The sequence below is a fragment of the Verrucomicrobiia bacterium genome, from assembly GCA_035489575.1.
Taxonomy (GTDB): domain Bacteria; phylum Patescibacteriota; class Saccharimonadia; order Saccharimonadales; family JAGQNK01; genus DATHJY01.
Genome location: DATHJY010000006.1, coordinates 1 through 52766, shown reverse-complemented (window position 1 = coordinate 52766; position 52766 = coordinate 1). Strand labels below are relative to the sequence as shown.

57 protein-coding genes are annotated in these 52766 nt (G+C 52.1%); 23 read left to right on the top strand and 34 right to left on the bottom strand.

Going from position 1 to position 52766, the window contains the following annotated elements; genetic code table 11:
- Window positions 1–292: 292 nt before the first annotated feature.
- Complete coding sequence (locus tag VK694_03115; GenBank protein HTE57710.1) at window positions 293–694, top strand: hypothetical protein; 402 nt, start codon at window positions 293–295, stop codon at window positions 692–694.
- A gap of 370 nt (window positions 695–1064) precedes the next feature.
- Here VK694_03115 and VK694_03110 read toward each other — a convergent pair whose 3' ends face one another.
- From VK694_03110 to VK694_03095, 4 genes are all read right to left on the bottom strand, one after another.
- A complete protein-coding gene (locus VK694_03110; GenBank protein ID HTE57709.1) occupies window positions 1065–1532 on the bottom strand; it encodes an NUDIX domain-containing protein in 468 nt (155 codons plus the stop codon).
- 11 nt (window positions 1533–1543) lie between these two features.
- Window positions 1544–2434, bottom strand: a complete 891-nt coding sequence (locus tag VK694_03105; protein HTE57708.1) for a hypothetical protein — start codon at window positions 2432–2434, stop codon at window positions 1544–1546.
- Between the two features lie 280 nt (window positions 2435–2714).
- Entirely contained in the window at window positions 2715–3170 is a 456-nt protein-coding gene (locus VK694_03100) for a peptidoglycan-binding domain-containing protein (GenBank protein HTE57707.1), read from the bottom strand.
- Between the two features lie 100 nt (window positions 3171–3270).
- Window positions 3271–3729 (bottom strand): hypothetical protein, encoded by a 459-nt coding sequence (locus VK694_03095; GenBank protein HTE57706.1) that lies wholly within the window; start codon window positions 3727–3729, stop codon window positions 3271–3273.
- Between the two features lie 192 nt (window positions 3730–3921).
- Between VK694_03095 and VK694_03090 the strand changes: the two genes are divergently transcribed.
- The 3 genes from VK694_03090 to VK694_03080 all read left to right on the top strand — a co-directional run bounded on the left by VK694_03090 (window position 3922) and on the right by VK694_03080 (window position 6213).
- Window positions 3922–4485 (top strand): hypothetical protein, encoded by a 564-nt coding sequence (locus VK694_03090; GenBank protein HTE57705.1) that lies wholly within the window; start codon window positions 3922–3924, stop codon window positions 4483–4485.
- A gap of 222 nt (window positions 4486–4707) precedes the next feature.
- A complete protein-coding gene (locus tag VK694_03085) occupies window positions 4708–5112 on the top strand; it encodes a hypothetical protein (protein HTE57704.1) in 405 nt (134 codons plus the stop codon).
- Between the two features lie 54 nt (window positions 5113–5166).
- Window positions 5167–6213: an Ig-like domain-containing protein gene (locus VK694_03080; GenBank protein ID HTE57703.1), complete on the top strand. Its 1047-nt coding sequence runs from the start codon at window positions 5167–5169 to the stop codon at window positions 6211–6213.
- A gap of 6 nt (window positions 6214–6219) precedes the next feature.
- Here the strand turns inward: VK694_03080 and VK694_03075 are convergent, their stop codons facing one another.
- Window positions 6220–7362 carry an IMP dehydrogenase gene (locus VK694_03075; GenBank protein HTE57702.1) on the bottom strand — a complete coding sequence of 381 codons (1143 nt, stop codon included), beginning with the start codon at window positions 7360–7362 and terminating at the stop codon, window positions 6220–6222.
- Window positions 7363–7427: 65 nt separating this feature from the next.
- Entirely contained in the window at window positions 7428–8825 is a 1398-nt protein-coding gene (locus VK694_03070; GenBank protein ID HTE57701.1) for a PQQ-dependent sugar dehydrogenase, read from the bottom strand.
- Window positions 8826–8954: 129 nt separating this feature from the next.
- On the opposite strand from VK694_03070, the gene VK694_03065 reads away from it, so the two are divergent.
- Window positions 8955–9158, top strand: a complete 204-nt coding sequence (locus tag VK694_03065) for a hypothetical protein (protein ID HTE57700.1) — start codon at window positions 8955–8957, stop codon at window positions 9156–9158.
- A 7-nt stretch (window positions 9159–9165) separates the two neighbouring features.
- Here the strand turns inward: VK694_03065 and VK694_03060 are convergent, their stop codons facing one another.
- The 3 genes from VK694_03060 to VK694_03050 are packed head-to-tail and all read right to left on the bottom strand — an operon-like array spanning window position 9166 to window position 10440.
- Window positions 9166–9528, bottom strand: coding sequence for a hypothetical protein (locus tag VK694_03060; protein ID HTE57699.1), 363 nt, complete (start codon window positions 9526–9528; stop codon window positions 9166–9168).
- A gap of 5 nt (window positions 9529–9533) precedes the next feature.
- Complete coding sequence (locus VK694_03055; GenBank protein HTE57698.1) at window positions 9534–9722, bottom strand: hypothetical protein; 189 nt, start codon at window positions 9720–9722, stop codon at window positions 9534–9536.
- 31 nt (window positions 9723–9753) lie between these two features.
- The gene (locus tag VK694_03050) at window positions 9754–10440 is read right to left on the bottom strand and encodes a hypothetical protein (protein ID HTE57697.1); all 687 of its coding nucleotides are present in this window, start codon (window positions 10438–10440) and stop codon (window positions 9754–9756) included.
- Window positions 10441–10637: 197 nt separating this feature from the next.
- Between VK694_03050 and VK694_03045 the strand changes: the two genes are divergently transcribed.
- The 3 genes from VK694_03045 (at window position 10638) to VK694_03035 (ending at window position 12532) form a co-directional block, all read left to right on the top strand.
- Window positions 10638–11198, top strand: a complete 561-nt coding sequence (locus VK694_03045) for a chromate transporter (protein HTE57696.1) — start codon at window positions 10638–10640, stop codon at window positions 11196–11198.
- Window positions 11191–11706, top strand: a complete 516-nt coding sequence (locus VK694_03040) for a chromate transporter (protein HTE57695.1) — start codon at window positions 11191–11193, stop codon at window positions 11704–11706. Before VK694_03045 ends, VK694_03040 begins: the two co-directional genes overlap by 8 nt.
- Before the next feature lie 61 nt (window positions 11707–11767).
- Complete coding sequence (locus tag VK694_03035) at window positions 11768–12532, top strand: slipin family protein (GenBank protein HTE57694.1); 765 nt, start codon at window positions 11768–11770, stop codon at window positions 12530–12532.
- Between the two features lie 11 nt (window positions 12533–12543).
- Here VK694_03035 and VK694_03030 read toward each other — a convergent pair whose 3' ends face one another.
- Entirely contained in the window at window positions 12544–14322 is a 1779-nt protein-coding gene (locus tag VK694_03030; protein ID HTE57693.1) for a peptide ABC transporter substrate-binding protein, read from the bottom strand.
- A 98-nt stretch (window positions 14323–14420) separates the two neighbouring features.
- Here VK694_03030 and VK694_03025 point away from each other — a divergent pair, with 98 nt between their 5' ends.
- On the top strand, window positions 14421–15236 hold the full coding sequence (locus VK694_03025; protein HTE57692.1) for a hypothetical protein: 816 nt from the start codon (window positions 14421–14423) through the stop codon (window positions 15234–15236).
- Window positions 15237–15279: 43 nt separating this feature from the next.
- Here the strand turns inward: VK694_03025 and secG are convergent, their stop codons facing one another.
- The 7 genes from secG to VK694_02990 form a co-directional block, all read right to left on the bottom strand.
- The gene (gene secG / locus VK694_03020; GenBank protein ID HTE57691.1) at window positions 15280–15489 is read right to left on the bottom strand and encodes a preprotein translocase subunit SecG; all 210 of its coding nucleotides are present in this window, start codon (window positions 15487–15489) and stop codon (window positions 15280–15282) included.
- Window positions 15490–15499: 10 nt separating this feature from the next.
- Window positions 15500–15865 carry a phage holin family protein gene (locus VK694_03015; GenBank protein HTE57690.1) on the bottom strand — a complete coding sequence of 122 codons (366 nt, stop codon included), beginning with the start codon at window positions 15863–15865 and terminating at the stop codon, window positions 15500–15502.
- A 43-nt stretch (window positions 15866–15908) separates the two neighbouring features.
- Window positions 15909–17132: a Xaa-Pro aminopeptidase gene (locus tag VK694_03010; GenBank protein ID HTE57689.1), complete on the bottom strand. Its 1224-nt coding sequence runs from the start codon at window positions 17130–17132 to the stop codon at window positions 15909–15911.
- Window positions 17133–17339: 207 nt separating this feature from the next.
- A complete protein-coding gene (locus VK694_03005; protein ID HTE57688.1) occupies window positions 17340–18029 on the bottom strand; it encodes an SGNH/GDSL hydrolase family protein in 690 nt (229 codons plus the stop codon).
- Between the two features lie 259 nt (window positions 18030–18288).
- Window positions 18289–19149, bottom strand: coding sequence for a hypothetical protein (locus VK694_03000; protein ID HTE57687.1), 861 nt, complete (start codon window positions 19147–19149; stop codon window positions 18289–18291).
- 147 nt (window positions 19150–19296) lie between these two features.
- Window positions 19297–20811 carry an excinuclease ABC subunit UvrC gene (locus VK694_02995; protein HTE57686.1) on the bottom strand — a complete coding sequence of 505 codons (1515 nt, stop codon included), beginning with the start codon at window positions 20809–20811 and terminating at the stop codon, window positions 19297–19299.
- Complete coding sequence (locus VK694_02990; GenBank protein HTE57685.1) at window positions 20804–21337, bottom strand: HAD-IA family hydrolase; 534 nt, start codon at window positions 21335–21337, stop codon at window positions 20804–20806. The genes VK694_02995 and VK694_02990 overlap by 8 nt, the downstream gene beginning before the upstream one ends.
- A 285-nt stretch (window positions 21338–21622) precedes the next feature.
- On the opposite strand from VK694_02990, the gene VK694_02985 reads away from it, so the two are divergent.
- Entirely contained in the window at window positions 21623–22522 is a 900-nt protein-coding gene (locus tag VK694_02985; protein HTE57684.1) for a YegS/Rv2252/BmrU family lipid kinase, read from the top strand.
- Here VK694_02985 and VK694_02980 read toward each other — a convergent pair.
- Window positions 22479–23372 carry a rhodanese-related sulfurtransferase gene (locus VK694_02980; GenBank protein ID HTE57683.1) on the bottom strand — a complete coding sequence of 298 codons (894 nt, stop codon included), beginning with the start codon at window positions 23370–23372 and terminating at the stop codon, window positions 22479–22481. The genes VK694_02985 and VK694_02980 overlap by 44 nt on opposite strands.
- 97 nt (window positions 23373–23469) lie before the next feature.
- Here VK694_02980 and VK694_02975 point away from each other — a divergent pair, with 97 nt between their 5' ends.
- The 6 genes from VK694_02975 (at window position 23470) to VK694_02950 (ending at window position 31784) form a co-directional block, all read left to right on the top strand.
- Complete coding sequence (locus tag VK694_02975) at window positions 23470–23892, top strand: hypothetical protein (GenBank protein ID HTE57682.1); 423 nt, start codon at window positions 23470–23472, stop codon at window positions 23890–23892.
- Window positions 23893–24172: 280 nt separating this feature from the next.
- Window positions 24173–25954 (top strand): ABC transporter ATP-binding protein, encoded by a 1782-nt coding sequence (locus VK694_02970; GenBank protein ID HTE57681.1) that lies wholly within the window; start codon window positions 24173–24175, stop codon window positions 25952–25954.
- Window positions 25955–25957: 3 nt separating this feature from the next.
- Window positions 25958–27745, top strand: coding sequence for an ABC transporter ATP-binding protein (locus VK694_02965; protein HTE57680.1), 1788 nt, complete (start codon window positions 25958–25960; stop codon window positions 27743–27745).
- Window positions 27746–27754: 9 nt separating this feature from the next.
- Window positions 27755–29518 carry an ABC transporter ATP-binding protein gene (locus VK694_02960; GenBank protein ID HTE57679.1) on the top strand — a complete coding sequence of 588 codons (1764 nt, stop codon included), beginning with the start codon at window positions 27755–27757 and terminating at the stop codon, window positions 29516–29518.
- 3 nt (window positions 29519–29521) lie between these two features.
- Window positions 29522–31333 carry an ABC transporter ATP-binding protein gene (locus VK694_02955; GenBank protein ID HTE57678.1) on the top strand — a complete coding sequence of 604 codons (1812 nt, stop codon included), beginning with the start codon at window positions 29522–29524 and terminating at the stop codon, window positions 31331–31333.
- Between the two features lie 214 nt (window positions 31334–31547).
- Complete coding sequence (locus tag VK694_02950; protein HTE57677.1) at window positions 31548–31784, top strand: hypothetical protein; 237 nt, start codon at window positions 31548–31550, stop codon at window positions 31782–31784.
- A gap of 169 nt (window positions 31785–31953) precedes the next feature.
- Here the strand turns inward: VK694_02950 and VK694_02945 are convergent, their stop codons facing one another.
- The 3 genes from VK694_02945 to VK694_02935 form a co-directional block, all read right to left on the bottom strand.
- On the bottom strand, window positions 31954–33831 hold the full coding sequence (locus VK694_02945; GenBank protein ID HTE57676.1) for a hypothetical protein: 1878 nt from the start codon (window positions 33829–33831) through the stop codon (window positions 31954–31956).
- Between the two features lie 72 nt (window positions 33832–33903).
- Entirely contained in the window at window positions 33904–34599 is a 696-nt protein-coding gene (locus tag VK694_02940; protein HTE57675.1) for a 50S ribosomal protein L25, read from the bottom strand.
- 86 nt (window positions 34600–34685) lie between these two features.
- Window positions 34686–35276: a transposase gene (locus VK694_02935; GenBank protein HTE57674.1), complete on the bottom strand. Its 591-nt coding sequence runs from the start codon at window positions 35274–35276 to the stop codon at window positions 34686–34688.
- Between the two features lie 127 nt (window positions 35277–35403).
- Between VK694_02935 and VK694_02930 the strand changes: the two genes are divergently transcribed.
- Window positions 35404–36057, top strand: coding sequence for a VTT domain-containing protein (locus tag VK694_02930; GenBank protein HTE57673.1), 654 nt, complete (start codon window positions 35404–35406; stop codon window positions 36055–36057).
- Here the strand turns inward: VK694_02930 and VK694_02925 are convergent.
- Window positions 36054–36521, bottom strand: a complete 468-nt coding sequence (locus VK694_02925; protein ID HTE57672.1) for an NUDIX hydrolase — start codon at window positions 36519–36521, stop codon at window positions 36054–36056. The genes VK694_02930 and VK694_02925 overlap by 4 nt on opposite strands.
- Before the next feature lie 143 nt (window positions 36522–36664).
- Entirely contained in the window at window positions 36665–37012 is a 348-nt protein-coding gene (locus tag VK694_02920; GenBank protein HTE57671.1) for a hypothetical protein, read from the bottom strand.
- Window positions 37013–37015: 3 nt separating this feature from the next.
- On the opposite strand from VK694_02920, the gene VK694_02915 reads away from it, so the two are divergent.
- On the top strand, window positions 37016–37645 hold the full coding sequence (locus VK694_02915; protein HTE57670.1) for a hypothetical protein: 630 nt from the start codon (window positions 37016–37018) through the stop codon (window positions 37643–37645).
- Between the two features lie 84 nt (window positions 37646–37729).
- Here the strand turns inward: VK694_02915 and VK694_02910 are convergent, their stop codons facing one another.
- Window positions 37730–38359, bottom strand: coding sequence for a hypothetical protein (locus tag VK694_02910; protein ID HTE57669.1), 630 nt, complete (start codon window positions 38357–38359; stop codon window positions 37730–37732).
- 127 nt (window positions 38360–38486) lie between these two features.
- Here VK694_02910 and VK694_02905 point away from each other — a divergent pair, with 127 nt between their 5' ends.
- The gene (locus VK694_02905) at window positions 38487–39194 is read left to right on the top strand and encodes an NUDIX domain-containing protein (GenBank protein ID HTE57668.1); all 708 of its coding nucleotides are present in this window, start codon (window positions 38487–38489) and stop codon (window positions 39192–39194) included.
- A gap of 13 nt (window positions 39195–39207) precedes the next feature.
- Here VK694_02905 and uvrA read toward each other — a convergent pair whose 3' ends face one another.
- The 3 genes from uvrA to VK694_02890 all read right to left on the bottom strand — a co-directional run bounded on the left by uvrA (window position 39208) and on the right by VK694_02890 (window position 42657).
- On the bottom strand, window positions 39208–42018 hold the full coding sequence (uvrA, locus tag VK694_02900) for an excinuclease ABC subunit UvrA (protein ID HTE57667.1): 2811 nt from the start codon (window positions 42016–42018) through the stop codon (window positions 39208–39210).
- Window positions 42019–42146: 128 nt separating this feature from the next.
- Window positions 42147–42404: a hypothetical protein gene (locus VK694_02895; protein HTE57666.1), complete on the bottom strand. Its 258-nt coding sequence runs from the start codon at window positions 42402–42404 to the stop codon at window positions 42147–42149.
- Between the two features lies 1 nt (window position 42405).
- Window positions 42406–42657 carry a hypothetical protein gene (locus VK694_02890; protein HTE57665.1) on the bottom strand — a complete coding sequence of 84 codons (252 nt, stop codon included), beginning with the start codon at window positions 42655–42657 and terminating at the stop codon, window positions 42406–42408.
- A 97-nt stretch (window positions 42658–42754) separates the two neighbouring features.
- On the opposite strand from VK694_02890, the gene VK694_02885 reads away from it, so the two are divergent.
- From VK694_02885 to VK694_02875, 3 genes are all read left to right on the top strand, one after another.
- Window positions 42755–43570, top strand: coding sequence for a prephenate dehydratase domain-containing protein (locus tag VK694_02885; protein HTE57664.1), 816 nt, complete (start codon window positions 42755–42757; stop codon window positions 43568–43570).
- 676 nt (window positions 43571–44246) lie between these two features.
- A complete protein-coding gene (locus VK694_02880) occupies window positions 44247–44675 on the top strand; it encodes a hypothetical protein (protein ID HTE57663.1) in 429 nt (142 codons plus the stop codon).
- 291 nt (window positions 44676–44966) lie between these two features.
- Window positions 44967–45128 (top strand): hypothetical protein, encoded by a 162-nt coding sequence (locus tag VK694_02875; protein ID HTE57662.1) that lies wholly within the window; start codon window positions 44967–44969, stop codon window positions 45126–45128.
- Here VK694_02875 and sbcB read toward each other — a convergent pair.
- The 7 genes from sbcB to VK694_02840 form a co-directional block, all read right to left on the bottom strand.
- A complete protein-coding gene (gene sbcB / locus VK694_02870) occupies window positions 45115–46560 on the bottom strand; it encodes an exodeoxyribonuclease I (protein ID HTE57661.1) in 1446 nt (481 codons plus the stop codon). The two genes, VK694_02875 and sbcB, sit on opposite strands and share 14 nt — an antisense overlap.
- A gap of 284 nt (window positions 46561–46844) precedes the next feature.
- Window positions 46845–47129, bottom strand: coding sequence for a hypothetical protein (locus VK694_02865; protein HTE57660.1), 285 nt, complete (start codon window positions 47127–47129; stop codon window positions 46845–46847).
- A gap of 136 nt (window positions 47130–47265) precedes the next feature.
- On the bottom strand, window positions 47266–48189 hold the full coding sequence (locus VK694_02860) for a cohesin domain-containing protein (protein HTE57659.1): 924 nt from the start codon (window positions 48187–48189) through the stop codon (window positions 47266–47268).
- A gap of 57 nt (window positions 48190–48246) precedes the next feature.
- Window positions 48247–48657 (bottom strand): peptidoglycan-binding domain-containing protein, encoded by a 411-nt coding sequence (locus VK694_02855; GenBank protein ID HTE57658.1) that lies wholly within the window; start codon window positions 48655–48657, stop codon window positions 48247–48249.
- Window positions 48658–48817: 160 nt separating this feature from the next.
- Window positions 48818–49342, bottom strand: coding sequence for a peptidoglycan-binding protein (locus tag VK694_02850; protein HTE57657.1), 525 nt, complete (start codon window positions 49340–49342; stop codon window positions 48818–48820).
- Between the two features lie 84 nt (window positions 49343–49426).
- The gene (gene obgE / locus VK694_02845) at window positions 49427–50701 is read right to left on the bottom strand and encodes a GTPase ObgE (GenBank protein ID HTE57656.1); all 1275 of its coding nucleotides are present in this window, start codon (window positions 50699–50701) and stop codon (window positions 49427–49429) included.
- 225 nt (window positions 50702–50926) lie between these two features.
- The gene (locus VK694_02840; GenBank protein HTE57655.1) at window positions 50927–51412 is read right to left on the bottom strand and encodes a hypothetical protein; all 486 of its coding nucleotides are present in this window, start codon (window positions 51410–51412) and stop codon (window positions 50927–50929) included.
- 200 nt (window positions 51413–51612) lie between these two features.
- Between VK694_02840 and VK694_02835 the strand changes: the two genes are divergently transcribed.
- Window positions 51613–52107 (top strand): hypothetical protein, encoded by a 495-nt coding sequence (locus tag VK694_02835; protein ID HTE57654.1) that lies wholly within the window; start codon window positions 51613–51615, stop codon window positions 52105–52107.
- Window positions 52108–52766: the final 659 nt, after the last annotated feature.

Here is a 52766-nt window from a genome sequence, read left to right as displayed (position 1 = left end):
GCACCAATTTGAGAAGCCTGCCAAGGGTAGGCTTTTTAAATTGGTTCACAGGGCCTCGAACCTTCACCCAAAAAGGCGTGGAGGTGAGACATGCCTGTGGCATGTCGCAAGGCAATCTTCTGGGGCAAGCGTGCTTGCCGCCATGAAGTTGCGGGGTCGCCAGAGGTGACCAAGTCCTCTCTCGCGCACCAAAATAGTTTTACAGATAAGAAGACGACCGGCTTGCTGGCGTCTTTTTGTTTTGTATCTGTTATTTGGTTCAAGTCCTCTTTGGTTCTGATACACTGGCTTCATGCTTGTATCACCTGAACAAATTGCCCCATCACAGGATTTTCTGAAGGAAAGAACTGTAAGATTTATTTTTGCGTGTTTGCATGAGGGTAATGCTGACAATTTACCACCTACTCCTCTCGTCCGCAAAGACGAGAAAGGCAAACTCGTTGCCATTGACGGCCATAACCTCATTGCTGTCCGGCTCTTCCGAGGAGAAGACATTGAGGTGGTTGTCGTAGAATCTCCGACTGATGGATTGCCCCCGACAACAGAAGCAAATGTTACACGCAACCGGGAGCTGGCCGAAAAATACGACTCCGCGCTAGATAAGCAACGAAAAGTCGCGGCTGAGGGTATCGTAACTTTCTCTGATCTCATAGCGCGATATCAATCCTTGTTTGCTGAAGCTTCAGTTTCGTAAGACTTTATCTCAGTAAATATTTCTCCACCCCGATATTGAAAGCCAAGATCGACTAACTTTTGATACATCAGCAAAATACTGTCATAAATTGGGTTCCATCTAACGGCGCATTGGCGCACCAAAACAACTGGGCGACCCTTTAGTGGTCGTCCTGTTGTTTTGTAGCCGGAGGACTTGAACCGATAGGTGAGGACAGCCAGTGGCTGTCCGCAAGGGAACTTTCCGATGGCAACTGGTTGCCAATCGTGAAAGTTCTGGGGGCGTGCTTGCGTGACCAAGTCCTCTCTCTCCAAAATAATAAGGCGAGCATAGCGGCTATCTTGTGGAAGTGACCATGCAATATGAAAAATTACAAAGAGTAGATGGGTTTCTAAATTTCTGCGAAATCATCACTATTGAGTAGCGGTAGCAGCCGTAACGCAGCCTGTACCGCCGGCCAAGTGGTACGTATCGCTGGCTGGAAGAACTCAACTTCATTGACAGGTACCCACTTGTATTGGGCGTATTCGTTGCCGTTCAGACTTATCTCGCCACGTTGAAAGATGGCTACATGATGAGGCAAAACCATGCTTTTGCCGTCCTTTTTTCGGTAGAGCTCCTGAAAGCAACTCATGGTCCAGCAGATGTTCAGTTTGGCATCAACTCCAATTTCTTCATCCTTTTCGCGCTTTAATCCGGCCAGCAGCGACTCGTCCGTGATTTCGGTCTTGCCGCCAATGAAGCTGAAGATGCCATTGTAATCCTGCTCGTCTTTTCGTTGAGCCAGCAACACCTTTGTTTTGTCTTTCGAGAAAACTATTTGTTTCGGGCAATATTGGAAGTAAGTGGCGTCAGTCATAAGTTGGCTCCTTAAGCAACAAGCTCAGCAATCTGTCTTCGTAATGCCGCAATATCATCGTACATTGTCGACTCTATGCCAAACATGAAATTATAAAGTTCTTTCGTTTTTCGTTTGCCGATTCGGCCATGTATAACTCGCGTGTTATCAAGTATCAATAACTGACCAGGTTTAAGGGCAATCTGACGCTCGACTTTTGTCAGTTCCACTCCGTGGCGTTTGTAAAAGTCTTGCTCTTGCTCGTATGCACTACCTTCGTTCAGCTGCTTATCGGTCTGAAACCACTGGCCAACGGTTTTGTCTATTTCTTTCTCGAGCTCATGCGTGTCATGCAGGGCGTCAATAAACCTTGCGAAACATGCGAGACGAAGTGTGTTGTGATTAGCCCAGCCATCACCATACTTACGGACATACCGCACAATCCGATTCTCGATTTCTAGAGGCGTCAAGCACAGGCCCTCCAATAAGCCACTAAGTTCTACGAGCCGTGTGCGGGCTGTAACCATATGCAGGGTAGTTTTCGGCAGATAAATGCCAACATGGGTTACAAGCAACTGACTGTTGCTTTCCACTAATGGTTGTCCCATGTCAAAATGCAATACTTGAAAGCTGGTGGCCACTATGTCATCACACACTGGTATCTGATCGGCCTTAGCAAGTCGTATGCGCGATTGAAAACGAGCGTGCAAAGTGACTTTACCTGAATCAATGCTATGGATAAAGGCTTGCTGAGTCGCCAGAGCTGTTTGCGCATTGGGTATGTCGTCAATAACCGTCCAGCCATGTGTATAGTAGTCATCGGTTACAGTCCCAGTATGGGTCTTGGGAGTTGGCATAGCTCGGTCAAACAGTAGTCGCTGGCTATTAAAAATTGACGGGGTATTGGTGCCCACATCTTTCATCTCTTTCTCCGTAGTTTGTGTTTATTTAAGGTTTTTGCCCATAAGCTCTAGCACCATATATAGTGTATGATAGTCCTGCTAACATACCAATGTAATATTTACCTTTTACCTAGTTGTTGTAGCCCTCGCAAGTGCTTCACTGGTTGTGCAGTCGAGTTCGAGTAGCTTCTCGTTATCAGCAAATGCTGTCATAGGTAGTGTTCCACGACAGTCGATGTAGTGCACCATATAAAAACCTGGCCTAGTGTCAGGTTTTTATATGGTCTGTCAAGGCAGGTTTCTAGACCATGATGAAATCAGTTCGGCAAGCGTACCAGGGTGTGCTGTTTTCATTACTAAAATTACAAAGAAAATCAATATAGTTCCAGGTTTGTGTTCCGACAATGCCATCAGCCTCCAGGCCAATAGTGGCATCGTCCTGAAAAGCTTGTACTGCATAGTAGGTTCCCTTACCGAATTTGCCGTCTATAGGCCCCGTATAGTAGTGGGCGGCGAGATTGTGTATAAAACCCTGCAAAGCCGCAACACACAGCTTTTGATTCTGCACCCAGAGCTGAAGAATGGGCCGATACGCTTCGCACTGCATAATAGTTGGTGAGCACGGCTGGGGCGGACTACACGGTGGCAAGCCATGGGCTGCTGCTTTGCCGGGTGCAGATATGGCTGCAGTCGCAAAAGCAAGCGCAACGACCGCTACCGCGGATTTGTAGAACTTAGTAGATAAGGATTTAAACATCTTAATACCCCGTAGTTAAGCTTTCTTCACCTATCCTCTCTTGCTTTTTGTAGTTGTCATATTAGTTTTTTCTCATAACACTTTTGATTTTTAATAAACGTTAAAGAGACTCAAGCATCCGTTGCAGTTTTGGACTCATACCACTCTTGTGATAGCTTTCTACTGCTGTACGCAGCGTAGTTTTTTGGGCATCCGACAGCCTGAGGGGCAATGGCTTATCACGCTCTTCATATATACGCGCTATCTCTTGGACAAGTTGGCCGGGCACAAATAGCACCTGGCCACGCCGTCCAGCCGCTCGCAGACGCCGGCGAAACAACATGCCTCCCCACAGTTCGACCGTCTGGTGCACAAACACTGCAAGAGCTGCCAAGATCCCGCCAATTGGTGCATAAAAACTAATGGGCCCACCAGCCAAAACGCCTATAAGTGACCCAGTGAAGTACAAAAAGCCAACCGCAGCAGCGGCCCGCACTGGAATCTTCCGTAAGTACCACGGATCAACGCTGAATCTAATCCGACCGATAACAGCTACATACCCCAGTGACGTTTTGTGCATAATTCCCCTTAATCTTTTGTATAAGTGTAGGTAACTATCCACTGCTTGGTCAATCTACAGATAAATGAAGGGCGTGCAATCCGTTGCAGATATCGTATTATAAAAGAAATATGTTATAATATTGGTAAGTGTACTTCCCACTCGACCAAAAACCAGGAAGTTCCCAAGTTGTCCCGTGAAAGGACGCTAAACATGTCAAACATCCGGCACGCCCTGGATGTTGTGATCACACCGAGCGGCTGGCGCAACATGCGCAAGACCGCAGAGGTCTTGATCGCCCCCGTGATGGTCATGGTGATCATCTGGCCCTTCGGCCTCGGAACCATCAAGAGTCCGGCTGGGCTGGTGGCTTGCACCACGGCTGCAGCCATTCTGGCCGGTGGACTCACGAGCTTGGTCACCCTCGCAGAGGGCAAGCACTCCTTGGGGGATTCCCTCTCCCATTGGCGCAACTCGATCTGGCTCTCTCTGTTCGGCTTGGCCTTCGGTATCGGCATAACGGAGATGTTCATCTGGTCGTTCCAGCAGGACTACCACTACGTGGGCATCGACACCCCTGACACCACGCGCATCGCGCTGACAGCGGTCGGCTTCTACGTCGGCTTTGTCCTGAACACGTTGTTCGCGCTCCGCGATGGCTCGTTCCCCGGGCGCGTGTCCGCACCGTCGCCGGCCCAACAGCCGCGTCCGCTGGCACCTGTTACCCCTCTGCGCCTGGTTCCTGGCGACGAGTCGACCGACGCAAGCACCAACTGATCCGGGACAAGACCTTGGGAAAAGTCCTAGCCACGACTAGGCCATGAAGTAGGGTGATGAGGAGGGACCTCATCTTTTGATCTTTTGATCTTTTAGATCATCAAACCATACCTTACTTCATGCCAAACGCTTCTTCTGATATGGTCAGAACTGACGAGTCCAAAAGGACGAAAAGCGTTAAATTTGGTTGGTTCCGTACCGGACCTTGCTATGCTGATAGTAATGAAAAATGCTAAACGCCCGTTTGCCAAGCGCAGGCTTATGCTGCTTTGGGGCATAGCCGGTCTGGCAATTGGCATGGTGGCTCTTTTGATCTATCTGTATTTGGCGGGCACCTTATTCTCGTCGACACCAAGAGGAGCGCTCAGGGCATACGGCCAGGCCAAGCAGAACATTCCACACAATGCGATTCCCCCTGTGGGAGCCAGTTTAGAGAAATGCCACAAAGGCACTTCGGTCATATACAAAGTAAGCAAGAGCCTTGGTTTCGACGACTACAGCGAGTACTTTACCCGCCGCGGCAATAAATTTGGCTACGACAAAGCCAGTGAAGATGGCATCGAAACCTGGTCGACCGTAAATATAGAAGGCTTTCGGTGCCAGATAGTAGAGACCACCAGCCTTTAACGTTTGACAGCAGTCAGCGTTAAAAGTAATCTGAAGAGAAGTTATATGCCGCTCATGCAGACACATTACGCTTCGGTAGTTCGCGCTAAATATTTTAACCTTCTTCTGGCCGCCTTGTCAGGGTTGGTTGCCCTTGTGCTGATTTTGGGATTTGTCCAGCGGTCTTCGGCAGCTTGCGCCACCCTGCCCACCCCTAATGGATCGGCTACCCAAACCGTTTCGCTGCCGGCCACCGCTACCTACACCATCTGGAGTCGAGTCAGTGCACCAGACGCCACCAACAATTCGTATTATTTAGAGATCGACGACACCACCTGCGGTGTAGTTGTGGGGGACAACACCCTGCCCACCAACACCTGGACATGGGTAAATCATCGTGACGGCAACACCAATTCCAAGATCACCGTTAACCTGACCGCCGGCAATCACACCATTCGCATGGTTGGCAGAGAAACAGGCATGAGACTGGATAGGGTTGTATTTACGGCTGATTCCGGCTGTGTACCCACTGGGCTGGGAGACAACTGTGCCACGCCCCCACTGGATACCACTCCGCCCACCGTGTCTCTGACCGCTCCCACAAATGGCCAGACCGTTTCTGGCACCGTCGCCCTCACCGCCAATGCCACCGATGCTCAAGGCGTAACGCGCGTTGAATTCTTTAGAGGCAATCAACTTATCTTAGAGGATGCGGCCAGCCCCTTCACTATCAGCTGGAACACCACTTCGGTGAGCAACGGAGTACACAGCCTGACCGCCAAAGCCTATGACGCCGAGGGCAACGTTGCCACCAGTGCCGCCGTAAGTGTGACTGTTTCGAATCAAGCGCCCACTCCACCCCCAACGCCGCCGCCTACGCCTCCCCCAACACCCACACCAACTCCTACACCTACGCCTCCTCCGACCCCGCCGCCTACACCCGCGCCTACTTTCCGCGCAGAAGATATCAATCAAGACACCAAGGTAAACATCCTGGACCTCAGCATCTTTGCATCCAGGTACGGCCAACAAGGCGCCAACCTAGGTCGCTCAGACATCAACAGCGACGGCCGGGTCAACGTGCTAGACCTGAGCCTGTTGGCCTCCAAGTACGGCACCTAAATAGAATTACACATCTGTTGGTTGGTAGTTTTCGCCGCCGTAGGTCACATACAGGTCATGTGGATGGCTTTCGCTTAAGCTGGCTTGGGTGATGCGAGTAAACTGGGCAGTTTCCCACAACTCCGCAATAGACTGAGCGCCCGTGTAATAAAAACCGGAGCGTAAGCCACCGAGCAGTTGCGACACCAACGCCTCCACACTGCCAGTGCACGGCACCAAACCTTCTACGCCCTCAGCAATCAACACATCGTCTTTGTAGCTTTTGCCATGGAACTCGTCTTCGGAGCTAATAGCGAGACCCTTCTTCATAGCCGCGACCGAGCCCATACCGCGATATTCTTTGAACGTATATTCTTTAGCACCGTTGACAATACTGCGAAAGCGAGCCGGTACTTCATGTGGCGCCAGTTTGACGGTTTTGCCGGGTGCCTCTATGGTGGCTGCAAAAATTCGGCCCATCATCACACCAGAAGCACCAGCAGCCAAGGCTTTGACGATATCGCCAGAATAAGTAATGCCGCCGTCAGCGATTATCGGTACGCCGTATCGATACGCTACTTTAGCTGTATCCAAAATCGCCGTCAGCTGCGGGACACCCATGCCCGAAATAATTCGTGTCGAGCAAATCGCCCCTGGCCCCATCCCAACGCGCAGTCCGTCTGCGCCAGCCTCTATGAGTGCCTTGGCACCTTCAGTTGTTGCAACGCTACCGGCTATGACATCTACATCAAAATGTTTTTTAATATAATGCACCGCCAAAATAACCCGCTGCGCGTGTCCATGTGCCGAGTCTACGATCAACACATCGACACTCGCCCGTACCAGTTGCCTGACACGCTCCTCGTAACCCGGGCTAGAGCCAACAGCCGCACCAGCCAGTAACCCCGCGGCTTTTATTTTTTTGACTTCAGCTGCTTGCTGCGGAATTGCCAAATTGCGGTGCACAAATCCAATCCCGCCCTGTGTACCCAATGCAATCGCTAATTCGCTCTCAACGACCGTGTCCATAGGAGCAGCTATCAGCGGCGCATGAAGCTGAATATTTCTTGTTAGCTGGGTCGAGAGATCAATCTCTGACCGTTCAAACCCCGAGTAGCGTGGCCTGAGCAATACATCGTCAAACGTGAGAGCTAGAGTAAATTGTTCCATAAGGTATTCTAGCCTTGTTTGACAAAGCCTGTCAAAATCCTTATGCAAATCGTGGACGCTTCTGGCTAGTGGCTGACGTCTATACGGTAGACGTTGCCGGAGAGAATCGCCAGATATAGTTCGCCTCCGACGTCTTCGCCAAAGCTACTCAGGCCTTCTTCGGAAATACCGGCGTTGATCGTCTGCGTCAGACCCCAGGTACCATCTGCTTTCTTGGTGAGGTAGCGGAGTGTGCTGTTGCAGTAATCGCTAAAGATATAAGTCCCCTGGAATTCTGGATGTTGGGTGCCGCGATAGATATAGCCACCGCTTACCGAGCAGCCGTTGCCGTGACTGTACTCATAAATGGGATTGGTAAAGGCGTTGACGTTACTGCAATTGGGATTGTCTTGGGCGTTGAATGGGTGCGCGCCCTCGCGGCAACGCCAGCCAAAGTTCTTGCCGCCTACACCGGCTGCCGAAAAGTCGATCTCTTCCCATTCGCCCTGACCAACGTCGCCGATCAGCATATCGCCTGTGGTACGGTCAAAGCTAAAGCGCCACGGATTGCGCAGACCGTAGTGCCAAATCTCGGGCTTGGCACCAGGAGTACTTGCAAAGGGGTTACCGGCAGGTATTTTGTACCGTTGGGCGGCAGTGGCTCCTGCGACGTCGATGCGCAGAATTTTGGCAAGATAGGTGCTCAGACACTGCCCGTTGCCATAGACGCAGTGCTGCCCGTGACCATCGTTAGAGCCACCACCGTCACCAGTGGCAATATACAAGAATCCATCTGGACCAAACTGCAGGCCACCACCGTTATGATTCTCTTCTGGCTGGTCATAGCCCAGAATTACCAGCTCAGAATTAGGATCTGCAACGTTGGGGTTACCGCTGCTCCGAGTAAACCGTGAGATGACCGTATCGCCAGCACTAATAGCCTGCCCGTTAAAGGTGCCTCGATTGCTATTGACGATATAGTTTACGTAGAAATAACCGTTTTGGGCGTAGTTAGGGTCAAATGCCAGGCCCAACAAACCCTGCTCTCCACCAGTAACAATTCGGGAGCTCAGGTCCAAGAACACTGCGTTGGCCACATTAGAGCCATCTTTGTTGGACACATGAATCTTGCCACGCTGGCTGGTAATAAATAGCCTGTTATCGCCGGCTACTCGCGTATTGGAAATATCAATAGGTGCCACAATGCCCGACGCCGTGAGGGTAAGCGAGGTGCTGACATTGGTGGGTGGATTCAGTCCAAATGACACATAGTGACCACACGACGTATTGGGATGATCATGACCAATAAAGGCATTGCCCTCGAGTGGTGTATTTTCACAGAGATCAATCGAAGCGGTGGGTGTGGCGGCGTTAGTCACCAGCAGCGTAGCCAGCCCTATTCCGGCAAAAACGGCGATGAACAACACGCGTATGTGCTTGGGGCTTTGTACAAACCAGCGCTTAAGTCGGTTAAGCTTTTTCATAGACAATTTATGCATATACAGTATCACAAATCTGGCACGAGCGTCTGCCGGACATAGTAGTTACAGTCCGCGTTGCTCCCGGAGCTCACAGGTGGCGTATAATTAAGCACATAAATAAAGGGGTTGGTTATGGCAAAAGAAGACACCAAAAAAGTAAACATTATTCACAAAAACGGGCCACTCGGCGGCGTGTTTCTGATGACCTACATTGGGGCAGCAGTTTATTTTGTACAGCGAGCAGATGGGTTTTGGAACGTTGTTGCCGCGCTTCTCAAGGCAGTCGCATGGCCAGGCTTTCTCATTCACAGAGTTTTCGAACTGCTTAAGATTTGACCGCCATCTAGGCGGCATAGAAATCGAGTATCTGGCGACTGGCGGCGATAGCATGGTCAACATTCATGGGAACACGAGCCAAGGGTTGCTCGCCCATAAAGGCAGCATGAATCGACAGCCCTGCCGGTGTGATAATCTCGGACCCCAACTCAGCCTGAGGCTCCCCTTCGGGTCCACGGAAAGCGTATTCTACGACCAGGGCCGCACCAGTGCTGGGCAGGGTTGTCTCTGCGCCCCGTCCGCCGGAAAGCACCCATGCCGATGTAAGGGCATTGGCGGCATGGAGACGATCTGCCGAAAACAGCACGCCATCTTCCAGGCGCAACCCATGCTCGGCAACCAAGTACCGAGTAGCTGCTTCGGTTCGCACCGCCTTCAACTCCTTGCCCCCAAGGGGCTTTCTTCTAGAATATCCGGCCGACGATCGCGCAAGATATTGTGTATTTGGCGAATGCGCTCGATTCCACCCCAGCGGACCATGGGATCAGCTAGGGTCGTCAACAGGTCAGCGTCAGCACGCTCAGCCTGAAACCTTAGCTCACCCGTATCGGGTATCACAATCATTAGTATATTTTAACATTTAACAACAAATACGTCAATCTTCCCGAAGAGCCACTGGCTCCCTTATTTTATCTGGCTTCACGTACTGGGCGATGTCGTCTGGCTGCAAAAACTTTATGGTAAAGAAGTCCAGATCCGGCGCTCTAAAAAGCGGCGCTTTCACACAATCAAACTCGTGCAGCCTGTCATCCCTAATGTCGGTCAGGCTGTAGCGGCCGCGGTTCAGAAAAAAGCGAAGACTCCCCGCATTGTCCTGATGCCCTGTTAAAAACTTAAAGCCGAGGTTACCCGCAACCCGGACCAAGCTCTCGTGCAAAGCCACACCAGCTCCTCGGCCACGCAGGAATGGGTTTATTTCGAACGCTTCGTTCAGGAGGAGATCAGAACCTATTTCGCTCATGTCACCATATGCTAAGGGGCGGGCGAACCGTTCGGAGCCCCGCCTCAGCCGCGGGAAGTCCTCTAGATCTTCCTCTGTCAGGATCTCGAAGGTGTGAGCCATCTCCGTCAGGTTCATGCTCATTGCATCGGAAATAATGTAGCTGACACTTCTGTCACTTGCGGCTGCCACAATACTTACGGGCGCCACAACCCCGGGAAGGTCAACAAATGTCGGCGGTACCAAGTCCGCCGCCACCAACCTGCCAAGCTTAGAAGCCCCGGCTTCTAAGCTGGTGTCCACGATATCGTCCCACCCAACGTACTCGGCTCTCTCGGCCATATCTCCTAGTCTCCTTACTTCAGACTGTATTGTACCGCTTCTTATGCTTCGAGGGGCTATGGAGCCCGGTCCAACATTGCTCCGCTCTCTTGTGAATCTATTTATGAATTATTCGGCTTTTTGCAGCGGCCCCTGCGGCATATAATGATCAGCGGCCTCTTACAAAACACAAACAAGAGACTTTGGGGTTATGACACATGAAAACACAGCCTATTCGGTATGGAGGTTTGGTTCGGACTTTTCTAAAAGTCGGGGCCACTGCTTTTGGTGGCTGGTCCACCACGGCCTTGTTATTAGAAAAAGAGTTTGCCGACACCAAGGAGCTGACAAAGCGCCAGGTCCACACGGCCGTTGCATACGCCCAAATTTTGCCAGGAGCTACGCAGATACAAATCGTGTCCAACATCGGCTACCAGCTCAGGGGAGTCCGGGGCGCTTGTGTCGCCGTAGCGTCATACGTGACACCAGCTTTGATATTGTTCTTGGTATTTTCTGTGGTGTATTTCCGGTTCTTGCAAGGCTCGCAAGCGCTAGAGCATTTAGGCGGAGTCAGCGCTGCACTGGGCGGCGTCATGCTGGCCAACGCCTACCGAATTGGCAAGAAACATGTCAGCCACCCCTGGATGTGGATGCTGATATTTACATCAGCCACAATCCGGTGGATGGGGTGTAACCCGGTGATTATCGTTTTTGTATTTGGCGCGACAGCCGCCTTGCTGTCTTTCTGGAATACCAAGGAGCGAAAAGCCCATGGGTGAACTACTGCATCTTTTCATAAACATGGTGACCATTAGCCTGATCACTTTTGGTGGGGGTGGGCCGGCCTTTTTCTACCAGGTCGGGGTAGTGCAGACTCACTGGATAACAGCCATTGACCTGTCTGCGGTATTGGCTTTTGGCTATGCCACGCCTGGCCCGGCTGCCAACGGCGCTGCTGCATTTATGGGCTACCGGGTGGGCGGCATTGCAGGGTTTGGAGTGGGTGCGCTGGGTATTTATATCGCGCCATGGATACTGTCCTTGCTGGCCGCCAAATATTTAAGCAGCGTTGCCGACCACCCCCATGTCCAATATTTTGTAAAAGGCGTCAGTCTGGCGGCGCCGGGCGTTGTAGCCGTTACGGCTATCCACCTGCTGCCTCCCGACTTCTCGTCTAGCCTGTGGCTTGTCTGTATCGGCGCTGGGTCGTTTCTAGCCATCGCCAAATGGAAGGCCAACCCCCTGCTAGTCATGGCTGTCGGCGGCATACTAGGAATATGGGTCTAGAGCATAGATATGAAATGGGTTCGTGGTATAGTTTTTGGCATAAGTAACAATGGAGTATACTATGGGGTTTTTAGTCTTTCTGCTAATGGTCATCGGCTTTTTGGTAGTCACGGGGTTGCGGCTCATCAACCAATACGAACGTGGTGTGGTGTTTCGCCTAGGCAGAGTACGCCCGGACATTAAACAGCCCGGACTCAGGCTGATCATTCCCGTGGTAGACCAGATGCGAAAAGTTGATATACGCATCATCACCCTGCCCGTAGACTCGCAAAAGATTATCACCAGAGACAACGTATCCATAGATGTTGCGGCCGTTGCCTACTACAACGTCACCGACGCTACCAAATCTATCGTAGAGATTGCTAACGTTATGAATGCCACCTATCAGATTGCTCAAACCACCGTGCGCAATATTGTTGGCCAGAGCACACTGGACGAAGTACTCAGTAACACCGCCAAGATTAACGAAGCCATCAAGGGTATCCTAGACAACGCCACAGAAAAATGGGGCATCTACGTCAGCACCGTCGAACTCAAAGACATCCAACTGCCAGACAGCATGCAGCGGGCCATGGCCAAAGAGGCCGAGGCCGAGCGCGAAAAGCGGGCCAAGATTATCGCCGCCGAGGGTGAGGCCCAAAGCGCCGCCAAACTGGGTGAAGCGGCTGACATCATTGCCCAGCATCCTATCGCCCTGCAACTCCGCAACCTCCAGGTACTAAACGAGATAGCCGTAGAAAAGAACAGTACTATTATCTTCCCCAGCCAGTTCATGGACACCGTTGCCAGCGTCAAAGACTTCATGACCAAAGAAGCCATAAAGTAAGCAAGAAAAGTTTATTTGCTGACTTTTTGCTGGCGGATAGTCCAGCCTTCTATAGCGTTGAAGCGGTCAGTCGGTGTGTTGAGCACTTTGGGTGCAAAGCCTGCAACGTCACCATGTGTCACATACAAGAAACGTGGTTGGTACAAGGCTAGTGCTGGTGCATCGCTCCGCCACGCCTCTAGAAACGGACGGTATTTGCTGGCACGTATGGCGGCGTCCGAGCGAGTGCGGCCTGCCTCTAGCGCTTTGTCGGCTCCGGTAGAGATATATTCTGATAAGTTCAGACGGCTCGGTGCACGAGGGTCGGCCTGCGAACTATGCCAATATGCAAATACATCGGGATCAGTTCCCAGCGAGATACCGTACAGCACAGCCTCGTAGTCGTGGCGGCTGACAATGCCCTGCACGTCAGCATCAGACTGCAACATGACCTGAGCATCAACCCCAATATCCCGCCAAGCCTTTTGCAGATAGCCCGTTACGGCCGTGTATTCACTAGTACTCTGGGCCGATAGCTGGAAACTCAGCACCTTGCCGGCTTTAGACCGTATACCATCTGGACCCTTTACCCAGCCGCTGGCATCGAGGAGTTTACTGGCCGTATCAGTATCATAGGGCAGCTGCGTGAGCGTTTTGTCATAGCCCAGCTGCGACGCCAGCAATGGTGCCTTGGCCAAGATAACCGGATACTCTAGGTCTTTGGTAGCAGACGCAACATCTACAGCCAACACTAGCGCTTTACGCACAATAGGGTCATTGAAGGGCTCGATAGTATTTTTGAAGAACACCATAACTTCACCAGTCAGCGGAATGTTATGTTCTATGGTTTCAGAAGAACGCACGTTGTCCGGCAAGCTGGTCAGACCAGACATAGCCGTTAGCTCACCGCCGCGGAAGCTGTCCAGCATCTGTTCCTCGGACCGAAATGTCCTCAGAATAAAATGATCCAGCTGTGGAACACCGTGATAATACAGTTCGTTCGGGATCAGCCCAATACGCTCTTCGCGGTTCTCCTGGGTCTCGCCGGCTACTTCCAGCGCCTCCCACCTGAACGGACCCGACCCAACGGGGGCCATGGTATTGAATCGTATGGTGCGCAACTGCCCCGGCTGGGTTGATTCTAGAAGGTGCTTGGGAACGATGCCATTGGTGAGGCCCGTCGGGAAAGACGCCAGAACATTGGGTAGTGTAAAGACGATCGTCTTCTCTGTGGGTGCCTCTACAGTGATGCCTTTCCAGCTATTGAACAGTGGTGACTTAGCATCAGGATTTTGGATGATCTTATAGGTGTACAGCACGTCTGCCGATGTCAGCGGATGACCGTCGTGCCATTTCACATTGTCGCGCAGCGTTATAGTAAAGCGGTTGCCCCGTTCGTCGACGTCCAGACGCTTGGCCAAGTCGCCGGTTAGTTGGTTGTTTTGGTCGTACTTGAACAGTCCAGAGAACACCAGACGAGCCGCAGCCGCATCGGCCGCAGTAGTAGCATACAGAGGGTTAGCGGTGGTAAAGCTACCAATAACGCCTTCTGTATAAGTACCCCCTGGGGCTGGGGCAAGCTTTTGGTAGTATTGGCTCAGGCCCCGGAGCTGCGTGACTGATCCAATAATAAGAAGCGTGACCAGGAGAACCCAACTGACCACAAACCGTCGTACATCCGTCAGACGACTCAGCCGCTTAAAGAAATGCTCTTCTAGCTGTTCTTCGGCCTGGATACCTATGTCTTCGACCTGGCGTCGGCGCTGGCGCACGCGTCGGCGCCAGCGCAATTTGGTAGTACGATCAATCATAAACTTTCACTATTTTAGCACTTATGCAGGGGAAACCTGAGCCTTAAGAACCCCAACCAGGCAGTTTGCTAAGATAACCTATGCGATAATGGCAGAGTATGAAGATCGACCTACTCGCCCCTATCCCCAATCTGGACGGCCAACGTAAGCGTAAGCTTGACTACCGAGACCACCCAATTGACACAAATAGCCCATTCTATACTGAACCACTTGTTTCTATCAAAGACTACGGACTAGGGGGAGTCAGCTATTATAGTAGGGAGAATAATGTCACGGGCGATCCAGTACCCGGAGTGAGCCCACATATATTTGTACGCAAGTCTGTTGCCAAGAAGCTAGCTGCCACTAATGAGTTTCTGCGCCAAGCAACAGAGCTGAAAGAGATATTTGGTGGGACGCTCGAGCTCTATATCGGAGACGGCTTTCGTTCGCCAGAGCTCATCGCCCTTATACACGACGAACTTCTGCCCAATCTGCTGAAGAGGCAGCACCCCAACTGGTCCGAAGAACAAATCAAAGAGCGCCGCAAGCACGTAGTAGCCTACCCCGAATGGTCTAAAACTTCCATGCCACCACATTTTACTGGCGGCGCAGTAGACCTGAACCTAAAGGTGGTTGGCGGCGAGCGCCTGGACGTGGGGCGAGGCCCTGCCGAATTTGGCAAAGATGCTATCTTTACCGATTACCTCGAAAAGCATGCCCTAGAAGACAAGAAATTCGAAAAAGCCCTGTACGCCCGCAGAGTGCTTTACAATATCTTGACCTCTGAATCCGTGGGTGGAGTTGCCATGGCAAACAACCCTACAGAGGAGTGGCACTATTCTTTATATGATCAAATGTGGGCGAAGCTGTGTAATAAACCCGCAGCATTCTATGGCGTGCCTGAGGATCTAAAAACCTTAGAACAACACTAGCGCCAAACTACTGGTACTAGTGTTTATGACTTGGGATTTGTCCTTAAACGATTCCCAGGATAATAGAGCCGGCGAAAACAAAAGCTAAGACGATTGTTATCTGGTGGATGGTGCGGTCAGATCCACGGCGCACGGTGTTAACCTCGCCGCCTCCGCCAAGGCCTGCGCCCAGTGAAGCGCCCCGAGTTTGCATAAGAACAAGAATGGTCAGCGCAACCATGGACCCAATCGTAATGTAGTTGTAGATGCTCATAAACAGAAATTTATCTCTCCTCTAAGATGGTGGATACCAGGTAGTTTACCAGGCCAATCACCAGGCCGGCAACCATAGCCGTCCCAAAAGAGGCAATTTCGAGCTGAGGATACAGCCACCCTACCAAATAAACCATGAAACCGTTGATCACAATCATGAACAGCCCCAGGCTAAACAAGATAGCCGGCAGAGATAAAATAACGACAATGGGCTTGATAATAGCGTTTACCAGCGCCAAGATAAGGCCCGCCAAGATAATGACGCCTATACGGCTATCGTAGTTGATGCGCTCCCCCAGCAGACCTGCAGCAATCCATAGCCCCAGCCCGCACACAAACCAACGAATAAAAAACCGGCTCACTGGTCCTTTCTGCATATTACCCTCCATTGTAACAAAGCCATGGGCAAAATGCTTGTGGTTAAAGCGTAAGGGGTATCTTTTTGGTTAGGTTCTCTATACCGTTAGAGGTGATCAGCACATCGTCTTCTATGCGCACGCCAATTCCCTCTGCCGGGATGTAAATACCGGGCTCTATGGTCAACACCATGCCCGGCTCAAATGGTCTATCCGGATCGTAGATATCATGTGTCTCAAGTCCCAAAAAGTGCGAGGTATAGTGGGGGTAAAACTTGCGCACCTCTTCTTTTTCTATCAGCTTAATCAGCCCAAGCTCGCGCAGTTTTTCGCCCATAAAGTGCTCTACCTGTCCTTCGTATTCCCGATACACAACGCCTGGCTTTAAGAGCGAGGAAGCATAATCATAGACCTCCACAACCGCATCGTACACGGCCCTTTGACGCTTACTCGGTTCGCTCAGTGCGTAGGTTCGAGAAATATCCGCCGCATAACCAGATACTTCGGCCCCGACGTCCATGAGCAATAGTCCGGAAGGGTCGATGGCTTGATCGTTCGCCGAATAGTGCACCGTAGCCGTCCCGGCACCCGTAGCAATAATGGGAGGATACGCATGCTTGGCACCCTTTTTGATAAACAGAGCAGTAAGGTCAGCATGTATGTCTCGTTCGTATTCATATTTTTGGCGCTTTTTGTAGATCAGCTTGAGTCCTTCAATAGTAATATCCATAGCATGCTGCATGGCCTCAAGTTCAATAGGCTGCTTGACTGATCGCATGCGTGCCAAATGCGGGCGCAAGTCTAGCAGCTCCAGCTCTTCGCCGGCTTCAACTTTGAGGCGGGCCAGCAGGCGAGCTCGTGCCGGATTGGTGTACAGGTTGTAGTGGTCAACGTAGGCAGGTGGTGCAGACAGTGTTGCGACGTGTCGCACTTTTTTGAGTCGGTGAGCCAGCTGCTTCCAACCGGTTTTATCAGTCAGTATGTCAGCTATGCCAGAAATATGTGAAAGCCTTTCGGTACTCACCGCTCCGTCAAACGTATTGCGCCACTCTTCGCGCTCGGGCAATATAATGTACTCTTTGTTTTTGTCCATAACCAAAATAGCGTCGGACTCTTCTATGCCAGTCAGGTACCAGAAGTTACTGTCCTGACGAAACGGAAAGGCCGTATCACCATTACGCTGCATCTGCCCATTGGCAGTCAAAATAATAGGCGCAGTCCCCGTAAAGAGTGTCCGTAGTCGCTCACGATTCTGCCGAAAGAATTCCGAAGTAAATTCGGGTCTCATAAAAGTCTCCCCTGTCTCCCTTGACGAACAGTCATAGCCAGCGTACTACAAACCTCGTCTTTTAGCCAGATGCCTCAGTGAGTCAGAAGCTTTCAGACCGAGTGAGGCATATCCGTTGATACGTTGAGCGAGGTATGGGAGTTTCTGGCCGCTGAGACACTGGGTAGGAGGCGAAGTTTGTAGTAGGCTGGCTATCGGTATAACAGCTTAGGAATCCAATATCAGCCAAAAGGCGTCGAACCAGTTGCGATAACCCCTGTTGCTTGGATGAAAGTAATCAGCCGCGTAGACGAGTGGATTGTCTCGCTGCTTTGTCACGTCATACAGCGGCGCCACTCGCAAACCATAGTGCTTGGCGGCCTTTTCGATGATGGCATTTGCCGGACGCACATTTTTCTCTAAGCGCCAGTAGCGGCCGTGGCCAAAATAGGGAATGGTCGACACCACCGTCTGCTTTGGCAACTGTGAAAAAAGCTGGTCAATCTGGCTGCCAAATTCCTGCTGGTGGTAGTTTTTCATGTCATTGGCGCCAATCTCTATGGTGAGGACGGTGGCAGGCGTGGTCAGCATATATTGCAACTGGGGCAGCTGCTTCTCTAGCGCATCCCGGACGGTCGCACCGCTAACACTGATGTTGGTAACGTGTACCGAAGCTTTGTGTTTTTGGGATAATGCCCCCGCCACCAAACCAACATATCCTTTCGTTGGCTTACTGGCACCTATGGCCTGGGCCGTCGAATCACCCAGCGCAATGTACCGTATCTGGTTTTCCTGGGGCAGACCGGCCGTTTGGCGCCAGTGGGCAGCGTAGCGGTTGACACTGAGAGCCAACACTATCACTTTTGCCGACCAGACGATCAGCAAAAAACATAGGATAATCCCACCCACTCGTAGCATGGCCTTTATTATACATGGCTATAAAAGTTAGAGTGCCTGGCGAAATGCGCTACATTTCGCCAGGCACGATCGGTTAAGGGCCTATCCAAGATCTCGCTTTCGTAGCCAAAATCAATCCATTTCGAGGGAGAATTCGTTCTGGTTCGTCTGGCGTAACCGTAGTTACGGCTGGCGGGCCAGGGCGGATTGTCACCGGAATGGGTGGTTTTGGTACGGAACTGGAGATTTTGGATAGGTTCTGGGGCCTACGGGTTCACCCCTAGAAATGGGAACCGGAGTACGGATCCCAATGGGTCGGGTCGGGACCGATCCGCAGCGTGAAGTCGTCGAACACGGTGGTCAACCAGCGGTGCTGGCCGCTCTCGGCCTGGATGAACACCGGGTTGTAGCGATCGCCCTGCAGGGTGATCTGGTTGATCCGGCGCGCTGCCAGCAGGTACTGCGCGACTGCGCCACAGGTGCGGTCGATGCTGAACATGCTGTTGAACTGGTTGGCCAGCCACGCGGACATGCCCACGAACGACACGGCGAAGTTGCCACTGCCCTTCAGCGCCCCCAAGGACACCATAGTCCCGTGGGTCGCGCCGCACACGATGGCCAGGTCCTTGGCGCGCGGCAGGATCTCGTTGTCCACGAAGGCCTGGGCCTCTTCCCAGGTGAACATGGTTGCGCTGGACGACTGCCTGCCTGCACAGAGGCTGCCCAGCCGGGTCTCGTACTCGGGCGAAGCCAGCATGGACGCCGTGGCCCACTCCAGCCCACGGGTGCGGATGGCCTCGGTGTAGGTCTGCAGGCCACCGGGGTCAGGGGCGCGGTCCAGCAGGCTGGCGTACAACATGCCGGCGAGGTCCTGGGGGTTGTCGTGCCACCGCTGGTGGGCCTCGGCGCTGTTGGCGATCTTGAACGAAGCGTCCATGATGCCCCAGCGGCAGTCCTCACGGACGAACCACATGTAGTTGTCATAGCCACCCTGGTCCGGCTGGCGGTCCAAGCTGTGGATGTACTGCGCCCGGATCTCACCCTCGGGGGTCGCCGAACGCCCGTCGCCGGCCGAAGCCGTGCCGGGAACGGCAACGACGACAAATCCCGCCGTCATGAACACTGCCAGCAGCAGTGCCAAGATGCGGGATCTCAGAGATGTCAAAGACCCATTCATGATGGGTCCTCCTTCCGTAGTCTAGTGCCGATAACGATCTCGCTCATTTGAGCGTGGCAGCCACTATATCAGAAAAAGCATAACCACAAATATAAAAATTCCGTCTAAGTGCTACAGACTATCCGAGCGCTTTTGGGCATGAATGTACTGCCTTAGAATGGCCGCTTTTTTGGTGCCCACTACTTTCTCTAATTCAAAATCACGCGCTTGCGTGATGCCGCGCACACTGCCAAAGGTTTTCAATAGTTTTTTGCGAGTAGCAGGACCAATGCTGGGGATATCGTCTAACAAGCTTGCTGTCTGTCGCTTGGTCTTTAGAATCGAGTGATAGCTGACAGCAAAACGATGTGATTCGTCGCGAATCCGTTGCAGTAACTTCGTAAGATTACTAGAGTGCGGCACATTAACCAGAATAAAATCGTCGCTCTCGGTCACAAAGCCACCTAGTTTTTGCAGCACTTCCAGATCCAGCGTAACGTTAGAGAAATCCCTTTTTATGACAATCTGTTCTTCGCGCTTGGCCAACCCTATAAATGGAATCTTTGGACATCCGGCTTCGTCCCGGGCGCGAGTGGCGGCATCCAGCTGTCCCTTGCCGCCGTCTATCAGCACCAAACTGGGCAGCCCCCAGGCTTTGCGGTTACGATCGCTCAAGCGCCGAGTAATAGTTTCGTGCATATTATAAAAGTCGTTGTTGTGATCTTTTTTGGTTTTGAATTTGCGATATTCGCCCTTGTTGCTGACGCCATTGGTAAAGACCACCATACTGGCCACAACGTCTGTGCCAGACATGTGGCTGATATCGTACCCCTCTATGCGCCGCGGGTAATCTTTGAGACCAAGGAGGTCTACCAATTCCCCCAGGGCGTGGTCTTTGCTAATATCCAGGAATTCTTTGTCGCTAAAAATTACTTGCTTGCTCAAGCGCTGCAGTGCCAGCAACTGGTTGCGTACATGAGCAGCCCCCTCAAAATCCTGGGCCCTGGCCAGGCGTTTCATGTCGCCCTCTAGCTCTTTTTCTATGCTTTTACGCTTGCCCTCTATGATGGCCATCAGCTTGCGTAAGTTAGCTCGGTACTCTTCTAGGCTGGTCTTGCCTTCTTCTAGCCCCGGATCCAGCCCCAGATGGTAGTGCAGCGTGGCCCGTTTTTGTCCTGGCGTACGCTTGGTAGCAAACGGAAAAATATGGCGCAAAAACTTCAGGGCTTGGCGTACGCTCTGCGTGCTCAGGTATGGCCCAAAATACCGAGCGCCGTCGTCTAAGGGCCGGCGAGTGGTGGTGACTGTTGGGTAGTCGCTGTCGTAATCTATGCGGATGTACGACATAGATTTGTCGTCACGCAACAAAATGTTATAACGCGGCATATAGCGACGAATCATCTCGGCTTCTAAGAACAGCGCCTCTAGTTCGCTCTCTACCACCATCCAGTCGGTGTCGACGATGTCGACCACTAACACTTCCGTCTTTGGGTCGCGGCCACGGCTCTTTTGAAAATACTGACGTACCCGATTTTTGAGATTGGCAGCTTTGCCCACATAAATAATCTCGCCCGCGGCATTCTTATGAAAATACACACCGGGGTCTTTTGGCAGATCTTTTAACTTAGTCTCTAGGGTTTTATTCATTTTCCATATAACGTTTCATCAGATGTTTTTCAAATTTTCGAACCCTCAGCAGCCGGTCATGCGCGCTGTCCCGGCCGATATATTCGACCCATACGGTTACAAACCCAGCACGCTTGGCACCAAACATATCGGCAATCAGTTTGTCTCCTATCATGGCAATCTTGTGGGGTTCGGCATTGAACAGCCTGACCACTCTGGTAAAGAACCGTTGGTTGGGTTTACGCGTAAACAAAGTAGCTCGTATCACATGGGCGTCGATGCTGTCGGCCAATGGCTGAAGATCATTTGTCACCCGGTTACTGGCAATGCACCAGTCTTTAAATAGGTTACGATTCTGTCGCAGAAAATCGCGAGACTCCCTGGGAAGTTCCTTGCCACGATAGTTTACTAGCGTACTGTCAGCGTCAAAGGCAATATACTCGACGCCCATGTCTTTAAGCGCCGCAAAATCCACATCAGTAACTGACTGTGCTATAAAGTCGGGTACAAATTTGGGGGTAGTAGCCTCTCGTTTCAACTTCTTCATTCCACAACTCCGCACCACACCGGCCTGCCTTCTGGCAAGGCCAGAAGCCCGCCGGTGTTCTTGGCGCTCAGCACCTTTTTCTGCTGTGATCCTCCCTTCACCGTGCTATTGGCACGGCTAATTCGTGAACGGTAAGCCAATAACGTGGCTTTGCCACGTTTTGGGTGCCGACCTGTCGGTCCGGTTCTCGCAGAGAAAAGGCACTGAGCATCCAAGTGCGAAGATTGTGGCCTGTTTGGTGTGGTTCTTCTATGAAAAGGTTTCATAGTACACTTAGATTATCTCATGCGTACGATTGTTTTCATAAACAGCCATTCACGTTTGGCGGCCCAAAATATCAAGCTCGTCAAAAAATTCTTTGCCAAGCCAGGCAGTCCGTTCGACGTTCAGGATTTTATTGTCGTAGAAGATTTATCACGGTTTAAGGATGCACTCAAAAAACTGCAAGCCGCCAAAGACATTGACTGCGTTATTGTCGGCAGTGGCGACGGCACCATAGTGGCCGTACTAAATGCCCTGAAAAAACAAAAAAATATGCTGTATGGCTTCATTCCCCTTGGGACTACTAACGGATTTGTACGGAGCCTTGGCATTCCCGTCATGATCAAACGTTCCTTGTCCGTATTGTCCAAGCAACACGAAAGACATGCCTCGCTTGGACGAATCAACGACACCTTGTTCGCCAACTTTGCGGACCTAGGCTATCCAGTACAAGTCGTCGACAATGTGACAGACAAGGTCAAGCGGTATCTTGGCTCGTTTGCCTATGCTGTCAGCGGGGTACGCGAATTGGCCCGGCACGAACCCTTCTGGTGCGAGGTAGAAGCCAATGGCAAGAAGGCTTCATTTCAGACCCACCACTTGCTCATTGGCAATGGGCGTCACCGCGGCTTAGCGGTTGTAGACCATGGCACTTCAGCCTACGATGACAGCCTAACCATAGCCTACAGCACCAGCCTGAACAGGGTTGAATATCTGAAAGATGCCTTTGGATTTATCACGCGCCGCCCCGAAAAACGCGCTGGCGTGCACTTTATCTATGCCAAAAAAGCCACCATCCGGACCAAGCCCGACCAACCCCTTCAGGCAGACGGCGAGATCATCACCACAACCCCGGCGCATATCCGCGTCCTGAAGGATGCTATTCGGGTGCTGGCACCACCATCGAAGCGTCCAGGCAAGTAGCGCAAAGGTCATCAGCGGTGCAATCCTGACAGACGAGCACTAGCTTGTTGCACTGCTTGTTGGCACAGTTAATGTAGTTGCTGGTGTTGCCCTGGCAGTGAATACAGACACCAATGTCCTTTGCCTGATCACTAAACTGCGTCACCATGCGGCCATCAAAAATATGCAGCTTGCCTTCCCATTCGCCTTCGTCTTTGTAGGCCTCGCCGTATTTTACGATACCGCCGTCTAGTTGATAGACCTCTTTGAAGCCGCGATTTTTCATCATGGCGCTCAAGATCTCGCACCTGATGCCACCGGTACAATAAGTGACCACCGGCTTGTCTTTGATGTCGTTATATTTAGGGTTTTCCAACTCTTTGGCAAAATCGCGCGAGGTCTCTACGTCCGGCACCACTGCGTTCTTGAACTTGCCGATCTCTGCTTCGAACTTGTTGCGGCCGTCAAAGAACACCACATCATCTCCGCGCTCTTTCAGCAGCTCGTGCACCTGCTTAGGTTTGAGGTGCTTACCACCGTTTGCTATGCCTTTTTCGGTTACCACAATCTCGTCAGCGGCCTGGAAGTTTACAATCTCGTCTTTTACCTTGACCTGCAGTTTTGGAAAATCTTGGTTGGTGCCGTCGCTCCACTTGTAAGTAATACCCTTGAAGATCACTGATTTGTTCATCTCGCGCTTATACTGACGCAGTGCCTCAATACCACCACCCAGCGTGCCATTGATGCCGTGCACAGAAATAAGCACTCGGCCTTTCAGGCCCAGGCGAGTGCATAGCTCGCGCTGCCAGCGCATGGTCATGGCCGGATCAGCCACTGGTACAAATTTGTAATACAAGACAATTTTTTGCATCAGCACCAGTATAACAGAGGCCAGCGCTCTACTCTAGCTTGTCCTACACGCAAAAGAATATATAGTAAATACATTACTTCTATATAAAGGAGCGTCCATGTCCAGATTATGCGAAACCTGTCCCTTGCGAGGTGACGCCTGTGACGAGCTAGAAGAAGCCATATTCTCGCCCTACGGTATAGCCGTTCGGGGAATACTTTCGGGGAATATAAACGTGGCAGATGTCAGGTTGGCGGGTGTACTTGTAGACGAAGACCGCAATGCCTCGCTACCTATTCGACCTGGATACGAGACAGCCGAATCATTGACCGAAAAGATAGACGCCTGCAACGAGCCTGACATCTACCAGGAAAGGCATCTTCTCATCCTGAAAAGAGGCGTCCCGGTATGTCCAGCACTGGGGCATCTGGCGGTCACGGACCGGGCCACTTACAACGTAGTCGTAGAAAATCCCCCAGCACCAATTGATCGCGGGAGTCTGAGAATTCCACTTGGCAATACTGCTGGCACTGGCGTATAATTCCTTTCTATTATGATTGACTAGATCAATCCGCTATTTGCTAGGATCCAGGTGGCAATTCGCTTCTGATGCCAGAATTGATAATTTTTGAGCGAAAATCCTGGTGATTTGCAGCCAAAAATAGCAATTTTGGCGCAGAATGGATATTACCACCTGGGCCCTTGGATCGGACGAGCCGATTCAATAGTACAGAAGAGACAAAAATCACAAACAATAATACTAGTTCGTCTACACTTAGGCGTAAGACTATTTGTGTACCTGAGAGTAAGGAAACCCCGCTATGGCTGTGTCTACAACTAAGAAAACGCTGCGCCTCTTTTGGCAATTTACCCGCCCTTATCCATTCCTGTTTTGGTATGGCACTATTGGGGTAGTCTTCGCTGTGCTACTAGCGGATGTCTTGCCGCCCCTTATTATTGCGACCGCCTTTAACCGCATGCAGGAACTTTCGGCAGCTGGTCAGCCCCTGACGTTCGCAACCCTGCAACCCTATATTCTGCTGTACATCGTCTCAAGCATGGCGGGCCTGTTTTTCTGGCGGACCCAGACTATTTGCACCTGGAAGTACAGCATCTTGAGTGAACGACGAACTGCAGAATACCTGTTTGACCACCTGCAGCACATGGGTAGCAAGTTTCATGCCGACCGTTTTGGTGGCTCGTTAGTTTCCAATGTCAACAAGTTCACGGCCGCCCATGACAAGTTCTGGGCTGACTTTACCTGGAATATCGTCAACGGCCTGACGGCGCTGATAGCCTCTTTGACTATCCTATTTTTGACTAACCCACTATACGCCGGTATCTTTAGCGTCATAACGCTGGTGTACTTTGTGATTATGTTCTTTCTTATGCGCAAGCAAGCTCCCATAAACCGCGCAGCCGCCACCAGCGAGAGCGAACGCACAGCCAAGCTGGCAGATAACATCACTAACGTAGGAACAGTGCGAGCCTTTGCCGGTGAAAAGCAAGAGCTGAATATTTTCCGCAAGCAAACAGCACACACCGTAGATGCTCAGTTCAGGCTCATGCGCACCCAACTCAGGAACGAAAATGTTAGTCACAGTACTATTACCATCCTGAACATCATGGCCTTTGGGGTTGGAATCTTTGCCATCACACGGCTTAATGCCCAGATTGGCTCGCTGTATTTGATTGTTACATATACCTACGGCCTGACAGAGAGACTGTGGCAAGCCATGTTTGTTATGAAGAACATGAACCGTTCCTTCGGAGATGCTGCTGACATGACCGAAATACTCAGTCTAGGTCCGGAAGTCCCAGACCCCGAGCAACCAGAGCCTGCCCGATTCAAACACGGGGGTATCGAGTTTTCTGACGTAGCTTTTGGCTACTCCGGGAACAGAACCAACAAAAAGCTATTCAAGAACCTCAGCTTTGCTATCCAGCCCGGCGAAAAGATCGGCCTGGTGGGGCACAGTGGTGGTGGCAAGACCACCATTACCAAACTGCTGCTCCGGTTCATGGACATTCATGACGGCCAGATTCTCATTGACGGCCAAAACATCACCGCCGTAACCCAAGCTGACCTGCGCCAGGCCATTACCTATGTGCCTCAAGAGCCGTTGCTGTTTCACCGATCGCTCGCAGAGAATATTGCTTACGGCAAACCGAATGCTACTCAGGCCGAGATCGAGGCTGCCGCTAAAGTAGCCCACGCCCACGAATTCATCATGGAGCTGTCTGACGGCTATGACACGCTGGTGGGCGAACGCGGCGTCAAGCTGTCTGGTGGACAACGCCAGCGAATCGCCATTGCCCGAGCCATGCTCAAAAATGCACCTATCTTGGTGCTGGACGAAGCCACCTCTGCTCTGGATTCTGAGAGCGAAAAGCTCATCCAAGACGCCCTGTGGAAACTCATGGAAAGCCGCACAGCCATTGTGATCGCTCACCGCCTCAGCACTATCCAAAAGATGGATCGTATCTTGGTGATGGAAAAAGGCGCCGTGGTCGAGGAAGGTTCGCATAAAGAGTTGCTGCAACACAATGGCATTTACGCCTCACTATGGAAACACCAGTCCGGTGGATTTCTGGAAGACTAAATCATGAACCCAATGACCACCAACACTGCAATTCTCAAATACTTTTGGCGTCATGGCCGACGCTACCCGTTCTTGTTTTGGGGCATGTACCTCACGGTGCCACTGGCGTTGCTTTTCAATGAATTTTTGCCAGCGCTCATGATTGCCAACATCCTGAACAGACTGGCGAGTGGTAATTTCGTGCGGGGCGACTTATGGGGCAGTTTTGGGCCAGACATACTTACGGTAGTAGCAGTTGCCTCCCTGGGCGGCGTGGTTATTTGGCGCATTAACATGTATTGCAACTGGATGCTCGAGGGCAAGGTTGTCAGAGACATCCACCAAGAGGTCTTTGACCACCTCATGAAACTGAGCGCTACCTTTCATGCCGACACTTTTGGCGGCTCGCTAGTTTCGCAAGCAAATAAGCTGGCCAGTGCCTACACTCGCATCACTGACACCACCGTATACAACACGGGTGGTCTGTTGTGGTCTGTCATATTTATGAGCGTCATTCTGTGGAACAAGGCCAGGCTGTTTGTATTCTTCCTGAACGCTTTTAGCGTCTTTTTTGTGGTTGCAGCCATCTATATCACCAAGTCAGTACGGCTACGCGCCCGGCAAGAAGCCGATGCCAGCAATCGCCAGACGGGCAACTTGGCCGACAGCATAACCAATGTCATGGCCATCAAAAGCTTTGCCGCCCAAAAAGCAGAGGGTCAGCGTTATATGGAAGGCACCGAAAAATGGCGGCATACTCATATAAGATACATGGTCGCATCTATGCGGGCCCAGATAAGCTTCTCGCTTATCAATGCGCTGCTCAACGCTGCCGCCATCACCATTGCCGTCGCCAGTGTCGTGGTTTACAACGCGCCGGTAGCAACCGTGTTCCTGGTATTTGCCTATAGCAGCACCCTACGCGACAGACTGTGGGAATTCTGCAACACCGCCCTACGCAACTATAACCGTGGGTTTGGTGATGCTCAGTCCATGATGGAAGTCCTGCAGACAGAGCCAAGCGTCAAAGATTCCGCTGAGTCCCAGCCGGCTCGCATTGGCAAAGGTGCGATTACATTCCAACACATGGGCTTTGCTCACGATGGCTCAAACACGGACGATCCGCTGTTCGTAGACCTGAACCTAGCCATCAAATCACGCGAAAAAATTGGCCTAGTTGGACATTCGGGCTCGGGCAAGACCAGCCTGACCAAATTGCTGCTGCGCTTTAATGACATCGACAAAGGCCAGATATTGTTAGATGGCCAGAATATTGCCGACATTACCCAGGCAGATCTGCGCAAACACATTGCCTACGTACCGCAAGAACCACTGCTATTCCACCGCGGTATTCGTGAAAACATTGCCTATGGCAACCCCCAAGCAACCGAACAAGAGATAGTGGAGGCAGCCCGCAAAGCCCATGCGCACGAGTTCATCAAAAAACTGCCAAAAGGTTACGAAACATTGGTTGGCGAACGTGGCGTCAAGCTGTCTGGCGGACAGCGACAACGTATAGCCATTGCCCGAGCCATCTTAAAAGACGCACCCATACTGGTGCTTGACGAAGCCACCAGTGCCCTAGATAGTGAGTCAGAGCGTTTGATCCAAGCCGCCTTGCGCGAGCTCATGAAGGGCCGGACCACCGTTGTCATCGCCCACCGCCTGAGCACTATCCAAAAAATGGACCGCATTATAGTGCTAGAAGACGGCCGGATCATAGAGGAAGGCAGCCATACCCAGCTGCTGCGCAAAAAAGGCACCTATGCTACATTGTGGGCGCATCAATCCGGTGGATTTATAGAGGAATAAGGAGAAATCATGTCTGTTGGAGCCCAAACCCTAAAACTATACCTGCGCGAAAACCTGCGCTATAAAAACCTGCTCTTCTCTACAGTAGGCCTGTGGACTGGTGGTATGTTCATGCAAAAACTTCTGATGCCCTTGGTTGTAGCCCGAGCCTTTGACAGAATCATCCGGAGCGAGCAAGGACAGTTAGATATGAGTAGCTTTGCGACTGATATTGCCCTATTTGTTGGACTGGGCGTTGCAGCTCAGATATGCCTGGATTTTGGTCTGCTTCAGCTATCGCGGATGGAAACCAAAGTGCAGCCACATCTGTACCGGCGAGCCTATAATTACTTGATTTACCAAAGTCAGCGGTTCCATGCCAACAGTTTTAGTGGATCATTAGTTACGCAGACCAACAGATTTGCTAACGCCTATGTGGCGCTGACTGACGCCTTGGTTGTCAATGTGTCGCAGATGTTTATATTGGTCGTGCTGTCGGCCGTGGTCATTGCCTTTTACTCGCTCCCGCTAGCAGCAGTTATGGTAGTCTGGTCTGCTGCTTTTGTGGCGCTTAATTACTGGCTGACTAAGAAGCGTATCAGATTCTCAAAAGCCGTCGCCAAGGCCGAGACAAAATTGACCGGCTACTTAGCAGACAGTATTGGCAATGCCAGTGCTATTAAGTCATTTGCCACAGAAGAGCCAGAGTCAAAGATGTTTAATGAGCTGGCCGTCGACCGGGCGCAAAAAAAGTATATATATTGGATGCGAGCCGTCAAGAACGATGCCACCTTTGGCTCCATGATGATACTACTCCAAGCTACCGTACTGGTACTTTCCCTATTCCTGGTGCAACATGGCCATGTGACAGTAGGCACCCTGGTACTAGTGCAGGTCTATATGACACAGATCATGTCTGTCTTGTGGGGCCTGAGTAGTTTGACGCGCAACATCGAACAAAACCTGACAGATGCTTCGGAAATGACTGAGATACTGAACCAGCCTATAGAGGTGACTGACAAAAAGAATGCCCAGAAGCTGGCGGCCAAGCGGGGCAAAATCGTCTTCGAGGATGTAACTTTTACCCATGCAGATAATTCAGATGCCCTGTTTGAGCACATGAGCCTAGTGATCCAACCAGGCCAAAAGGTGGGCCTGGTTGGTGCCAGTGGCGGAGGCAAAACCACCCTGACCAAGTTGCTGCTGCGATTCTCTGACATAGACGATGGCCAGATCGTGATCGATGGCCAGAATATTGCCGATGTCACCCAGACCAGCTTGCGCCAAGCCATTGCTTACGTACCCCAAGAACCCCTCCTGTTTCACCGTTCACTCAGTGAAAACATCGCCTACGGCAAACCCGATGCCACCACCAAGCAGATAGAAAAAGCCGCCAAACTAGCCCATGCAGACGAGTTTATAACCCAGCTTCCCAAACAATACGATACGCCGGTGGGTGAGCGCGGCGTAAAGCTATCCGGCGGACAGCGTCAGCGGGTAGCTATTGCCCGGGCTATGCTAAAAGACGCACCCATCTTGGTCCTGGACGAAGCCACCAGTGCCCTTGATTCTGAGAGCGAAGTGCTTATTCAGGCAGCCCTCTGGGAGCTCATGAAGGGCCGCACCGCTATCGTGATTGCCCACCGGCTCAGCACCATTCAGCGAATGGACCGCATTGTGGTCCTGGAAGAGGGGGCTATCATAGAGGAAGGCACGCATAAAGAACTACTAAAACAGAAAGGCACCTATGCCAAACTTTGGGCTCACCAGTCCGGCGGGTTTTTAGAGGATTAATATATGAAGAATAAAACAGACGACACAGACCTCACGTTCAAGCGACGTTTGAGCATCGGGCTGCGCATGCTGCGAATCTGCTGGAACATCCGCCGTGCGTCTATAGTAGGCTACTTCGTGGGTGCGTTGGTCGAGGTTGGTGGCACCATCGCCTCTATCTACGCCACCGCCAAGCTCGGCTCGCTGCTGGCCTTGTTCGTAGCGACCGGCCAGACGCAAAATATTTGGCTGTGGCTGTGGGTGGATATCACGGCCGTGGTGGTCATTGGCATTGGGTTTTGGATCATGGGCTACTGCAAGCGCATGCTGTATTTCTCGCTGGTACAGTGGTCTATCAATAGTTTTTTGAAATCTGTCAGCAAATTTGATCTGGGCAGCTTTTACGAAACCAGTACGCGCAATCAGCTCAACAAAATTAGCGGCGCCTACATTTGGCAACTACCCAACCTGTCCGACGCCTGCCTGGAGCTGATCTATGGCCTCATCCGCTTTCTGGCTATCACAGCGGTGGTATCCCAAATCACCTGGTGGCTAGTACCACTCATTGCCCTATTCTTGATACCCAGCCTTATTGGCGAGAGCCGGATGGCCAAGATGCAGTGGTTTGTCTGGGACAGCAAGGGCGATTTTCGGCATATCTTTTGGGGTCTGGAATACATCATTCGTCAGGCAAAGGGCCAGATGGAGCTGCGGACTTCTCAAGCTTCCAGTTTTGTCCTGAACAAGATAGATACCATGAACCAAGGGTTTTATAGAGAACAAGAGGGCAAGTACCGCAAAGCTAGCCGTTCCCTCATGCTGACCAAAGTCCTAGAGGCGGGAGGCACAGCTACCGGTGCCGTGATACTGCTAAAACAATTCCTGAGTCACGCTATTTCTTTAGAGCGCTATTTCTTTTTGTCTGGTGCCCTGCTGCGCATTGGTGGCGCCCTGAACAGCATTTTTGGCACCCTCACCCGTATGCAAGAGGGCTTGTTGTTTGCCGACAGCTACTTTAGCCTGGTAGATGCTCAGCCTCGTATTGTCGATCCACCAAACGCCATCGCCCTGCCCGCTGGCGCTACACCCTCAATCGTTTTCAAAGACGTGTCATTTACTTATCCAGACCAGACCGAACCAATCTTTGAGAACCTGAATATAGAAATAAAATCGGGCGAGCATGTTGCCCTGGTTGGCGAAAATGGTGCCGGCAAGAGCACGCTCATAAAGCTGCTGCTCCGTTTTTACCAGCCCACCAGCGGACAGATTTTGGTGGACGGACAGGACCTGCAAGAGGTAGCCATAGAGACCTGGTACGCCCAGCTGGCCACATTATTCCAAGACTTCAACCACTACCCGCTGAGCATTGCCGAAAACATCGAGATTGGCCGCTCTACCCAGAAAGCCAACCGCAAACAGCTTGAGCAAGCGGCGGCTTTTGGCAACGTAGACGAGATGGTCAAGGGCTACGCCCACGGCTGGGACACGGTGCTGGACAGCAGCTTCAAAAAAGGTGTCGAGCCCAGCGGTGGACAATGGCAGCGCGTCGCCCTGGCCCGAGCCTTTTACCGCAATGCCGACATGATCATTCTAGACGAGCCAACCAGCGCCATAGACGCTAAGGCCGAATACGACATCTTCAACAACATCTTTGACCACTATCAGGACAAAACGGCCCTGATAGTCAGCCACCGGTTTAGCACCGTACGCCGAGCCAACCGCATCATCGTGATAGACCACGGCAAGATTGTCGAGCAAGGATCACACCAGGCCCTCATGAAAAAGAAAGGCTTGTACCACGAACTATTCAGTAAACAAGCCGAAGGCTACCGCTAGCCGATACCACAGACTACAACCAGTCTATTCGTGCGCTGGCAATGTCCTTACTGGTTTTGCTGCAGCTCGAGTGAGGTCTACGAACAGAGTAATTGACAAATAAGTTTTTTTATTTTAATATATAAAGGTTTTGTAGAGACAACACTGTCCTCGAGACACCTCAAAGCAGAAGCAAGCTGAAAGCCACACGACCAGCACCGAAAGGCTAGGACAGATGTCCACCAGCTCAGCGCAGTCCAGGAAAGTGGACCGGCTCCTCAAAGTCGCAGATCTCGAGACAGATCTCGGCCTCTCCAACGATCACACGCTCTTCGCCATCGCCGACGCCACTGGCGATGACCTGAGCGGAAACGCCAACCTGTTCGTGCCGTGGTCCGATGCCATGATCCCCTTCGAGTGCAGCTGTGGTGCCATCATCTACTCCGACTCACCCCACACACACGACGGCTGAAGGCAGCGAAGGGATCGACAACCAAGGAGGGTAGTCCTGGTGGCGCTAACAAACCGACACTATTCGGAACTGTTCGCCATCAGGCTACCACCACCCACACCACTTCAAATAACTTGCTTCTGCTTTCTCTAACCTACTTATGACAGTTCCATATCCCGAGTTCGAGCCCTTATAAAATAAGTATACCTAGGCCAACCAGTACAACCACGGCCACCACAGCTACAACCAAGAGCGTGGTGGTACCCGAACGCTTCTGGTTCTCTGCCTCTAGCCTGGCCTGCGCCAAACGGTTGTCGGCTGCCATGTCGAGCGGTTGGTCCGGCTGGGGAGTTGTGGTCTCCACGCCGCCCAGTGGGGTCAAGATTGGCGCTGTGCCTCCGCCTGTCAGTCCATTGTCGTCCATGGCGCCAGCCTGGCTGGTGATTCGTTCCATGCTTTCGGCCGTACGTGGTGGCCGCAGTTTTTCTATAAGGATCCGCTCGTAGCGGTTGCTGCCACGCACATATTCTTGGGCAATAACTTGCAGATCTTGTTTTTCCAACCGACCCTGTTCGTACAGTACCTTGGCGTTGGTACCGGCAATCTCTATCTTGGCGGCTACTTGCAAGACATCAGCCATAGGCAATCTTTCTGGCTTGGCAGTTTCGGCCCGGCCAATAGCTTCGGCTGCTATGCCAGGGACCAAGACAGGCAAGATGTCGGGTCCTCGTAATATGCGTTCGTGTCGCTCCTGCCGTTGCCGCGCTTCGACTGCTGTAGGTGCCGCCTCAGATGGCGTAATGGTTTCAGACGGCCGCGCAAACATCTGCTCGCCAGATGGGGTAGAAGTAAGCTTTTCTGCCATAGTTGCCCGCTGAGCTACCCTAGCTTCCACAGCGTTAATGATTCGTTGCTGGGCAGGCTCACCTTGGGCGGCTATGCGCTCGGCGGTCATCTTGCGCACAGTCTTGGTGCCTTCGGTTACTTCGTATTGTAGCTGCTTGACCTTTTTCTCTAGCGACTGCTGAACCGGACGCATTTTTTCTTCTGTCCTAATCCGGCCACTGCGGCGTCCTATCATATAGCCAATAATTCCACCCACTAGTAGGTCGGCGCGGCGGCGCCGTGCCCGATGTATCTCAAAGGTTGACCGGCGGGCCGCAGCTTCTCCTGGCGTAGGTGACGATGGCAACGCGTTGGGAGCTGCCATACCCATGCCTATGGGCGGCAGACCGCCATTGCCAGCCGCATGTGCGGCGGGATGCACAGGAAATGATGGAGGTGGGGGAGGAGATGTACCGCTGCTATGCGCGGTAGTGGTAGTTGTCAGCGGGTCAATAGTTTCGTCATCGTCCAGTATGTCGGCGGGGTCTAGGTCGGTATTAAATGGCAGTGTCGACTCTGCGGTAATAGGCTCGTCCGGCTCTGCCAAAGCATCTGCTGTCAGGTCAGCAGCATCCACGTCTGCTGCTTCGGCGATGGGCTCGCCGGCTTCGGGCGCTAGCTCCAGATCACGAATCACCTCTTCTTTGGCTTCGGCCAGTGCTGTCTTGCGGTCCTTACCGGCCTGGATCTTTTCATGGGCGGCCTGGACAAATGCAGCAGCGACTACCAGCTCGGCCTCGGCCGGTGAATCCTCGGGCGTATCGGCATGCTCTAGCTCTAACTGCTCACCTTCACCTTCTAGTATTTGCTGCAGAGCTTCCCGCTCTTCGCCCTCAGACAATTCTCCTAGATTATCGGGCAATTCCACATCTGTTTCGGGTGTATCGGAGGCCTCAGAGTCCTTCGTGCTTGTAGTATCCAGAAACTCCGCCGGCTTTTTGTCTCCGGCCTCAGGTGCTTGCTTGACCGGCTCTATCTGAATGAGGTCAGCCAGGCTCTCAGCCTTTGGCTTGCTGTCAGTGGTCTTTTTTTCAGATACATTAGCGGCCTCAAAAGCCCCCACCTTGGCCTTCTTTTTCTTTTCGCCTGATGTTTCAGACGACTTTTCAGCCTTGGGCGCCTCGTACGAGTGCATCATGTCTGAATCGCGGGGCGAAGTCTTGCCGCCGTCTTTTTGTTCCATGGCTTCTATTGTACAAAATACAGACAGAGAACCCTAGTAGAGTTCTCTGCTGAGAGCGGTCGATTGGACGCGCTATTGTTCTGTTTTTTCGGCAGGCTTTTCGTCGCCTTCGGTAGCTTCCTCGGTCTGCTCGGCATCATCGTCTGTGCCCGTAGTGCCAGCATCGTCAGCCAGAGAAGCAGCAGAAGCATCAGCCTCGGCAGCTTGGTCCTTGGGCATTTCTACTACCGCTATAGACGCTTCTGGGTCGGTCAAGATAGTCACGCCTGCTGGTGCGGTAATGTCAGATACGTACAGGTGGTCGCCAACTTCTTGTAGCTTGGTGCCATCTACTGTCAGCTCGTCGGGCAAGTCGCGTGGCAAGGCCTCTACCTGAACCGTGTCTAACTGTGTCAGTACTAGCAGTGACTTTCTCTCGGCCGGGATTTCGTCGCCAGCCAATACCACCGGTATGTCGGCAGTTGTCTTTTCGTTTTGTCGAATGGCCTGAAAAACCACGTGGCGCATTTGGTGCCTAGCCGGGTCAAAGTCAACGTCTTTAATAAGTGCCAGGTGCTTCTTGCCATCTACCGTTAATTCGACGGGATGGTGTTTGCCCGCAGCGCTATAAGCCTTGGTCAGCATCCGGAAATCGCCCATGACATGTATAGACTCTTTGCCGTGGTTGTGTATAACGGCTGGTATGCTTCCTTCTGCCCGCAAACCCGCTAGGCCTTTTCGAATAACTTCACGTTTCTGTAGTTCCACCACAATTGTGTCGCTGGACATAGTCCCTCCAAGTCAGTAATTTGTTACCTTATTTTAGCATGACTCCTACCTATTTCAGGGTCGAACCCTGAAATAGGTAACGACCTCTAGTTGGCCAACATGGTCTTTAATTCATCGAGCATAGCCTTGTGGTCTTCATGGTCAGATACAAAACTCAAGTAATCATGCCCCTCAAATACCCCTAACAAACGCTCCGGCTTCACCCAATCAGATTGTTTTTCACCAAGATAATAAGGCAAGCTTGACCACCTCCAGTTTCGCCACTGCCGGGGATTTAAGTGAATATAGCGTGAAATATGCTGCCAGTAGCTCTCTTGATCAATCAGCGAAGCCTTGAACGTCCCCTGAAAAACATGGCCCACATGTTCATATTTTTTATTGAAATAGCCCGTGTAAGAGGCAGTAATACTTTTCATTAGTTTTGTAATGCCATCTGCGGTCTCTTGATACAGGAGTAAATGGTAGTGATTTGGCATCAAGCAAAAGGCCACTAGCTCAATCTCGCTACTAAAGTTCTTATACAATCTCCCTAGCGAATCATTCTCTTGCTTTTCTCCGAGATATCTTTTTAAGATATTAAGGAAAACCGCGTAATCCTCTGACACTCGAAAGACTAGTTCTTTGTTGTTGCCCCTATTATATACGTGATAGACGTGCTGAGGGCCGTATACTTTCACTCGGTTCCTACTTGGCATAAGCATATTATACACCGATATTTCAGGGTCGAACCCTGTACAGGGTTCGACCCTGAAATATACTGAAATATCGATGGACGTGACAAGGTGCGGCTGGTAGGCTAGTCATGTGGTAAGTATTGATAAGATTATTCTTAGTGGTGGCCTGATCGCCATCGGCGCTACCGTCTTTGCCGAATCAGGGCTGCTTATAGGGTTCTTTTTGCCGGGCGACACGTTGTTATTTGGTGCCGGTATTTTAGCAGCCCAAGGCACGCTGCCGCTACCGTGGCTGATTATGGTGGTTATTATTTCGGCCATTGCTGGCGACAACGTAGGCTACAGCATTGGTAGACGCACCGGCAAACGCTTGTTCCACAAAAAAGAGAGCATCTTATTCAAGCCCGAGCACCTAGAGCGGGCCGAGGAGTTTTATGAAAAACACGGCGGCAAGACTATCATCTTGGCCCGCTTTGTCCCAGTGGTGCGCACTTTTGCGCCCATGGTTGCCGGTATCGGCAAAATGTCCAGGCAACGATTCATGTTCTTTAATATCATCGGTGGCGTACTATGGGGCGGCGGCGTAACCTTGCTGGGTTACTGGCTGGGTACCAAAATGCCCTGGCTAGAGAACTATATTACCGATGTTATTTTGGCAATTCTAGTACTAACCATCGCGCTGTCCGCCTTCCATATCCTGAAAGAACCCGACAATCGCAAACTTCTCATAAAACGCATAAAAATATGGAAGCGCGACATAACCCTCAACAAAAAAGCAGATTAAACTTCGTCAAAGTCGTCGTCGGTCAAAAGTGGCAGCAAACGCTGTGCGGCCTGCAGAACGTCAACATTATTTGCAATCTTGGGTTCGAATGCCGGGAACTCATCAATCGGTATCCATTTGTAGTCAGCGTACTCCTCGGGATTGAGCCGAATCTCGCCACCATCATACAGCGCCACGTGATGAGGAATAATCATACTGTTGCCATCTTTTTTGCGGAATAGTATTTGGTAGCAGCTCATCTTCCAGCAGATTCTAACCTTGGCAGACTCGCCAATCTCTTCTTCTTTTTCGCGCTTGAGCCCGGCCAACAGTGACTCATCAGTGATTTCGGTTTTGCCGCCAATAAGCGAATAAACGCCGTCATAATCTTGCTCGCCAAAGCGCTTGGCAAACAAGACCTTTGTCTTATCTTCAGAGAATAATACAAATTTGGGGCAATATTGAAAAAGAGTGTTTTTGTTCATAAAAAACACTATACCATTTTTGATCTGTCCTTAGTTCTCACACAAGCCCATAGTTTGGCGGTATGGGCTTGTGTGAGAGACAGAGCTTACATCGAACGGTAAACGTTCAGTCTCTCGTATGAAGTTGTGAAGGGGTTAGGAGATCAGCAGTCGCCTGCCGTCACGTAGTCGGTGGACCACAAACCGTTGGAGAACGGGGCCAGGCCGTCGTCTTCCGCCGAACGGTAGGAGGAGAGGGTGTCCTCGCCGTCGTCCGTCTTCGGGCGGTAGGCCGGGTAGGCCGTGACCTTGTCGGAGTCGTGGGGAACGTAGGCACTGGTGCCGACGCTCTCGATGGTCAGGGTCTCTCCCAGCGAGGGCTTGCCGGGGGTGCGGCTCATGGTTCGCAGGCAGACGGTGTCACCGGCGTGGATCTCGCTCAGGGTGAGGGCATCCTCGAAGTACGGGTGATGCAGGTTGGTTGGCACACCGATCTTGTCGAGCGACAACATCGCGTGACACAGTTCGCCAGCGGGCAGATCGTCGCACAGCGGCAGATCGCTCAGAAGGATCCGGCTGGCCTGCCACGTGTCACCGGCGGCGCCTTGGAAATACCAGCCCCAGTAGCCTGTGCCACAGTCGAAGTGGAAGAACGAGTCGTCCGGGTAGGAACGGGGCATGTCAGTCTCGGTCAGGCCGAGATAGGCGAAATGGTCCTGCGCCAGACAGTCCTCGTCCGTCATGGACTGCAGCTCAGTACCCCTCATCAGCCAGTAGTCGACCTCGGCGTCTCCACCATCGTCGGTGACGATGGTGGTAAAGGTGGTGGTCGGAGCGGTGGTGGACGTGGTGGGGTCGACGGCCGGAGCCGTGGTGGTGCTGACGGGGGGATTGCTGGCAGCTTCGTGATCATCATGCACGCCGAAGGCGAACGCCAGGGCGGTGATGACAGCGAAGACCAGCGAGCACAGAACGAGGATGCCAAGGGGATTCAGCCGACGCGGTGTCGAGTCGTCGTAGACGGGCTCGAGGAAGTGATCGAGAAAAGACACTCTGAGACTCTCCTGTGGTTGATGAACGGGTGTAACCCTCTACCGACTATTGATCGGCACAGGGTTACACCCTTGCAACTAGTTCACAACTAGAGATAAGTAAGCTCTGTCAAAGGGCGTCAAAGCAGAACTTTAACTTCAGTAATTAGATCATAAAAAAATGTTTTTGTCTATAGCTTACTGATCAAATGCCTGTGTGTACTGCGCACTTATCCCCTCTAGAAGGGTATCGACTTGGGCAAGGCCATCAGCTTCAAACGAGTCATATCTGACAGTCCCAACTACATTGCGCATACCTAGCACGAGCCGTGATAGCTGCATGTCTTGTGGCACCAAGTAGACACTGGGTATACCAGCCTCTTCTGCCCAGCCCTCCTCTATAGCGTTGCCGTGTCCCATTGGATGAAGGCAGTTAAAATGCCCATCGGCCACAACCGTAGACCATAAGTAGTCTATGTCCCTGACTTCGGCCGGTGTCACGTCAGGATGCTTTATCGGGTCTGTACCATGTGCGTGCGGTGCGTAGCCAAACATACTGACAGGCGAATCGTGAATGGCGATAAGCTCGCTCAGGTCCACGTATCGTCTCTTAGTTGGCTCATCCATGCCTGTCAGTGGTCCCGCCAGATACCATAGAAGTCTATTCCCCGCCCTAACGGCGACGGCCTTATCAACAGACTCAGCTACCACATCCGTTAATCGTCCGTGTGCTTCAAGCTCGTCACGGTACGCCCCAATAGAGCGTGAACGCTTTGCCTGAGCGAGTGTAATAAAATTTTTGCCTGTCTCTGCCAGTTCTGCTGTCATATCGTTTTCCTTACTTTAGCTCCTTAACAATAAAAAACAAGCTCTGGCATTTCCAGGGTAGAGCACTCCCCTAGAAAATCCGTTTCTATTGTGTAATAATTGGCGCCCAAAGAGAAACATGCATACTATGCCCGAAAAATTACATAAAACACAGCTATCTATCCTTCGCACGCTGCGCCGCAACCCGACTGCGCGCTTCACTGAGTTAATGCTGCCCACTGGCCAGGAGAGCGACACCTTTAAGTTCCATGTGCGCAAGCTGGCGCAGATAGGTTACATACAAAAACTACCAAACGGGCTCTACAGCCTGACAGTTCAAGGCAAAGAATTCGCCAATAATCTGAACGAGCAAAAACGCGCTACTCAGAAACAGCCAAAACTATCGGTTGTTTTGATCGTGGCCAAGCCCGGCCAGGCCGGCGAGCCATTATATCTGTTTCAAAAACGATTGCGCCAGCCGTACTACGGATACTGGGGTCATATGAGCGGCCCTGTGCAGTGGGGTGAGGACTTGCCAGAAACCGCGCGGCGAGAACTTCGCAAGCAGACTGGCCTGACAGCCTCATTTACCGTGCGAGCTTTTCATAGGAGTATGGATTACAGCCAAGAAGAGGAATCACTCCTAGAAGACAAGCTGTTCGGCATTCTACAGGCAGCCGAAATTTCGGGTGAACTATCCGACGCATGGAGCGGCGGACATAACCAGTGGATGACTGTCGCGGAGCTAGTGCAGCAACCAGATTATTTTGCACCCACGCTCAAATTTATTGAGCTGGCACAAGTCGGTGAATCCTACACCTCAGAACAGCTTCATTATAAAGCGAACGAATACTAAGTTATCAGCAGCTCTAGAGCATTTTCTTGAGGTACTGACCGGTGTAGGACTCTTTGACTCGCGACACTTGCTCTGGTGTACCGCGGGCTATGATTTGCCCGCCCCCGGCACCGCCCTCTGGCCCCATGTCTATCAGCCAGTCAGCGTTTTTAATAACGTCTAGATTGTGTTCGATTATGACCATACTGTTACCGGTGTCTACCAGGGCGTGCAGCACACCCAGCAGTTTATTCACGTCGTCCATGTGCAGCCCGGTGGTTGGTTCGTCCAGGATGTATAATGTCCGCCCCGTGGCCCGGCGAGACAGTTCGGTGGCAAGCTTAACACGTTGAGCTTCGCCGCCAGACAGCGTGGTGGCCGGTTGGCCCAGGGCAATGTAGCCCAAGCCTACGTCTACAATAGTCTGCAGCTTGCGGGCAATGGTCGGGATGTTTTCAAAGAATTCCAGCGCAGTTTCGCAGGTCATTTCTAGCACATCGCTGATGGTCTTGCCTTTGTAATGAATCTCTAACGCTTCGCGGTTATAGCGCTTGCCCTTGCAGACCTCGCATGGCACGTACACATCGGGCAAAAAGTGCATTTCTATTTTGATGATGCCGTCACCAGAGCAGTTTTCGCACCGGCCACCACGCACGTTAAAGCTAAAGCGTCCAGGGCTATAGCCACGAATCTTGGCCTCTGGCGTGCTGGCAAACAGCTCACGAATGGGCGTAAACAAGCCGGTGTAGGTGGCAGGGTTAGAGCGCGGCGTCCGGCCAATGGGTGACTGGTCTATCACGATGGCCTTGTCCAGGTGCTTGATCCCCTCTATCTCGTCATGACTGCCTGGTACTTCGTTGGCCCGCATCAGCCGAGCAGACAGTTCCTTGGCTAGAATATCGTTGATCAGGCTCGATTTGCCAGAGCCAGATACGCCGCTGACAACCACCATCATGCCCAGAGGAATCTCGACTGTTACGTTTTTGAGGTTATTCTCGCGGGCGCCCTTGATCAGAATTGATTTCTCGTTCCCTTTGCGACGCTTCTTGGGTACGGGGATCTCTTTTTTGCCCAGCAAATACTTGCCCGTAACACTCTTTGGATTGTTGGCCACTTCTTCTGGCGTACCTTCGGCCACTATTTCGCCACCATGGATGCCAGCGCCTGGACCAATGTCTAGTAAGTAGTCTGCCGTACGAATAGTGTCTTCGTCGTGTTCTACCACCAATACCGTGTTGCCTAGGTCGCGCAGATGCTTGAGCGTACTAATCAGTCGGGCATTGTCGCGTTGGTGCAAGCCAATACTTGGCTCGTCCAGTACGTACAGCACGCCCTGCAGACCAGACCCAATCTGAGTAGCCAAACGAATACGCTGGGCTTCGCCGCCGGACAGCGTCACCGCGCTTCTAAGCAGGTTCAGATAGTTCAGCCCCACGTCTTGCATGAACTGCAGCCGCGCACAGATCTCTTTAATAACCTGATTGGCAATGTGCGCCTCTTTTGCAGAGAATTTGACAGTATTGAAGTAGTCGATGGCTTCGTCGATGGACATTTCGCAGATATCCATAATGGATTTGTCGCCCACAGTCACCGCCAGTACTTCTGGCTTGAGGCGCTTGCCACGACACTCATGGCAGGGGCGCTCACGCATGAAGCGCTCGATATCACGGCGCATAAAGTCACTCTCGGTTTCTTTGTGGCGGCGTTCTAGATTAGGGATAACTCCTTCATAAGCGGTCTCGAACGTGCGGCCAATACCCAGGGACACACGATACTTTTCGCTGCCCGTTCCGTACAGGATTTTATCCAGCTGATCTTTGGTCAGCTCACCCGTTGCAATGTGCAAGCTAAAGCCATAGCGATCCGCTACTGCCTGCATCTTTTTGGTGTACCAGGCATCAGTGTTGATACGGTTGAAGGGTCGAATGGCACCCTCGGCAATAGTCAGCCGGCCATTAGGAATCACCAGCTCTGGGTCAACCTCTAGCCGAGAACCCAAGCCCGTACAGATAGGACAGGCGCCATGCGGGCTATTAAAGCTAAAAGTACGGGGCTCTAGCTCTGGAATCATGACGTCGGGGTGGTCAATACAGGCGTACATGAGGCTAAAGGTCCGGCCGCTATTATCGTCGGCGTTGATTACTTTCAGCTTGCCGTCGGTGATATCTAGGGCTTGTTCGACACTTTGGGTTAGGCGGCCGCGGCTGTCTTCGTCATTAACTAGGCGATCCACCACAATTTCTATAGAGTGCTTATAATTTTTGTCTAGTTCGGGGAACTCGTCCAGAGAATAAACCACGCCATCAACGCGGGCACGCGCAAAACCGGCCCGCTGGTATTGTTCGGGGATGTGTTCGAACGCTCCCTTTTTGTCTTCGACCACCGGTGCCAGGATCATCAACCGGGCTTTTTCTGGCATAGCCGCAACTTGGTCTACGATAGCCTGGGTAGTTTGTCGTTCGACTGGCTTGCCACAAATAGGACAATGTGGCACACCAATACGGGCAAATAACAGGCGTAAATAGTCATAAATTTCAGTGACAGTGGCCACCGTACTGCGCGGGTTGCGACTAGTGGATTTTTGGTCGATAGAGATTGCCGGGGATAGACCGTCAATCTGATCTACGTCGGGCTTTTCCATAAGGCCCAAGAACTGGCGGGCATAGGAACTGAGTGATTCGACATACCGTCGCTGCCCTTCGGCGTAAATAGTGTCAAAAGCCAGCGAAGATTTGCCACTACCAGACAGGCCGGTAATAACTACCAGCTTGTTCCGCGGCAACTCAACACTCACGTTTTTGAGGTTATGCTCGCGCGCTCCCTTAACAACAATTTTCTCACTCATAAACAGCCTAAAATTATAGCAAAAAACAGAGGAAATTTCTAGCCACTCCCTCGCGCTACAAGTCATAAAAGAAAAGCCGGACGCCACGTTCTAAGAAGAAAATGGCGCCCGGCACAAGCGGACCGCGGTCAGTCTGTGACGCGCAGCCCCAGCCCCTCCCGCAACAGGTAGCAGAAGGTATACAGGCTGTACTTGTCCGGCAGCTCCAGACTAAAACGCTGGTTGTTGGCAGCGTATGGCCCGAACACCCAGTCAGACGAGAAGCCCTCGCTGTACACATCCAACTGCTGCTTGTCACGCCCAAAGAGGCTGTGAAAGTTGTCGGCGATCGGAACATCCGACTTCACGCTGATCACCCAGTCGTAGAAGTTGCACCGCAGACGCATCTCAAGCTTCCCGGGGACCACAATCCCGTACACGGGCAGGCCGACGGACTTGGATGTATGCGAGCCCACCACCCGCACGGGGGGTGAGCTTGAGCTCTTCGTAGGTCAGGAAGAGCGGGGCCAGCCGGTCCGCCACAAACATGATCTGCTCCGAGTAGCCAGGCTCCCAAAGCAGCCCCTTACGGGGCCTGTTGGCGGTGGCCCATTGCTGCAGGGGCGGACTATCGGCATAGGCGGTCATCTGGGTGGACATGTACACCATCCTCTCGAGGTACGACTTCTTTATAGAAGATAAGGTAAACCATACCATGAAATAGCCCCCTTAGTAATGGCGTGTTATCCTCTAGGGTATGAAAGTCGCTATTCAAGGCATTGCTGGTTCGTTCCATCACGAAGCAGCGCAGAAAATGCTTGGAACAGATATAGAACTGCTGCACTGCGATACGTTTCAGCAAGTATTCGAGGCAGTCGAAAGCGAAAGAGCAGACAAAGGCATTGTTGGCGTAGAGAACAGTCTGCACGGCTCGATCAACGCGGTATATCGCCTGCTAGCGCGCAATTCGGTCTGGGTACAGGGCGAAACCTATTTGCATGTCAACCAATACCTTATAGCGGCGGGACCAAAAGAATTAACAGAAATTCAAACAGTCATGTCCCAAATCATGGCCCTTGCGCAGTGCGAGCTGTGGCTGGACGCCACCATGCCACAAGCGCACCGAGAAGAAACCCATGATACGGCCGCAAGCGTCAAATACGTCGTGGCCAACCCCCGGGAGCCCTGGGCTGCTATTGCCAGCAAACGCGCCGCAGAATTACATGGCGGCACCATTCTGGCAGGGCCAATTAACGACGACGAGCACAACTACACGCGCTTTTTCCTACTAAACAAAGATAAGAGTCATCTGCCGGAAGCTACCAAAACCAGCATCATCCTAGAGACCAACCATCAACCCGGTGCGCTCTATGACGCCCTCGGTGCTTTTGCCCAAGCCAGTATCAACCTGTCTAAGCTAGACAGCCATCCCATTGCCAATGACAAGCGCCACTACGCTTTTTATATAGATTTCGAGGCCGGGCTAAACGAACAGCTGGAACACGACGTCTTCGACGTTCTGCGCGCCCAAGGCTGCACCATAACAACCCTCGGCAGCTACAAACCTGCCTAAACATAACTCCCAGCTCAGTAGCGACCAACTGCTCCCTGTTACGGCTTCGGTGTAACTCATCTTTTTCCCGGCTCAAAACCACAAGGCAAAACTAAACCCATTTCGCAGCTGCTTTCAGCAGCTCCTGCGAGTACCTTTCTTGTGTTGACAAGAAAGGTACCAAAGAAACAACAGGCGGTTACCCAAACATGACTAGCCGCCGGTAACCCGGCTGTCCGGCTCCTGCGGGACTCCTTTTAGTCGGCCTAAAGGCTAGTCCTCGGAGCGCGAGCAACCGGGTTACCGCCGTCTAATCAGTTTGGCTAAAGCCTGGTTCCAAGCAGCAGCCTTCGGCTATTAAAAAACAAGCCCTTTAGGGCTTGTATCCATGGAGGCCTATGCCGGCTCAGTGGAAACCGATGAAAAACTGCGTCGAGGTAAGCCGCGGTCCGAGGACTGTTTGAAGCCCTGCTTTCCATTGAAGACAATAATAAGGCAGGGCAAGTTCCGCAGGAGCCGGATAGCTCGACGCAGTTTTTCAATTGTTGTTTCCAGTTCGCCGGTTGCTTCTTTGGATACTTTCTTGTCAACACAAGAAAGTATCTCAGTCAAACTGCCCTAAGGGCAGTTACCGAAACCTTTTTGAGAATGGCATGCGGCTGCACCCAACCCAAACATGCCCTGTTATACTGACTCTATGCCGCGCATAAAGCACTACGCCCAACTGGTTGTTTTTGATACCTTGGCTGTTTTATGCATGCTTGCCGCACTGCTGACTGGCTGGCTGCCAGGTCCGGGTGGCATACCCCTTTTCTTGATAGGCCTGAGTTTATTGGCAATAAACCATGACTGGGCCCAGCGCTACATTGACCTGCTGCGTGAATACGCCGACAAAATTAGCGATGTTATCTTTACGCCACCCCGCCGGGTGTTTTTTGACACAGCGACTGTAGTTTTACTGATTGCCGGCGTCTTGCTGCTAGTCCGCCACAGTGCGATATGGATGGTGTCGGCCGGCATTTTTTGCATAGGGTTTGCTCTGCTCTGCTTCTTTGGCAATCGCAACAGATGGGCCCGGGTAAAAAACTGGGTTGCGGCCAATCTCTTTGGCCGCCGCAAGCATTAGCTCTATAAAATATACTTGCTTTTTATACAACTTTATTTAAAATACTCTCCATATACGTGGGCAACCTTGAGGGGAACCGAAAGAGCACACTTTTAAAAAACTAACGTAGGCACAGCTTACGCACTTGAGCCTCCAGTGCATTTTCTTCCCGAGGAACGGACCGAGACGTACTTTAGTACGTTGAGGGAGTACCACAGGGGAAAAATGTGCTGGAGGCCAAGAAGCCAGCGGGGCAGCCGGCTGTGCCGGGTGGCAGGCTGGCTGGTGCGTAAGTTGCGAGGAGTATTCTTTATGATGGAGTTCATTGTCCTGGGTTTGGTTCCAGGCACCACAATTCAGGTAACTTTTGTAGGCGCGGCAATCGCTCTTTTTGGCTTTGTTGGCCTGTCATGGTGGAGCTTTCGGGCAATGCGTCGGGCATCGTCAGGAAAATCACGCCCTATTGCTCAGTAACGGGCAGTATACCTTGGCCGTATAATTGCAGCTCTTCCAGCAGATATTTCTGCTCGCCAGTCAGGTCGGTGCGCTGCGACAACTCGCTCAGCCGGTTAAAGAACTTGGCGGCCCGGCTTTGGTCGCCACCGCCCAGTAGCTTGCGTTCCCGAAACGTTTCCCATAGTGCCCGCTCTTCGGCGGTCAGTGACTTGGGGTGATTCCGGGCTTTATACAGTGGCAGCAGTGCCTCCAGGCGATCGTCTTTAAAGGTCAGGTCTAAGCCACCCAGCTCTTCGGCAGTGGCAGCCCGCACGGTGCTCATCTTTAGCTTGTCCTGGGTGTCAAAAAAGCCGTCGTACAAACGAGTATCTACGTCGGCCTCATCCTGCAGCAAGCGAGCTTGCATCTTCTTGTCGAGTAACTCCAACGCCTGCAATACGCCGGTACTCAGGCGCTCCTGGGCAGCCTGCAGTTTTTTGAAGTTGGCCATATAGACAGCCGGATCCAACTTGAGCCGCTGTTGGCTATCGGCATCGAGCACTCCCAGGGGCGCTATGGCCGGACAACGGTTGAATTTGATGGTCTTGACCGGCAGTCGGATGGCATTTTCGTCGCGACTCCAGCGCATGGCCTCGGCCAATTCATTGGGATTGAGTTTTAGGAAAGGCTCTGGATCGTGTCGCAGGTCAAAGACAAGGGCCGACTGGGCCTGGGGATGGTCAGCCAGCTTGCCAACCACAGTAGTTTTTTCGAACTCGCTGGGGTATTTGCCAGAGCTGTACACAAACGGCTGCCCACCCTGGACCAGCTTGGCCACCTCTTTTTTGTCGCGCATCTGTAGCAAGAAATCAAATAGCTTGGGCTGTTTGTCGCGGATCATCTTAGCAACCGCAATGGTAGCCAGGACGTCATTGAGCGCGTCATGAGCATGACTGTGATCCAGCTTATTCAGCTTGGTCAGCAACTCTAGTCGGTTGGTTGGCTTGCCCTTGGGGTCAAACGGCCACTGTATTCCCTGCGGCCTCAGGGCACGTGTCATGCGTACTACGTCCAAGATATCCCAACGTGACCGGCCATTTTGCCACTGCCATTCGTAAGGGTCATAAAAGTTGCGATACATAGTGTAGCGCATAAACTCATCGTCGAACCGTACGGTATTAAAGCCCACAAAGATAGTGCCTGGAGCGGCAATATCGTGATGGAATATCTTTAAGAATTCAGCTTCGTGCATTCCCTCGGCCAAGGTTTTTTGGGGCGTGATGCCCGTAATCAGAATGGCGTCCGGCTCGGGCAGGACATCGTCGCTCAGGCGAACCAAATAGTTAAACGGCTCACCCACGGGATTGAGCTGCAGGTCTGTCCGCTGGCCAGCAAACTGCATAATGCGCGCATCCCGGGCGCTAACACCCGAAGTCTCTAAGTCATAGAACAGAAAAGTCGAAGAGCTCATTACACCAGTCTATCACTTCTCGATTTTCGTCCTGCACAAACCAGGGAGGACTCATCAGCATAACTATCAGTTATGGAATCGAGAGACGACAAGGAAGAATAAGGGGGCAGAGAACCTGCTCAAGGTCTCGTCTTTGTTGGCAAAATGTACCACTTCAAGTGATAATTCGGACTGGTTCGCCAAGCACACCTGCGGTGCGATTGGTGGATCAGGGCGAACGGGCACCCGGAGGAGCATTTTAGAACAACAGAGACCTTGAACAGATTCTGATACCCGCATTCGTGTCAGAGCATCCAGGAGATGTCTTCGCCTTCGTCTTCGTCAGGCGGGGGTCGGTAGACGTACCCTTTCGGAGGTCCGGTATTGGTATGTTCTCCTTCCGGTGGCATGACCATGAGCAACACAATGAAACCCAGAGTCAGTGCAATCACCGAACCGGCCAAACCGAACACGAACGCCCATCGCCAGTCGTAACAAAACGCGGCGATGCCCGGTATCTGGCTCCGACAGTAATAGGCAATGCCGGCGAGCGATACAAGCGCGATAGTCTGCTTCCACGTAAGCTCCACTAGACCCCTCCTTTTTTGGTGTCTAGCCTGTTGCTTGCTTCTTCCTTGTTGTCAATTTCTGTGCGCAATCACACAGGCTACCTCAAGAGATAACAAATTATTTATACCATAAATAGCAATCTTAATCAAAAGCAGGTTACTTTTTTTCGGGGGGTGCCTTGGGCGTAATGATACTGCCAGGGTCTGGCTTGGCCGTGCCGGGGATATGGCTCAGCAGCTCGTCGGTTTCTTCGTCTTCTTCCGTGTGGACAGGCGGAGTAGCCCAGGTACGATCAATGGGATGGTCGGCAGCCAGCTCTGCCGGTGTAGATCGGTGGCGACGAATCAGCCAGTAAGCACCGCCCAGCACAACGATGACGCCAAGTACGCCAAAGAGCCACCAGATACGGTGCGATACCCGTGGGTCGGGTACTGTTAGAGGCTGGGGGTCGTTTGTTAGCTGGTCAACTCCGGGCAGCTGATTGACCGCTCCGGGCACATCTGGTACATCTTCTGGCTGCGGAGTACTTTGGTTCTGTTGCCTCGTGCTACTACCGCCAGACGGTGTAGGTGGAGTGGGTGAGCTTGGTGGGGCCGGCGAGCTAGAAGAGCTAAAAGTAACGGTTGCTCCCTGCACCCCAGGACTGGTAACTGTCGTGCCTTGGGCAGCGTTGCCCGTGAGAGATATCGTGGTACTGCCACTGGCCGCCACTGCCTTGAAGCGAAGCGTGATAATAAGTGAGTCTACGTTCACCGTATTCCCCGAAGTAGTTCGGGTGAGCGATATAGGATTGGCCGCTACGTTCTGTTCTGCTATTTCCGGAAAGGCACTGCCAGCGTCGCTGGCAGAGACCAGCTGAAGCTTTGAACCATCATAGGTAATCTCGGCCTGTACGCCGTTTACGTCCACACCCGGATTGATACGCAGAGCCATTGATACTTCTGCACCATTTGTCAGATTAGTGATCGCCGGGGCTAGGTATATTGTCCCGGTTGCAGCAGAGGCGCTTTGGCCAAACCCCAAAAACCCGACCAAGACGGCCACCCACAGCACCACACGCTTGATTTTCGCTAGATCCACGTATTTTATCTTAAACCTTTCTAGCCCAGGAGGGCGCCAGGCGACCCTGGCACTACGCTAGCATCCGGAAGGAGCTATATCCCGCCGACGCAAATACTCACACGTATCGAGCATTTTTTCCCAGGTGACTGGGCCAACAACGCCATCTGCCGAAATTCTCATGTATCCCTGATAAGCACTCACAGCGGCGGCCGTCTGCCCCCCGTACTTACCGTCTTCTCCTATTATAGACCAGTTACTATTGGGATACAGACGATTCGCACCATTCACTATACTCTGCGCAGCTTTGGCGCACGAGCCCTCAGAACCGACCTTGCCACCGGGCGCCGCCCGAAGTGTGGCATCCGTACCCTTACACCCCCAGGCTTTAGTGAGATCAAAGCCAGGCTTGGCGGGTGCAGCAGAACTAGACTGGAAGAGCCAGTACGATCCAGCCGCTCCAAAGCCAACCACAAAAACCAGTAACATAACAAATTTTTGGTTTTTCAAACTGAGAAAACCCGGTAGCTTGCTTGCCTTCTTCACTTGCTTGCCTTTCGCTGTTGATCTTACGGATGCTGTTTTGGTACCACGGGCTGCCATTGTCTGTCCCCTTTGTTATTTACATATTGCTATACGAGCGACATCATTAATCCCCGCAGGCAGGCGTATTGACATCGACACAAGTAATCTGCCGGAACCAGAACCATGTCTGTGGTCCCACCGACCCATCTACATCAATGGGCCGTCTATCTGGAAAAAAGGGAGAACTATTGACACGCTTCTGGTATGCAGCCACCGTCAAAGCAGTAGCAGGGCCATAGACTCCATCCTCGGTTAAATAGCCCCAATGCGCCGTACTGCCATATTTGGTTTTAGCACTATTTAGAACTTTTTGTACAGCTTTCACGCATGAACCTTTAGAGCCCTGCTTGAGCACAACACCTAGAGCCTCGCACCCCTGTACCGTACTGTCGTCTTTGGCGACTCTGGCAGAACTACTCTGATAAAGCCAGTACGACCCCGCAACCACAAAGCCAACGATAAAAACCGTCAAGAGTATGAATTTTTTATTACTTAGACTGAAAAACCCCGGTAACTTGCTTGCCTTCTTCACTTGTTTACCCTTATTCGATGACTTTGCAGGTACTTTTTTGGTGCCCTTGGCCGTCATAGCCTGACCTTTCGCTGATGTTTTTTATACTTATCACTACTTTAGCATAAGCGTGAACTCTGTCACAACAGATTAGGAAGCCTTTTAGTACTCTAGGTTGTCTTGTCCAATAAATATTTTGTGGCCGGTCTCCAGGCCTTGGCGTCTGAGCTCGTGCATGATGCCCATTTTTTTCATAATGTCCCGCAGACGCTGAGTGGCGTGAAAGTTTTCAAAATCAGTGCGCATAGCAAAGCGCTCTATCTTGCGGCCAGAAACCCGGAAGCCGCCGCCAGCAAGCTTCTCTACCTTCCAGGCGTCCTCGGTATTTTTGAGTCGTAGGATCGGCATGGCCGTGTCAGTTACCTCTTGTTTTTTGGCTTGTTTAGCGTGCTCTTTGGCTACTTTGTCTTTGACTGCCAGCAGCAACTCTTTTACGCCTGCTTTGGTCTGTGCCGAAATAGCCAGCAGCTTAGCCCCCCGGGGTGTTACGGCCTTCAGATCAGCCAGCAGTGAAGCCACGATGTCGTCGTCCAGCCCTTCTACCTTGTTGAGCACGACTATCTGGGGACGCTTGGTGAGATCTATTTTGTAAGCCTTTAGCTCGTCTTGGATTGTTTTGTATGCAACAGTCACATCGTCTTGGTAGGCATCTATCATGTGCACCAGTACCAGCGTACGCTCTATGTGGCGCAAGAACTCATCCCCTAGCCCCTTGCCTTGGCTGGCACCCTCTATGAGACCCGGAATATCGGCAAACAAAAGGGCAGTGTCATGCACATCTACCACACCCAGGTTGGGTCGGAGGGTAGTAAAGGGGTAATTAGCAATCTCTGGCCTGGCATTGCTAATAACGCTCAGTAGCGTAGATTTGCCGGCGTTTGGCAAACCCACCAGGCCGACATCGGCGATCATCTTGAGTTCTAGGGTCAGCTCTCTATCGTCACCCTTTTCGCCTTTTTCGGCCATGCGCGGGGCCTGGCGCGTACTGCTAACAAAGTGAGCATTGCCAAAACCGCCCTTGCCGCCCTCGGCAATAATCACTTCGTAGCCTTCTTGGACTAGGTCGGCTAGCACCTTGCCTTCCGTATCTGTCACCACGGTACCTACTGGCACCCTGACCGTCATATCTTGGCCGTTTCTGCCGTGCTTTTTAGTCTTGAGCCCGGGTTGGCCATCTGCGGCAACCAGCCGCTTTTGGAACCGAAAGGTAGCCAGGGTATTTTCGCTTTGGCTGGCCTGAAAGATAATGTCGCCGCCATCGCCGCCATCGCCGCCATCTGGGCCGCCTCTGTCTATAAATTTCTCATGACGAAAACTAACGGCACCATTGCCGCCGTCGCCGGCCTTGACCAAAACTTGTACTTTATCTACAAACATACTCTTAGAATTATATACGCTTCTTGTGTTTCATTCTGGTCACTTCCACGATAAAAGAACGGGTAGTATCAGGTGTCTATGAATAGCTTATAATAACATTTTTATAAAAAATCTTCAACTGGGGAGAGCATAAAAGCTTAGTGATGAGCTGTACGTTTCCTGTTTGGTGTTGATCCTTCCTTTCGGAAGGCACAGGAAACGTACAGCTCGGTGGTTCTGTGTCGGTCAGGGACTCGAGGGAATGACGATGTCGATGGCGTCGGCAGTGGTGGGCGACGAGCAGGCAAGACCACGAAGGTCACGGTACTCGTCTTCGCTGTCGAAGAACCGCCTTTCGCGCTCATAGCCGAAGAACTGGCCGTCCTCCAACTCCAGCGGCTCGCGCCACACGAAGATGTCCAGCTGCTCGCCACCGGTGATCTCGAAGTCTAAATCGACCCCGCAGTCATCGATACGAGTCACGAAGGTGCCCCGAGAGAAGTCGGTCTCGTCGTCATAGCCGAAGCTATAGATCTCCACGACCGTGAAGCCACGGGCTTCGAGCTTGCTCTGGGCTGCCTCTTGAGCAACCTGTCGGGCTTCCTCCTTGGCGGTGGCCTCTTCGGACGGTCCGGTCGTCACACAAGCGCCAGTGACTGCCACGAGGCATATCAGTAGGGCGCCGAGCACGATGGGCCGCAGCCGTCGACGTGGTTGGGTAGAGATGGTCATACCACTCCAATCTTGGAAAGTTCTTCCGATACAGACTGAGCGGGATTATACTATAAAAATACCAGAAAGTCAATACATCCCACCTCTGTTTCTTGACTGTCATAAGTATTGCTTTTTATCAGTCTTTGTGTTATAATGTATTTATTGTGAGAATCCTCTCGCATGCCCCTTCCAAGGGAATCAGAGTCAAAGGCGGATCCATGCCCCACTTCCTCCAGATCTTTCGCACCATCTTCACCCCCCTCCACGCGGTCCTGCTCGTCGCGGCCATCGTCGCCGGCGTCTTCCTGCCGACGCAGTTCACCAGCGACCTCGTCCTGTCCAGCATCGCCATCGTGACGACCTTCAGCGGCGTCGTCGCGGCCAAGCTGTCCATCAAGGACGGCATCCAGCTCAACCGTGCCTCCGACTGGTACAAGGGCTGGGGCACGCTGTTCCTCACGGCGATCATCGCCGGCCTCCTCCTGCTCGCCATCACCATCGTGATGGAGTGCACGGCCGCCAACTACGTCATCGACAAGAACGGTCACCTGCACTACGTGCTCGACCTCACCCGCATGGGCGTGCTGTGGCTGGGCTTCTACATCGGCATGACCCTCGAGGCCATCGGGTGGACCCCCACCGTACAGCAGGCCAACGCCGAGGCCCGCAGCCAGACCGCCACCATGGCCACCACCCCGGACATCCCCGCCTAGTCTGCACCCCGCAGACATCGACTCTGGTCAAGACCTGACTACCCCCCCCGCGCATACAGTCAGGCCGTGAAGTGGTCGCAGTTGGATCTTCCAACCCCCGACAACCAACTCCCACTTCACGAACGCGCACACTTCTTCTGATGTGCCACACTAGTGGCAAAAGCAGAACTGACGAGTCCAAAAGGACGAAAAGTGTCTATCCTATAAGTACTTGTACTGTCTTTGTCAGACAGGCGGTTATAGAAACAAGACTGACCACCTGACAGCTTGCTATCCGGCTCCTGACATGGTCTCTTTTCTGCCTGCCAGCAGGCTCAGCCTGCTGCGCTGCAGAAAAGGCCACGATCTCGGAACTCACCCCAGCAAGCTGGGGCTCAAACAGTCCTCGGACCGCGGGTATCAAGCTATCAGGCGTCCAATCTGTTTCTCTAAAGCCTGATCCGCCTAAAGACAATACAAACCGCCCGAGCTTTCCTGGCGGGTATTGTAGGATTTGAAGAGTAAGACCTCGGGCCGACTTGCATCTGTGGGCCCAGGCTGGCTTTGGGTAAACAGATTAGACAGGGAAGGTTCTGCTACCTGCGCAGCGAGGACTGTGTGCAGTCCTGTATTTCGTTTGAAATCAATAACAAAGACAGGACAAGTTCCGCAAGCTGCCA

Coding starts and splice junctions, on each gene's coding strand:
- VK694_03085 (HTE57704.1), top strand. CDS start 4,708: ATGAAAAATGCTAAACGCCCGTTTGCCAAGCGCAGGCTTATGCTGCTT.
- VK694_03110 (HTE57709.1), bottom strand. CDS start 1,532: ATGACTGACGCCACTTACTTCCAATATTGCCCGAAACAAATAGTTTTC.
- VK694_02950 (HTE57677.1), top strand. CDS start 31,548: ATGTCCACCAGCTCAGCGCAGTCCAGGAAAGTGGACCGGCTCCTCAAA.
- VK694_03075 (HTE57702.1), bottom strand. CDS start 7,362: ATGGAACAATTTACTCTAGCTCTCACGTTTGACGATGTATTGCTCAGG.
- VK694_03115 (HTE57710.1), top strand. CDS start 293: ATGCTTGTATCACCTGAACAAATTGCCCCATCACAGGATTTTCTGAAG.
- VK694_02920 (HTE57671.1), bottom strand. CDS start 37,012: ATGTTGTCGCTCGACAAGATCGGTGTGCCAACCAACCTGCATCACCCG.
- VK694_02985 (HTE57684.1), top strand. CDS start 21,623: ATGCGTACGATTGTTTTCATAAACAGCCATTCACGTTTGGCGGCCCAA.
- VK694_03005 (HTE57688.1), bottom strand. CDS start 18,029: ATGCTACGAGTGGGTGGGATTATCCTATGTTTTTTGCTGATCGTCTGG.
- sbcB (HTE57661.1), bottom strand. CDS start 46,560: ATGAGCTCTTCGACTTTTCTGTTCTATGACTTAGAGACTTCGGGTGTT.
- VK694_02890 (HTE57665.1), bottom strand. CDS start 42,657: ATGTCCACCCAGATGACCGCCTATGCCGATAGTCCGCCCCTGCAGCAA.
- VK694_02855 (HTE57658.1), bottom strand. CDS start 48,657: ATGTTACTGGTTTTTGTGGTTGGCTTTGGAGCGGCTGGATCGTACTGG.
- VK694_02975 (HTE57682.1), top strand. CDS start 23,470: ATGTCCAGATTATGCGAAACCTGTCCCTTGCGAGGTGACGCCTGTGAC.
- VK694_02965 (HTE57680.1), top strand. CDS start 25,958: ATGAACCCAATGACCACCAACACTGCAATTCTCAAATACTTTTGGCGT.
- VK694_02995 (HTE57686.1), bottom strand. CDS start 20,811: ATGAATAAAACCCTAGAGACTAAGTTAAAAGATCTGCCAAAAGACCCC.
- VK694_03015 (HTE57690.1), bottom strand. CDS start 15,865: ATGCAGAAAGGACCAGTGAGCCGGTTTTTTATTCGTTGGTTTGTGTGC.
- VK694_02895 (HTE57666.1), bottom strand. CDS start 42,404: ATGCGTCTGCGGTGCAACTTCTACGACTGGGTGATCAGCGTGAAGTCG.
- VK694_03040 (HTE57695.1), top strand. CDS start 11,191: ATGGGTGAACTACTGCATCTTTTCATAAACATGGTGACCATTAGCCTG.
- VK694_02955 (HTE57678.1), top strand. CDS start 29,522: ATGAAGAATAAAACAGACGACACAGACCTCACGTTCAAGCGACGTTTG.
- VK694_03105 (HTE57708.1), bottom strand. CDS start 2,434: ATGAAAGATGTGGGCACCAATACCCCGTCAATTTTTAATAGCCAGCGA.
- VK694_02990 (HTE57685.1), bottom strand. CDS start 21,337: ATGAAGAAGTTGAAACGAGAGGCTACTACCCCCAAATTTGTACCCGAC.
- VK694_02980 (HTE57683.1), bottom strand. CDS start 23,372: ATGCAAAAAATTGTCTTGTATTACAAATTTGTACCAGTGGCTGATCCG.
- VK694_03035 (HTE57694.1), top strand. CDS start 11,768: ATGGGGTTTTTAGTCTTTCTGCTAATGGTCATCGGCTTTTTGGTAGTC.
- VK694_03095 (HTE57706.1), bottom strand. CDS start 3,729: ATGCACAAAACGTCACTGGGGTATGTAGCTGTTATCGGTCGGATTAGA.
- VK694_03055 (HTE57698.1), bottom strand. CDS start 9,722: ATGATTGTGATACCCGATACGGGTGAGCTAAGGTTTCAGGCTGAGCGT.
- VK694_02885 (HTE57664.1), top strand. CDS start 42,755: ATGAAAGTCGCTATTCAAGGCATTGCTGGTTCGTTCCATCACGAAGCA.
- VK694_02905 (HTE57668.1), top strand. CDS start 38,487: ATGCCCGAAAAATTACATAAAACACAGCTATCTATCCTTCGCACGCTG.
- VK694_03010 (HTE57689.1), bottom strand. CDS start 17,132: ATGAGACCCGAATTTACTTCGGAATTCTTTCGGCAGAATCGTGAGCGA.
- uvrA (HTE57667.1), bottom strand. CDS start 42,018: ATGAGTGAGAAAATTGTTGTTAAGGGAGCGCGCGAGCATAACCTCAAA.
- VK694_03065 (HTE57700.1), top strand. CDS start 8,955: ATGGCAAAAGAAGACACCAAAAAAGTAAACATTATTCACAAAAACGGG.
- VK694_03080 (HTE57703.1), top strand. CDS start 5,167: ATGCAGACACATTACGCTTCGGTAGTTCGCGCTAAATATTTTAACCTT.
- VK694_03090 (HTE57705.1), top strand. CDS start 3,922: ATGTCAAACATCCGGCACGCCCTGGATGTTGTGATCACACCGAGCGGC.
- VK694_03070 (HTE57701.1), bottom strand. CDS start 8,825: ATGAAAAAGCTTAACCGACTTAAGCGCTGGTTTGTACAAAGCCCCAAG.
- VK694_02940 (HTE57675.1), bottom strand. CDS start 34,599: ATGTCCAGCGACACAATTGTGGTGGAACTACAGAAACGTGAAGTTATT.
- VK694_03100 (HTE57707.1), bottom strand. CDS start 3,170: ATGTTTAAATCCTTATCTACTAAGTTCTACAAATCCGCGGTAGCGGTC.
- VK694_02875 (HTE57662.1), top strand. CDS start 44,967: ATGATGGAGTTCATTGTCCTGGGTTTGGTTCCAGGCACCACAATTCAG.
- secG (HTE57691.1), bottom strand. CDS start 15,489: ATGAGCATCTACAACTACATTACGATTGGGTCCATGGTTGCGCTGACC.
- VK694_02910 (HTE57669.1), bottom strand. CDS start 38,359: ATGACAGCAGAACTGGCAGAGACAGGCAAAAATTTTATTACACTCGCT.
- VK694_03045 (HTE57696.1), top strand. CDS start 10,638: ATGAAAACACAGCCTATTCGGTATGGAGGTTTGGTTCGGACTTTTCTA.
- VK694_02880 (HTE57663.1), top strand. CDS start 44,247: ATGCCGCGCATAAAGCACTACGCCCAACTGGTTGTTTTTGATACCTTG.
- VK694_02925 (HTE57672.1), bottom strand. CDS start 36,521: ATGAACAAAAACACTCTTTTTCAATATTGCCCCAAATTTGTATTATTC.
- VK694_02945 (HTE57676.1), bottom strand. CDS start 33,831: ATGGAACAAAAAGACGGCGGCAAGACTTCGCCCCGCGATTCAGACATG.
- VK694_02970 (HTE57681.1), top strand. CDS start 24,173: ATGGCTGTGTCTACAACTAAGAAAACGCTGCGCCTCTTTTGGCAATTT.
- VK694_03030 (HTE57693.1), bottom strand. CDS start 14,322: ATGATTGATCGTACTACCAAATTGCGCTGGCGCCGACGCGTGCGCCAG.
- VK694_03050 (HTE57697.1), bottom strand. CDS start 10,440: ATGGCCGAGAGAGCCGAGTACGTTGGGTGGGACGATATCGTGGACACC.
- VK694_02835 (HTE57654.1), top strand. CDS start 51,613: ATGCCCCACTTCCTCCAGATCTTTCGCACCATCTTCACCCCCCTCCAC.
- VK694_02850 (HTE57657.1), bottom strand. CDS start 49,342: ATGACGGCCAAGGGCACCAAAAAAGTACCTGCAAAGTCATCGAATAAG.
- obgE (HTE57656.1), bottom strand. CDS start 50,701: ATGTTTGTAGATAAAGTACAAGTTTTGGTCAAGGCCGGCGACGGCGGC.
- VK694_02840 (HTE57655.1), bottom strand. CDS start 51,412: ATGACCATCTCTACCCAACCACGTCGACGGCTGCGGCCCATCGTGCTC.
- VK694_02960 (HTE57679.1), top strand. CDS start 27,755: ATGTCTGTTGGAGCCCAAACCCTAAAACTATACCTGCGCGAAAACCTG.
- VK694_03025 (HTE57692.1), top strand. CDS start 14,421: ATGAAGATCGACCTACTCGCCCCTATCCCCAATCTGGACGGCCAACGT.